At 42.6% G+C, this 57,671-nt stretch carries 45 protein-coding genes and 4 tRNA genes (1 of these 49 only partly in view); 24 read left to right on the top strand and 25 right to left on the bottom strand.

Going from position 1 to position 57,671, the window contains the following annotated elements:
- Both JMX89_RS01860 and JMX89_RS01855 read right to left on the bottom strand, forming a co-directional pair.
- Nucleotides 1-1,465, bottom strand: the 5' portion of a protein-coding gene (locus JMX89_RS01860; protein WP_201550649.1) for an amidase. The gene continues 29 nt to the left of window position 1, outside the view; the window shows 1,465 of its 1,494 coding nt (coding positions 1-1,465); its start codon is at nt 1,463-1,465; the stop codon falls past the left edge of the window.
- Nucleotides 1,466-1,895: 430 nt separating this feature from the next.
- The gene (locus JMX89_RS01855; RefSeq protein ID WP_201550646.1) at nt 1,896-5,213 is read right to left on the bottom strand and encodes a DNA translocase FtsK; all 3,318 of its coding nucleotides are present in this window, start codon (nt 5,211-5,213) and stop codon (nt 1,896-1,898) included.
- A 589-nt stretch (nt 5,214-5,802) separates the two neighbouring features.
- Between JMX89_RS01855 and trxB the strand changes: the two genes are divergently transcribed.
- From trxB to JMX89_RS01840, 3 genes are all read left to right on the top strand, one after another.
- The gene (gene trxB, locus JMX89_RS01850; protein ID WP_201550643.1) at nt 5,803-6,825 is read left to right on the top strand and encodes a thioredoxin-disulfide reductase; all 1,023 of its coding nucleotides are present in this window, start codon (nt 5,803-5,805) and stop codon (nt 6,823-6,825) included.
- Nucleotides 6,826-7,650, top strand: coding sequence for a leucyl/phenylalanyl-tRNA--protein transferase (aat, locus tag JMX89_RS01845; protein ID WP_201550641.1), 825 nt, complete (start codon nt 6,826-6,828; stop codon nt 7,648-7,650).
- 295 nt (nt 7,651-7,945) lie between these two features.
- Nucleotides 7,946-8,383, top strand: a complete 438-nt coding sequence (locus JMX89_RS01840; protein ID WP_201550638.1) for a MerR family transcriptional regulator — start codon at nt 7,946-7,948, stop codon at nt 8,381-8,383.
- A gap of 72 nt (nt 8,384-8,455) precedes the next feature.
- Here the strand turns inward: JMX89_RS01840 and rimI are convergent, their stop codons facing one another.
- The 9 genes from rimI to JMX89_RS01795 form a co-directional block, all read right to left on the bottom strand.
- Nucleotides 8,456-8,926 carry a ribosomal protein S18-alanine N-acetyltransferase gene (rimI, locus tag JMX89_RS01835; protein WP_201550635.1) on the bottom strand — a complete coding sequence of 157 codons (471 nt, stop codon included), beginning with the start codon at nt 8,924-8,926 and terminating at the stop codon, nt 8,456-8,458.
- A gap of 207 nt (nt 8,927-9,133) precedes the next feature.
- Nucleotides 9,134-10,324, bottom strand: a complete 1,191-nt coding sequence (tuf, locus tag JMX89_RS01830; protein WP_201550632.1) for an elongation factor Tu — start codon at nt 10,322-10,324, stop codon at nt 9,134-9,136.
- 482 nt (nt 10,325-10,806) lie between these two features.
- Nucleotides 10,807-10,881 (bottom strand) — tRNA-Thr (locus JMX89_RS01825).
- 116 nt (nt 10,882-10,997) lie between these two features.
- A tRNA-Gly gene (locus JMX89_RS01820) sits at nt 10,998-11,071 on the bottom strand.
- 85 nt (nt 11,072-11,156) lie between these two features.
- A tRNA-Tyr gene (locus JMX89_RS01815) sits at nt 11,157-11,240 on the bottom strand.
- 66 nt (nt 11,241-11,306) lie between these two features.
- A tRNA-Thr gene (locus tag JMX89_RS01810) sits at nt 11,307-11,382 on the bottom strand.
- 581 nt (nt 11,383-11,963) lie between these two features.
- Nucleotides 11,964-13,127, bottom strand: a complete 1,164-nt coding sequence (locus JMX89_RS01805) for an FHA domain-containing protein (protein WP_201550628.1) — start codon at nt 13,125-13,127, stop codon at nt 11,964-11,966.
- Nucleotides 13,128-13,210: 83 nt separating this feature from the next.
- Nucleotides 13,211-14,065 (bottom strand): RsiV family protein, encoded by an 855-nt coding sequence (locus JMX89_RS01800; protein ID WP_201550625.1) that lies wholly within the window; start codon nt 14,063-14,065, stop codon nt 13,211-13,213.
- A 464-nt stretch (nt 14,066-14,529) separates the two neighbouring features.
- A complete protein-coding gene (locus tag JMX89_RS01795; RefSeq protein ID WP_201550622.1) occupies nt 14,530-16,125 on the bottom strand; it encodes a peptide chain release factor 3 in 1,596 nt (531 codons plus the stop codon).
- 637 nt (nt 16,126-16,762) lie between these two features.
- On the opposite strand from JMX89_RS01795, the gene JMX89_RS01790 reads away from it, so the two are divergent.
- From JMX89_RS01790 to JMX89_RS01770, 5 genes are all read left to right on the top strand, one after another.
- Nucleotides 16,763-17,176 carry an organic hydroperoxide resistance protein gene (locus JMX89_RS01790; RefSeq protein ID WP_201550620.1) on the top strand — a complete coding sequence of 138 codons (414 nt, stop codon included), beginning with the start codon at nt 16,763-16,765 and terminating at the stop codon, nt 17,174-17,176.
- Between the two features lie 239 nt (nt 17,177-17,415).
- Nucleotides 17,416-20,370: a DNA polymerase I gene (gene polA / locus JMX89_RS01785; RefSeq protein ID WP_201550618.1), complete on the top strand. Its 2,955-nt coding sequence runs from the start codon at nt 17,416-17,418 to the stop codon at nt 20,368-20,370.
- A 190-nt stretch (nt 20,371-20,560) separates the two neighbouring features.
- On the top strand, nt 20,561-21,091 hold the full coding sequence (locus tag JMX89_RS01780) for a hypothetical protein (RefSeq protein ID WP_201550615.1): 531 nt from the start codon (nt 20,561-20,563) through the stop codon (nt 21,089-21,091).
- A gap of 118 nt (nt 21,092-21,209) precedes the next feature.
- Nucleotides 21,210-21,998, top strand: coding sequence for an SDR family oxidoreductase (locus JMX89_RS01775; RefSeq protein WP_201550613.1), 789 nt, complete (start codon nt 21,210-21,212; stop codon nt 21,996-21,998).
- Nucleotides 21,999-22,217: 219 nt separating this feature from the next.
- Nucleotides 22,218-22,574 (top strand): hypothetical protein, encoded by a 357-nt coding sequence (locus JMX89_RS01770; protein WP_020442752.1) that lies wholly within the window; start codon nt 22,218-22,220, stop codon nt 22,572-22,574.
- 86 nt (nt 22,575-22,660) lie between these two features.
- On the opposite strand, the gene hemH is transcribed toward JMX89_RS01770, so the two are convergent.
- Nucleotides 22,661-23,680, bottom strand: coding sequence for a ferrochelatase (hemH, locus tag JMX89_RS01765; RefSeq protein WP_201550611.1), 1,020 nt, complete (start codon nt 23,678-23,680; stop codon nt 22,661-22,663).
- Between the two features lie 512 nt (nt 23,681-24,192).
- Between hemH and metX the strand changes: the two genes are divergently transcribed.
- The 4 genes from metX (at nt 24,193) to JMX89_RS01745 (ending at nt 28,414) form a co-directional block, all read left to right on the top strand.
- Nucleotides 24,193-25,515: a homoserine O-acetyltransferase MetX gene (gene metX, locus JMX89_RS01760; RefSeq protein WP_201550719.1), complete on the top strand. Its 1,323-nt coding sequence runs from the start codon at nt 24,193-24,195 to the stop codon at nt 25,513-25,515.
- On the top strand, nt 25,512-26,129 hold the full coding sequence (metW, locus tag JMX89_RS01755) for a methionine biosynthesis protein MetW (RefSeq protein WP_011512781.1): 618 nt from the start codon (nt 25,512-25,514) through the stop codon (nt 26,127-26,129). Before metX ends, metW begins: the two co-directional genes overlap by 4 nt.
- A gap of 402 nt (nt 26,130-26,531) precedes the next feature.
- A complete protein-coding gene (locus JMX89_RS01750) occupies nt 26,532-27,113 on the top strand; it encodes a tetratricopeptide repeat protein (RefSeq protein ID WP_201550609.1) in 582 nt (193 codons plus the stop codon).
- 302 nt (nt 27,114-27,415) lie between these two features.
- Nucleotides 27,416-28,414, top strand: a complete 999-nt coding sequence (locus JMX89_RS01745) for a rhodanese-related sulfurtransferase (protein ID WP_201550716.1) — start codon at nt 27,416-27,418, stop codon at nt 28,412-28,414.
- Between the two features lie 124 nt (nt 28,415-28,538).
- Here the strand turns inward: JMX89_RS01745 and serA are convergent, their stop codons facing one another.
- Complete coding sequence (serA, locus tag JMX89_RS01740) at nt 28,539-29,765, bottom strand: phosphoglycerate dehydrogenase (protein WP_011512778.1); 1,227 nt, start codon at nt 29,763-29,765, stop codon at nt 28,539-28,541.
- Between the two features lie 399 nt (nt 29,766-30,164).
- On the opposite strand from serA, the gene JMX89_RS01735 reads away from it, so the two are divergent.
- Nucleotides 30,165-31,607: an FAD-binding oxidoreductase gene (locus JMX89_RS01735; RefSeq protein WP_201550606.1), complete on the top strand. Its 1,443-nt coding sequence runs from the start codon at nt 30,165-30,167 to the stop codon at nt 31,605-31,607.
- Between the two features lie 147 nt (nt 31,608-31,754).
- Here the strand turns inward: JMX89_RS01735 and JMX89_RS01730 are convergent, their stop codons facing one another.
- A complete protein-coding gene (locus JMX89_RS01730) occupies nt 31,755-32,387 on the bottom strand; it encodes a BLUF domain-containing protein (RefSeq protein ID WP_201530772.1) in 633 nt (210 codons plus the stop codon).
- 533 nt (nt 32,388-32,920) lie between these two features.
- Between JMX89_RS01730 and JMX89_RS01725 the strand changes: the two genes are divergently transcribed.
- Both JMX89_RS01725 and JMX89_RS01720 read left to right on the top strand, forming a co-directional pair.
- Complete coding sequence (locus tag JMX89_RS01725) at nt 32,921-34,558, top strand: carbon-nitrogen hydrolase family protein (RefSeq protein ID WP_201530774.1); 1,638 nt, start codon at nt 32,921-32,923, stop codon at nt 34,556-34,558.
- 287 nt (nt 34,559-34,845) lie between these two features.
- Nucleotides 34,846-35,379 (top strand): protein disulfide oxidoreductase, encoded by a 534-nt coding sequence (locus JMX89_RS01720; RefSeq protein ID WP_201530776.1) that lies wholly within the window; start codon nt 34,846-34,848, stop codon nt 35,377-35,379.
- Between the two features lie 96 nt (nt 35,380-35,475).
- On the opposite strand, the gene JMX89_RS01715 is transcribed toward JMX89_RS01720, so the two are convergent.
- Together JMX89_RS01715 and JMX89_RS01710 are read right to left on the bottom strand one after the other, a co-directional pair.
- A complete protein-coding gene (locus JMX89_RS01715; RefSeq protein ID WP_133105485.1) occupies nt 35,476-36,834 on the bottom strand; it encodes an NCS1 family transporter in 1,359 nt (452 codons plus the stop codon).
- A 64-nt stretch (nt 36,835-36,898) separates the two neighbouring features.
- Nucleotides 36,899-37,597 (bottom strand): aspartate/glutamate racemase family protein, encoded by a 699-nt coding sequence (locus tag JMX89_RS01710; protein ID WP_133105486.1) that lies wholly within the window; start codon nt 37,595-37,597, stop codon nt 36,899-36,901.
- Nucleotides 37,598-37,750: 153 nt separating this feature from the next.
- On the opposite strand from JMX89_RS01710, the gene JMX89_RS01705 reads away from it, so the two are divergent.
- From JMX89_RS01705 to lspA, 3 genes are all read left to right on the top strand, one after another.
- Nucleotides 37,751-38,467, top strand: a complete 717-nt coding sequence (locus JMX89_RS01705) for a GntR family transcriptional regulator (RefSeq protein WP_201530778.1) — start codon at nt 37,751-37,753, stop codon at nt 38,465-38,467.
- Nucleotides 38,468-39,123: 656 nt separating this feature from the next.
- Nucleotides 39,124-41,967 (top strand): isoleucine--tRNA ligase, encoded by a 2,844-nt coding sequence (gene ileS / locus JMX89_RS01700; protein WP_201550603.1) that lies wholly within the window; start codon nt 39,124-39,126, stop codon nt 41,965-41,967.
- The gene (gene lspA, locus JMX89_RS01695) at nt 41,960-42,598 is read left to right on the top strand and encodes a signal peptidase II (RefSeq protein WP_201550600.1); all 639 of its coding nucleotides are present in this window, start codon (nt 41,960-41,962) and stop codon (nt 42,596-42,598) included. Before ileS ends, lspA begins: the two co-directional genes overlap by 8 nt.
- Nucleotides 42,599-42,693: 95 nt before the next feature.
- Here the strand turns inward: lspA and JMX89_RS01690 are convergent, their stop codons facing one another.
- Nucleotides 42,694-43,353 carry a DUF1294 domain-containing protein gene (locus tag JMX89_RS01690; RefSeq protein ID WP_227672976.1) on the bottom strand — a complete coding sequence of 220 codons (660 nt, stop codon included), beginning with the start codon at nt 43,351-43,353 and terminating at the stop codon, nt 42,694-42,696.
- A gap of 155 nt (nt 43,354-43,508) precedes the next feature.
- On the opposite strand from JMX89_RS01690, the gene JMX89_RS01685 reads away from it, so the two are divergent.
- Together JMX89_RS01685 and JMX89_RS01680 are read left to right on the top strand one after the other, a co-directional pair.
- Nucleotides 43,509-44,006: an FKBP-type peptidyl-prolyl cis-trans isomerase gene (locus JMX89_RS01685; RefSeq protein WP_201550596.1), complete on the top strand. Its 498-nt coding sequence runs from the start codon at nt 43,509-43,511 to the stop codon at nt 44,004-44,006.
- Between the two features lie 42 nt (nt 44,007-44,048).
- Nucleotides 44,049-45,089: an aldo/keto reductase gene (locus tag JMX89_RS01680; RefSeq protein ID WP_201550594.1), complete on the top strand. Its 1,041-nt coding sequence runs from the start codon at nt 44,049-44,051 to the stop codon at nt 45,087-45,089.
- A gap of 155 nt (nt 45,090-45,244) precedes the next feature.
- On the opposite strand, the gene JMX89_RS01675 is transcribed toward JMX89_RS01680, so the two are convergent.
- Nucleotides 45,245-46,045, bottom strand: a complete 801-nt coding sequence (locus tag JMX89_RS01675) for a lysophospholipid acyltransferase family protein (RefSeq protein WP_020442736.1) — start codon at nt 46,043-46,045, stop codon at nt 45,245-45,247.
- Nucleotides 46,046-46,453: 408 nt separating this feature from the next.
- On the opposite strand from JMX89_RS01675, the gene hflX reads away from it, so the two are divergent.
- The 4 genes from hflX to JMX89_RS01655 all read left to right on the top strand — a co-directional run bounded on the left by hflX (nt 46,454) and on the right by JMX89_RS01655 (nt 50,785).
- A complete protein-coding gene (gene hflX, locus JMX89_RS01670) occupies nt 46,454-47,923 on the top strand; it encodes a ribosome rescue GTPase HflX (protein WP_201550592.1) in 1,470 nt (489 codons plus the stop codon).
- Nucleotides 47,924-48,214: 291 nt separating this feature from the next.
- On the top strand, nt 48,215-48,643 hold the full coding sequence (locus JMX89_RS01665; RefSeq protein ID WP_011512763.1) for a hypothetical protein: 429 nt from the start codon (nt 48,215-48,217) through the stop codon (nt 48,641-48,643).
- Between the two features lie 31 nt (nt 48,644-48,674).
- A complete protein-coding gene (locus JMX89_RS01660; RefSeq protein ID WP_201530788.1) occupies nt 48,675-49,364 on the top strand; it encodes an LrgB family protein in 690 nt (229 codons plus the stop codon).
- 596 nt (nt 49,365-49,960) lie between these two features.
- Nucleotides 49,961-50,785, top strand: a complete 825-nt coding sequence (locus JMX89_RS01655; protein WP_201550591.1) for a lytic transglycosylase domain-containing protein — start codon at nt 49,961-49,963, stop codon at nt 50,783-50,785.
- Nucleotides 50,786-50,920: 135 nt separating this feature from the next.
- Here the strand turns inward: JMX89_RS01655 and tsf are convergent, their stop codons facing one another.
- From tsf to JMX89_RS01620, 7 genes are all read right to left on the bottom strand, one after another.
- Nucleotides 50,921-51,805, bottom strand: a complete 885-nt coding sequence (tsf, locus tag JMX89_RS01650; RefSeq protein WP_201550590.1) for a translation elongation factor Ts — start codon at nt 51,803-51,805, stop codon at nt 50,921-50,923.
- Between the two features lie 256 nt (nt 51,806-52,061).
- Nucleotides 52,062-52,856 (bottom strand): 30S ribosomal protein S2, encoded by a 795-nt coding sequence (gene rpsB, locus JMX89_RS01645; protein ID WP_011279657.1) that lies wholly within the window; start codon nt 52,854-52,856, stop codon nt 52,062-52,064.
- A gap of 357 nt (nt 52,857-53,213) precedes the next feature.
- Nucleotides 53,214-53,663 (bottom strand): chemotaxis protein CheX, encoded by a 450-nt coding sequence (locus JMX89_RS01640; RefSeq protein WP_020442731.1) that lies wholly within the window; start codon nt 53,661-53,663, stop codon nt 53,214-53,216.
- A 41-nt stretch (nt 53,664-53,704) separates the two neighbouring features.
- Nucleotides 53,705-54,154 carry a chemotaxis protein CheX gene (locus tag JMX89_RS01635; RefSeq protein WP_011512756.1) on the bottom strand — a complete coding sequence of 150 codons (450 nt, stop codon included), beginning with the start codon at nt 54,152-54,154 and terminating at the stop codon, nt 53,705-53,707.
- Nucleotides 54,155-54,200: 46 nt separating this feature from the next.
- Nucleotides 54,201-54,563, bottom strand: a complete 363-nt coding sequence (locus JMX89_RS01630; protein ID WP_011512755.1) for a response regulator — start codon at nt 54,561-54,563, stop codon at nt 54,201-54,203.
- A 20-nt stretch (nt 54,564-54,583) separates the two neighbouring features.
- A complete protein-coding gene (locus JMX89_RS01625; RefSeq protein ID WP_201530792.1) occupies nt 54,584-56,785 on the bottom strand; it encodes an ATP-binding protein in 2,202 nt (733 codons plus the stop codon).
- Between the two features lie 12 nt (nt 56,786-56,797).
- Nucleotides 56,798-57,670: a transporter substrate-binding domain-containing protein gene (locus tag JMX89_RS01620; RefSeq protein ID WP_011512753.1), complete on the bottom strand. Its 873-nt coding sequence runs from the start codon at nt 57,668-57,670 to the stop codon at nt 56,798-56,800.
- Between the last annotated feature and the right edge of the window lies 1 nt (nt 57,671).

Below are 57,671 nucleotides of genomic sequence, written 5' to 3'. Positions count from 1 at the left end.
AACCTGCACGCTCCATTTCGCCTGCTACACTCAATAACGTCGTCTCATCATTCATACGCCCAATCAATTGCATGCCGATCGGCAGACCTTTTTTACTCATACCGACAGGCAACGACATGGCTGGCAAGCCTGTAATATTACCCAATAAGGTAAAACCCATCTTCCCAAGCACTGGCGAGCTTAACTTTTCAATCATGCCTGAGCTAAAAGCGTATTTGCCCATATTCATGCCTTTATTTAGCAAACCAGCACTGCGCATCAGCATTTCATCCATGCGACTTGGTGGTAATACGCCATGTTTTACTGCCGGTGTTGGAACGGTTGGGCACAAAATCATATCGTAGGTCTCTAGCAGAAGACCGGTTTGATATTGGCTATCATGCCAGCCATGCTTGGCGTGCGCCAAATCAACAGCCGATAGTGAACGTCCTAACATTGCCATATTATACGTTTGCGGTTCAAGATTTTGTATATGCTGCGCACCATAGCAACGCTCAATATTATCAATAGTAAACGCAGTATGCGCGCAAACAACGACTAAAAAATTATGCCAGAATTGTTCAATATTAATATTAGGTTCAGCCGGTATTACGCGGTGACCCATGGCTTCTAGCTGCTTAGCGGTCTGCTCTAATACGACCAGTACTTCTTTATCGACCACAGTGTTAGCGACCAATGGCTGTTGATGCAAGGCGATGGTCAGTTGTCGTGGCGCGCGCATCGCAGCTTCTAGGAAAGTACCTTTGGGCGGCGCTATGACATAAGGCGCACCGATTTCAGCACCGCTTGTTGCATCAAGCATGGCAGCACTGTCACGTACGCTACGTGTAATCACATGATCCGCTACTGCGCCGTCCCAGCTTTCACCAAATAACGGTCCCATTGGATTACGCCCGCGACTGGGTTTGAGTCCAAACGTACCACACCATGCAGCAGGGAAACGTATCGAGCCGCCACCATCACCCGCGCCTGCCATCGGCACGATACCACTCGCTACTGCCGCCGCGCTACCACCCGATGAGCCACCAGAGCTATAGCCTTTTTTAAAAGGATTGTGCGTCACGCCATGCGCTTTTGGCTCAGTGGTGATAATCAAGCCGAATTCTGGGGTATTGGTCTTACCAAAGGTATTAACCCCTGTCGCCTTCATACGCTTAACGATTTCGCTATCGTTTTTTGACATAATATTGACACTACGACTGCCCATCGTGATCGGCTCATCAGCGAAATGAAAGGACAAATCTTTTAATAAATACGGGACGCCATTAAATACACCAGCTGGCAGTCCTGCCTGCGCTGCAGCATAAGCACGCTCGTCAAAACGGTGGATAATAGCGTTCAATTTGGGATTAAGCTGATTGGCTTGATAGACCGCCGCATCAAGCAACTCTTTGGCGCTGACCTCCCTAGTATTGACCAATGCTGCTAGTGCCAATCCATCGTACTGGGTATATTCTTTAAACATAACCGACCTTCCTTGGTGAGCAATCAAATTTAACTTTTAAAAAATTGCGACGTATAGTCAAAATACTCTAAAAACGCTACGGTACTGCTGGTATAAATTTTTTGCAGCCTCTGTCTGCATGGGCACAGCAAGCAAGAAAAATTGATACCAGCAGTACATAATGTGTAGATATTACTTTTCACTGACTATATTTGTGTTAAAGACAGTCAGCAGTTTAGTATAAAACCTTTGCGTTGATAAGGAACAAACAACCTCATTGGTTATTTAGGGTATTTATAATCCTATTCGATATGCTCAATGGATAGCCCAAATTTTGCGGCTTTCAATGCTCTTTAAGGAATAAAACACCTTAATGTTTTGACAATAAAAAACGAGTCACTCTCGTTACTCGTTTTTTATTATTCATCTATTTTTCAATTAGACTTAAACGCTACATCAGCAGCTCACGTTTGCCACTCTTACCCATTGAGCTGACCAGTCCAGCCTCTTCCATCGAGTCAACAATTCGCGCAGCACGGTTATAACCGATGCTAAATTTACGCTGAATACTAGAAGCGGAAACTTTACGGGTCTCCATAATAAAACCAACGGCTTCGTTGTACAGGTCATCATCTTCACCAGAGGCATTGGCAGCACTACTGCCACCGCTAGGACTAGACAATTCAAAATTGCCTGCCATATTGTCGATATAATCAGGCGCACCGCGCTCACGCCATGCATCACAGACGCTATTGACCTCTTCATCGCTGACATAAGCTCCATGGACACGATCAGGTTCAATCTGCCCAGGCCCTAAGAACAGCATATCGCCATTACCAAGCATATCTTCTGCGCCACCACTATCCAAAATAGTCCGTGAATCGACTTTTGAGTTGACTCGTAACGCTGCTCGTACCGGAATATTGGCTTTAATCAAACCAGTAATCACATCAACTGAAGGACGCTGAGTCGCAAGGATTAAATGAATCCCTGCTGCCCGCGATTTTTGCGCCAAGCGTGTAATTAACTCTTCTGCCTGCTTACCGACCTGCATAATCATATCGGCAAACTCGTCGGCAACGATGACAATCATCGGTAAGGTTTTTAGCTTTGGTGCTTGGCTAATACTTACACTGTCATTGGGTCGCCATAATGGGTCAAGCATTGGATTGCCTGATTTTTCAGCAGCGATCACTTTTTTGTTAAACTCGTTTAGTTTACGCACTTTTAGCAAGCTCATAAGCTGATAACGACGTTCCATCTCTGCGACGCACCATGACAAGGCACTTGCCGCCTCAGTCATATCGGTAACGACTGGGGTCAGCAAATGCGGAATATCATTATAGTTGGCAAGTTCAAGCTGCTTAGGATCGATAAGAATCATTCGCAGCTCGTTCGGCGTATATTTTAGCAGCATCGATAGTAACATGGCGTTGACCAAGACTGATTTACCAGAACCCGTCGTACCAGCGACCAACATATGCGGCGCTCGTGCTAGATCAGTAATAATAGCTTTACCGCCAATATCTTTACCCATTGCCATACTGATTTGTGCTTTAGGATCTTTAAATTTTTCGGTGTCCAATAGCTCAATCAAGCGTACCATTTCGCGCTGTTTGTTGGGCACTTCAATGCCAATGTAAGGTTTACCAGGAATGACCTCGACCACACGTAAAGACGCCATTGATAATGACCGTGCCAAGTCGCGTGAAATTCCCGTGACTTTGCTGGCTTTTATCCCAGGAGCAAGATCTACTTCAAATCGTGTGACGACAGGTCCCGGAATAGCATTCACTACCTGCGCTTTTACATTAAACTCTTGCAGTTTAATCTCTAGCAGCTCTGATAACTGCTCAAGCTCAGCAAGCGTATAGCTTGGCTGACGATTGGGGTCTGGCTTATCTAAAATAGACATCTCTGGAATCGGCGTTAGGCTACTGCGATAGGCTGCCGTTTGCATCGAGCGTGATTTTTGACTGAATGCAACATCATCACTAATATGAGGCATAACGGGGGCATCAATCTCGTCAGCATCGTCAGCATCGTCGTAAACGTCGTAAGCATTGTCATCTTCCGGCATCATATCGGTAATATGATTGCTGCTATCACCTTCTGGCACCGCAAAACTCATGGTTGGTTTGGTTATTGTGGCTGATTCAATACTCAATATGGCAGCCGTACTTTCTGCCATTGGTGGCGCTGTTGGATTTGCAGGCGGCGTATTGGTCGGTGTCATATCTATTATTTTTGATGTATTCTCTACGTTAGAAATAGAATGAGACTCCAGATCTTTCAACCAGTTATTTGCATCATTATGGGGAATTTCATCAGCGGAATCGCTTAATGAGATAATAGCTTGCTTAGTAAGTGCCGCTGCCGTTTCTACTCGTGTTTCTGCTAATGCCCCTACGACAGATGATTCTTGTTCATTATCCAAATTAGTCGCTTCCGGCACTGCAGCATGCTCTGCCAACCATGCATCAACCAAGCTATCGACACTAGGCGCTGATTCAGGAGTATTTGGCTGATCTGTCGGAAAGCTCGTCGCAAAATCATCTAATAAATGCGTTGCGTGTTGCCCAGCTGATTGTTGAGTATCCTCTTGAATGATATCAAGAACAGGACTTGCAGAAGGAATGTCAGTATTTGAGCTGTCAAAAGAGGCAGTTGCTGACGTATCCGAATAGGGAGCGTTTACGACATCGTAAGGGATCGTATCTTGCTCATTTGCTATCTGATTTGCCAGTAAATCATCGACAGTATTTGCATCGTTCCATGCAAAACTTGGCTCAACCTTTCTGATAGGCGTTGGCGTAGCATTGGCAGCAGGCACTGATGTTTTATTTAAATTAGAAGTACTATTGCCAGTTGTCGTGGCGGCTGCAGTTTGCAGTTGCTCTTCTCGTCTGGCGGTCTCACTAGCCATTTGCGCCGCTGCTGCCATAGACGCTTTTACACTGGCACCCAATCCTGAAGACGATAAAAAATCTGTCAATGCAGTATTGAAGCGACCACTTCTACTATCTGGCTGTTTATTGTTAGCCTGTTCAGCTGCTTGCAACTCAAGTGGCAGTTGTTCATATTCTGGTGTGACAGTCTCATTTATCGCCGTATTATCAGTAGAGTCCTTTGCTGCATTCATGCTGTTTTCTGTCTGCTTGTCATCAATCGTATGATCAAGATTTTTGACACCTGAGCCAAACCAAGACAAGGTTTTGATTTTTTCATAAATACTCAACCAATGAATATTAAAGGCAAATGTCGCAGTGATAATGACAAATAGTGCCAAAAACGTCACACTCCCCCACTGTGATAACAGCTGTGCTAGCCTTGCTTGTAGCTCAAGACCAATAATACCACCAGCAACGCCTTTGAGTCCTGAAGATATCGGATCTGCTACCTGCTGCACCAATGCGATCATCTGAGCAAATAAGGCACTGCTGCTCAATATCAAAAACACATAAGCAACCAAACGCAGTAGCCAAAACGTTGGTTTATTGTCCCACCAAATTAGAATGGACTCATAAACCAAAAACGCCAGCAACCACCACGCACCAAAACCAAAAAAGCTATACAGCAGATCTGATAGCCATGCACCCATCTCGCCGCCCATATTATTAATAGCCGTCATATCACTACTGATGTGCGACCAGCTAGGATCATTACCGGTATAAGTCATCAAAATAACGAACAAATAAACCGCGAGGAGTAATCCCAGTAGGGTAAATATGCCCTTTTTTAAATAATCAATAATTGGTGCTGATATCACGTAACGTCTGCCTTGTTGTTAATACTCGTCATGAATACTCGATGGTCGTCAAACCATGATTAAGCCTAATCATGCTGACATAAATTCCTGATAGAAACTGCTGCAATAAGTTACTACTGATGTGGCGTAATCATACAAAAACTTTATCTAAAAATACTGCCGTAAAATATTAACTACCTTACTGTTTTTATTTTGTGATCGGCATACAACTTCTTATAATAACAAATACATAGCAGCCATTGCGACTGTGTTATCAATAAAGCGCCTAAGAAAATCAAACCAGTAGTGATTTTGCGAAAAATGCGGCTATTAAAACAGCGTGTCTGTCTTTTACAGCGAAATGTTTGAATATAAACCCGCTTTTACCATTTATATTTCAAAAGCGAGATACTTGAGTTCTAATGATACCCATATTTGTTTTAGCAAACTTGCACTTTTTGCACTCAGCCCTTATGTTATTATCACATAGCAACGATAAAAACCATTTTCGTCCTCATTTTTAACACTTATCTTTTATAATACTTATAATATGTCCTTAATATTTTAACGTTAAACCTTTTCACTTTTATTGCTCTAACAAGGAAATCTTATGGCAACTGATAACACCACGCCACGCCACGAAAAACTGATTATTTTAGGTTCAGGTCCTGCTGGCTATTCTGCCGCTGTGTATGCAGCTCGCGCCAACCTAAAGCCTGTTATGGTCACCGGTATGGAAGTCGGCGGACAGCTCACGACGACCACCGAAGTTGATAACTGGCCGGGTGATGCGCATGATTTGACGGGTCCTGCGCTGATGGAGCGTATGAAAGCCCATGCCGAACGCTTCGGTACAGAATTGGTTTATGACCATGTCAATGCTGTGAATTTAAACGTGCGCCCTTTTGAGCTGACCGGCAACAACGGCAACTACACCTGTGATGCTCTTATTATCTCAACGGGCGCATCAGCACAGTATTTAGGTCTAGAGTCAGAAACCAAATTCCGCGGTCTTGGTGTTTCTGCTTGTGCAACTTGTGATGGCTTCTTTTATAAAGACCAAAAAGTGGCAGTGATTGGTGGTGGTAATACAGCCGTTGAAGAAGCGCTATATTTATCAAATATAGCAGCCGAAGTTACGTTGGTACATCGCCGTGATAGCTTACGCTCTGAGAAAATCCTACAAGATAAGCTGTTTGAAAAAGCCAAAAATGGCAATGTCAAAATCGAGTGGAACCACAGCGTAAAAGAAGTGGTTGGCGATGACATGGGTGTCAATGGCGTTGTCATAGAATCTATGATTGATGGCAGCACCAAGCAACTGGATGTTCTTGGCATGTTTGTCGCGATTGGTCATAAGCCAAATACTGACTTATTTAAAGGTCAGTTAGAGATGAAAGACGGCTATCTTATCGTCAATAGTGGTCTTAAGGGTAATGCCACCCAAACCAGTATTGAAGGTGTCTTTGCTGCAGGTGATGTGGCGGATCACGTCTATCGCCAAGCAATTACCTCGGCGGGTACCGGCTGTATGGCAGCGCTTGATGCTGAAAAGTATCTAGATGCAATAGGCGAAACGGTCGCTCAAGATCATACTTATGCTTCAACGTTGACAGCTGACAAAGAAGCATAAATGAGCGACTTTGCTAACGATGCTGACATAACACCTGAGGCTTTTGTTCAACATATCAAAAGTCTTGGGCGTTATGCCTTTCCAGATCCGGCTTTGGTGGATCCTGATGGCATGGGCATTGTGGCTATTGGGGGAGATTTAGCCCCTGAGACACTGATTTCTGCTTACGCTCAAGGGCTATTCCCTTGGTTTAATGATAATGAGCCGATTGCATGGTGGTGCCCCGAGCCCAGATGTGTGATGCAACCGACCAACTATGAGCCGAGTAAATCGCTACGTAAGCAAGCAAACAGGGCACGTTGGCAGTTGACGCTAAATCAAGCTTTTGATGAGGTCATACACGCTTGTAGTTTACCGCGTAGTAATGGCGTCGATGACGATCTTAATGAAAGTCAGCCTGAGGGCGAGCATACTTGGATACATGACGAGATGATTGAGGCTTATAACGAGCTGCATGCTCAAGGCTTTGCTCATAGCGTTGAAGTTTGGGATGATAAAGGCGCGCTCGTTGGTGGTCTATACGGCTTAAAAATAGGCGGCATTTATTTTGGTGAGTCGATGTTTCATATCGCTTCTAATGCGTCAAAACTGGCATTTTGGGGGTTAATGCGCTTATGCGCTCAAAGCAACGTGGCACTTGTCGACTGTCAATTACCCAACGAGCATCTCATGAGTTTAGGTGCTATCACCTTACCACGTACTGATTTTTTGACTCAACTAGATATGTTAATATCTAATGATTCAAATAAATGGTACAAGAATTCGCATAAGCCTTTAGCGGTATCGCTGCTGGGAAATTTACAACCTTGGCAATTAAATCTCTAGTTTATTACTTTATTTTAAAATCTGAAATTGATCTGGCTAATGGCTAGCTAAAATAGCGCGACTCGATTGAATACCTATGATTATTACTGCTACCTTTACTCTACAATTTCTCTTGTAAAAAATAACTTATAGTTAATCCACTTTTAAAAAGGTACAGAACTAATGGGGTTAATTTTCCTTACTTGCTGTGCCTACGCAGACAGAGGCTGCGAATAATTAACCCCATTAGTTCTTTATAACATTTATACTTCTTTTATTTAGGATTGACTATACATATCACAATCATGAGTACATTATGACATCTGATAGCTCTTTTTTATTAATAGGTAAGCTTGCAAGCACAGCCAATACGACCAAAGACACTGTGCGTCACTATGATGAGCTAGGGCTGTTGAAGTCTCGTAAGCGTCAGGCAGGCTCACGGCTATATACTGAGTTTCATTCAGAATGTGTTGAGCGTATTGAATTAATTAAAAGTGCTCAAGCAATTGGCTTCACCCTGACTGAAATCAAAGACAGCCTCAATGATTATTACGATGGGCAGCTCGATATTGACTCACAGCTAAACCTTACTCAGCAAAAATTGACTCAAATTAGAAAGCAACAAGCAACCATCAGCTTAATGATAGAGATGTTAACCGAACGAATTGAAGTGCTTGAGCGAATGAAAGCGGATAGTGGATATAAGCTGGATATTGAAATCTGCAAAAAGAAAACACCCGTGCAACCTTAGAAAATTTACTCAGCTCATTCCTAGTGCGTGTCCCCATTTTGAAAATAATGATAAAAATCAGATAAATCGCTACTAAACATAAATACGCTGCATAATCAACGCATCGACTGCCGGTTGATGCGCTGCTTTATAATAACCTTTACGTGTATGAATCACTGCCAACCCTTGCTGCTCATATAAAGCAATCGCAGCAGTATTGTCTGCTCGCACTTCTAATAAAAGACTCTCTACTTGATTGGCCTTTAACGCTTTATTTAGCCTAGCAAAAATTCGTGACGCGATACCTTGACGCTGATAGTCAGGATGCGTACCAATGCGCAGGATTTCTGCTTGCTCGAACACAACTTGATATAGGCAATAGCCAACAACTTTATCAATTTGATACACGACTAATAAATCAATACTATCCTTTGTAAGCAATTCACCCAATGTCTGATAGGTCCACGCATCTTGCGGTTGAATAATAGTTTCGATAGCAGCGACAGCTTGGATGGTTGCTACTCGCTTAGCCGGCTCATCGATTAATATTTTTATATCAAACATTAGCTTTCCTTTAGTGCCTTACTTCAACTATAGATTATATATCTCGGATTATAGACGCTATTATTCTGCTATTTCTTATCCACACTCATAAAAAAGCCGTTCTCAACCAAGAGAACGGCTTTTTAGATAACAACCAGTAGATTGCTTTGCTAGCGTTACTTTACTTTGTAAATGAGCAGCTTTTAGTACTGCTTTTATTACTGATGCTTATGCGTGAACAGTAGCAACAACACCAGCGCCTACCGTACGACCGCCTTCACGAATAGCAAAGCGAAGACCTTTGTCCATAGCGATAGGGTGGATAAGCTCTACGCCCATCTCAACGTTATCGCCAGGCATGACCATCTCTGTTCCGTCTTGTAATTGGATTGCGCCAGTGACGTCAGTGGTACGGAAGTAGAACTGTGGACGATAGCCGTTTAGGAATGGTGTGTGACGACCACCCTCTTCTTTTGACAAGACATATACTTCAGCGTCAAATTTGGTATGCGGGGTGATAGAACCAGGCTTCGCTAGTACTTGACCACGTTGTACGTCTTCGCGCTTAGTACCACGTAGTAGCACGCCACAGTTTTCGCCTGCACGACCTTCGTCAAGCAGTTTACGGAACATCTCTACACCGGTACAGGTGGTTTTTTGCGTGTCACGGATACCGACGATTTCGATTTCGTCACCAACTTTAACGATACCAGATTCAACACGGCCCGTCACAACGGTACCACGACCTGAGATTGAGAATACGTCTTCGATTGGCATTAGGAATGCTTTGTCGATGTCACGCTCAGGCTCTGGGATGTAGGTGTCTAGAATGTGTAGCAGTTCTACGACAGCAGGTTCGCCGTATTTGCCGTCGTTGCCTTTAAGGGCTTCAGTGGCTGAGCCTTTGATGATTGGGGTGTCGTCACCTGGGAAGTCATAGTCGCTTAATAATTCACGAACTTCCATCTCTACTAGCTCAAGCAGTTCTTCGTCATCAACAACGTCGCATTTGTTCATGAATACGACGATGTACGGTACGCCAACCTGACGTGAAAGCAGGATGTGCTCACGGGTTTGTGGCATAGGGCCGTCAGTTGCAGATACAACTAGGATTGCGCCGTCCATCTGGGCTGCACCGGTGATCATGTTTTTAACATAATCGGCGTGACCTGGGCAATCAACGTGAGCGTAATGACGTGATGGGGTGTCATATTCTACGTGTGAGGTGTTGATGGTGATGCCACGTGCTTTTTCTTCTGGTGCTGAGTCAATAGACGCGTAGTCTTTGGCTTCGCCACCAGAGGTGATTGCAGCTACGGTTGCGATAGCAGCAGTAAGGGTGGTTTTACCATGGTCAACGTGTCCGATGGTGCCGACGTTAACATGGGGTTTTAGACGTTCAAACTTGGCCTTTGCCATGGGTATTTCCTCTTTTTTTGGTGAATATTTATCAATCAAAGATCGGTAAATAACGGTTTGACGGCTTATGATGTATGACCATCAAACCGTTGACACTGTGCTTTTTGTATCTAAACAATATCTATTAGAACAATAGTTGTAGCGCTATACTATCAGTGTGTTCGATATTTTAACGGTTAAGCGTATAAATAGGGGCATTATACGTGCTTTTCACTCTATTGAACATGAGAAGTTAATATACAGCACCGCTGTTGCACTACTTTATCCCGCTATTATTCATTTAATCCTTTATACAGCTCATTTATTAGATAAAGATAACACCTACTAATAAACTGACAGCGCAAAAAGGCAACACCTCAGTGTCACCTTTGAATTATTATCTGCCACACTGTTTGTATAATTTTCGATATTTTATAATTTCGATACCAATACTAAGCTATAGGTAAAATTAGCAAAGCAAATATAAAGAATAGAACAATAAATGGAGCTCATATTGAGAATTGAACTCAAGACCTCTCCCTTACCAAGGGAGTGCTCTACCGCTGAGCTATATGAGCGTACTTTTAACAACTACAATAGCCAACCGGTAAGTTGTACTAAAAAAATATCACGATACAGCAATAATAACTGACTGTCGTGATAAATATTGATGGTTTGTGCGATGGTACATATATGGAGCGGGTGGCGGGAATCGAACCCGCGTCATTAGCTTGGAAGGCTAAGGTGTTACCATTATACCACACCCGCATTTACTCTAATCTGGATGGATTCTAATAAAGAACATTGATTGATATAGAGTATGCTTGGCGCTAAGACAAACTTAGAAAAAATATGGTGGTGGGAGAAGGATTCGAACCTTCGAAGCTTTCGCGACAGATTTACAGTCTGTTGGGTTTGACCGCTCCCCAATCCCACCTAGATTGCTTTGTACAAAAATACTTTTAATTTAAAGCAAATTCATAAAAAGCGGCTTTGAGAGAGATGGTGCCGACTGCCGGGATCGAACTGGCGACCTACTGATTACAAGTCAGTTGCTCTACCAACTGAGCTAAGTCGGCTTGTTCTCTCAAAGTGGTGGCTATTCTATCAAATATCTTGGCAGACGCAAGCCCTTTTTTAGTATTTTTAACTTTATTTTAATAAAAAATCTCAAACAGTTGATTATAAAAGGATTTTTATTCCAGACAAACAGCTTGTTCTATCACCGTTATTGCAACGACTTATCTTTCAGCTAAATACCTAACTGCTAAACTCTTTTGAATGGGTTGTATATCACTCAAAATACTCAATAATTATAGTCAGTGAAAAGTAATATCGACACATTATGTACTGCTAGTATAGTCAGTTCAAAATAAAAGCGCTACGATTGTAATAACGTGCTATTTGCTATAATTTTTCTTGCTTGCTGTTCGCAGGCGTGACAGAGGCTGCAAAAAATTTATAGTCAATAGCACTGTATTGTTTTTAAAGTGAATCGACTATATCAATTTTGCTCACTTGCTCTAAAATTATTGAGCAAAACGGTGCAGTATTTATCTTAGCATGAGGCTAATGCCTTAAAGCCAGTCGATTACAAGTTTTATAAGTACGCAGCTTTATGATTCAAATACATAAAGACCGCTTTATCATTAAAGATTGGCTATAACATGCCCGTATTAAACAGCCACAGTGCTAAGCCAATAATGATAATCGCGACAAACACCCATATAAACCAACTCCCGCTCGGTTTCTTTTCAACCGATCCTGTAGTGGCGGGGTTATCAAGCGCTTGATCCATCGCATTATTGCCAGTAGTGCCCAAATCACGAGATTGACCTAGATTGGCTGTACCCGAAAACTGTGACGTGGCTGTCTGTTTTGCACGCAGGACATCCGGATCTGCTTCTTCTTGCAGGGCGGTTTTGGTGGTTTTGTCATGCTCTGGCTCAATAGCTGCCTCAACGACTGGCGCTGCATTTCCAAGAGACGTTTCTGAAAGGGTTTCAGCTACCGCAACTTTATGGAGCACAGGCTCATCAGCTAAGACGGGCGGCTCTACGAGTAATTCTTGATGAGCGGAAGGGGTTGACATGGTTTCGGTCGGCACAGTGCCTGTTGGTGTAGACTGCGTTACTTCCTGCTCAGCAGCCGCACTAGGGATACTTGAGGTTTCAGTAGGACTATATTCTACTTCGCTCAATACAGGTTCGGCTTTGTCTGCGGCGGCTAAGATGTCAGTAATGCCTGTTTCTTTAACGACTGGTTCACTCATCTGAGCAGCGCTATCCACTGGTTCTGCTTGCACATCAGCAACAGGCATAGTAGCAACAGGTGTAGTTTGTGAAGTATTTTCGACAGGTAATATCTCTTCGATTATCGTTTCTTTGACGACTGGCTCTGCTTCAACAATAGGTGCTATCTCAGTATCAGGACTCAACATCAACGTTGGTTTATCTGCAACTGCTTGCTCATGAATAACAGTAGCAGCTACTGGCGCACTTACCTGAAAACTAAAGCTTGCAAACCCAAGCGTATCCTCTGCTGCTAAGTGCTTCGATTCATTGGCAGCGATACGCTCATCATTAATAAAAGTGCCGTTTGACGACTCTAGATCTGTCACATATAGCTGACCGTTTAAGACACTCAGTTGGGCATGATTGCGCGAAATTTGCTTGCTGCCTAGTACCAAATCATTATCACTACCACGGCCCACAGAGAGGCTGTCAGTGACCGTCAATGTCAGATCACCAAGTGCTTCTGTCAGGGCATTTAGCTGCCATGTATTGGTCGTTGCGGCATTCATATTATCGATATCGTTTGTCATGCGATGACTCCTTATTTATTATTAAATATTTCATGATGGTCATTAGCTGATCCATCCCATTATATCTTACGTTTATAGCTATATTATTTAGGGATAAAGCGTGGTTGTATGATACCGCCAAGCTTATTGTAAGGAATGCTGAGCACTGGCATACCATAAGCATAGGGAGCGATATCATAAGGCTGATAACGAATATCAATTCCTTTATCCGTCAATGTCACGTTGTCACTTAAGGTAAATGGCCAATTTTTCTCGTAGTTTTTAATATCTTTATCGACCGTTTTTACCCAGTCCTTATACGCATTATAAGCAAGCGCCTTAAACTGTGATTTTTTACCGCTTTGCAGCATATCAGCCAGTTTAATTTGTTTTTTCGTCTTTTGATCAAATACCAAATATTCGCTATATGGCATGCCATGTGCGCCGCCAACAAAGACATATGAGCTTATCTCGAACGTCTCAAAATCATTGATATGACCCACGTATTCAGGTGTCACCTTTAGGCTGTAGGCAAATGCACTGTCACTCGGTAGCTCATTAAATTGCGAGGCGACAAAACCATCAAGCGCGCTTTTGACAGCGGCTGGAGTGGTTTTGGTAGTGATAGGCGCAGATTCAGATGGTTTACTATTAATAACCAACGTATTGATGCGCTGATTGGTAATATCATTGATCCATTTGTGATTGGTATTAAGATATTTAACTTCAATCTCAGGACAATTATCACCCGCCGTGCAGCTTTCTTGTAGTTTTTTAGGTAACTGATAATCGAGATATTCTGTACTGCTAAAAAGGCTACTGGCATACGCTGAGAAACTTAATGTGCCAAACAGCAATGCACTACCTACTAGTGAAAACAGACGCAGCCTAGCCGCTTCTGTAGAAGATTGCTGGGCTGATTGCGACTTAATAACAGGGCATTGGTTAGCAGTTTTCATATAGCCTCTTTAATATACCTATAGTGAATTTACTACAAAAATGTTATAGCGCTATTGGTATGAATTTTACGCAGCCTCTGGGAACGCAGCACGCCAGTAAAATTTATACCAATAGCGCGTTTAAATTTTCATAACATTTCTATTTTCATCTAACTATATAAAGGTTTACTGATAGTCTACCGTAACCTTTGTCCTATATTGTAGGAACACTGTTCGTGTTGTCGAGGGTTCACTTTTGATAACAAACCAGTATGAAACTCTCTAGATATAGTTAAAATATCTCAAAAACGCTACAGTGCTGCTGGTATAAATTTTTTGCAGCCTCTGTCTGCATAGGCACAGCAAGCAAGAAAAATTAATATCAGCAGTACTTGATGTATCGATATTACTTTTCTCTGACTATAGCTCATAAAAAAGACACGATAGCGTGTCTTTTAAGATTAAGCAAAGTGGAATAATGGATTCTAGTGCTCGCGCGTATTGCTAAACGTCACTTCTGGATAGCGATCTTGCATCAGCTGCAAGTTCACCCGTGATGGCGCAAGATAAGTCAGATGACCACCACCATCTAGCGATAGTTGATCATGGGCTTTGCGCTTAAACTTGGCTAACGCAATCTCATCATCGCAATGAATCCAACGTACCGTCGCAATCGATACCGGCTCAAAGATACACTGTACTTTGTACTCTTCTTTTAGGCGATGGGCGACCACTTCAAACTGTAGTACACCAACCGCGCCTAAGATTAAATCATTATTAATCTGCGGCATAAAGACCTGCGTTGCGCCCTCTTCACTCAACTGCTGTAGACCTTTTTGCAGCGCTTTTGATTTGAGCGGATCTTTTAGAATGACACGGCGGAACAGCTCAGGAGCAAAATGTGGGATACCAGTAAAATTCAGCTCTTCGCCTTCAGTGAAGCTATCACCAATAGAAATCGTACCGTGATTATGCAAACCAATAATATCACCCGGATAGGCTTCTTCTAGTGCTTCTCGATCACCTGCCAAAAAGGTCAGTGCATCGGCAATACGTACATCCTTACCCAAACGCACATGCTTCAATTTCATGCCTTTTTCATACTTGCCTGAGCAGACACGTAAAAATGCAATGCGATCACGATGACGCGGATCCATGTTTGCCTGAATCTTAAAGACAAAACCACTAAACGCTGTCTCAGTCGCAGCTACTTCACGTTCATTGGTCGGATGCGCTTTTGGTGGCGGCGCATATTTGATTAAAGTATCAAGTACCATATTGACGCCAAAGTTACCTAGCGCTGTACCGAACAATACGGGTGTCATCTCACCGGCTAAAAACTCTTCAACATCGAAGTCTTCTAGCGCCATTTGTACCAATTCTAATGACTCTTCAAACGAGGCGAACATTAAAGCGCCTAAGCGCTCACGGATATCAGGATAATCATAGCCTTCGCGCGTCTCAGCGACCGTCATATCACCGCCATGACCTTTCTCATAAAAATAGGTTTTGTTTTCGGTTAAATGATAGACACCAACAAAATCCTGTCCCATACCGATAGGCCAAGTGACGGGAATACATTTAATCTTTAATACCGCTTCGATTTCACTCAATAGCTCAAGCGGCTCACGAATCTGGCGGTCAAGTTTATTGACGAATGAGATGATGGGCGTATCACGCATCCGGCAAACCTCCATCAATTTGATGGTACGTTCTTCGACACCTTTTGCGCCATCGACCATCATCAGCGCACTGTCTACAGCGGTCAGAGTACGATAGGTATCTTCACTAAAGTCAGCGTGACCCGGTGTATCTAGCAGGTTGACCATATGTTCTTTATAAGGGAACTGCATGACCGAGGTGGTAATAGAAATACCACGCTCCTGCTCCATACTCATCCAATCAGATGTGGCATGGCGGTCGGTTTTACGACCTTTGACCTCGCCCACTACTTGAATCGCTTTACCCCATAGCAGCAGTTTTTCGGTCATCGTAGTCTTACCAGCATCAGGATGCGAGATGATGGCAAAGGTGCGGCGTTTGGCCACTTCTTTATTTAATTTCTTTGGATCTACGCTCATAATTATTGGCTTCAACGTTGTGTTATTTAGAAATCAATCTAAATAAATAGTGTAAACAATGGGCATATTGTAGCGGATTTAGCGTCAAGGTGCAGAATTAGCGTATAAAAAAACACTCTCTATCAAGCAAATAGAGAGTGTTTATGACTTTTTAAGCTTAATAATATTTTGTGATTTGCGTGGCTAAAAAGTCGGCGGTTACTTTATTAACTATAATCAGTCCTAAATAAAAGCGATACGATTGTAATAACGTGCTATTGGCTATAATTTTTTCTTGCTTACTGTTCGCAGGCGTGACAGAGGCTGCGAAAAATTAACTTCAGCAGTTCTGTACTTTTTTAAAAGTGGATTAACTATATCGTGCAATCGCATTTTAGCTGCGCCCGATGATACTTATTGTCAGCTCATTTACTGGCCGAACCAACAACAGCGTCTTCGCTGCTAAACTTAGAAAATAAACTTAGAAAATAAACTTAGAAGATAAACTTACAAATTCATAGCATACTTTTACCGCCGCTATATAAAGCTCGCCTTGTCCTCTGTTATGCTAGATGGGCTATTTTAAAACCAGCTATAATAAGACTGAAAAGTACTATCTAAAAAATGATGGACAACAATTCACATAAAAGGATACATTATGGAAACCTTATATTCGACCAAAGCCTCTGTCACTGGTGGCCGTGCAGGTAGCGCTAGCCTTCAAGACAGCGACTTGACGATTAATATGGTTGCACCTGGTTCTGGTAAAGACGGTAATAATCCAGAGCAACTGTTCGCTATGGGCTATGCTGCTTGTTTTGATGGTGCACTTGGCGCCGTCAAAGGGGCAGAAAAAGCAAAGTTTGATTCGACCACTGAAATATCAGTAGACCTGATGAAAGGTGATGGTCTTGACTTTAAATTAGCAGCAAAAATTCATGTGACGGGTGAGAATACTGACTTATCTGCTGATGAGTTTCAGACGTTAGTCGAAAAGGCGCATCAAGTTTGCCCATATTCTAAAGCGACCCATGGTAATGTCGATAGCGCAGTAACCTCAGAAGTAAAATAAGTTTCTAGTAACTACAATAGTTACAATGATAAAAAGAACTCAGTTGATCTGGGTTCTTTTTTTATGAATTATCATTTTAGGTCGTACACATCGTAACTGTTTATGCATTCTATTCGTTCATCATCTATTCGGCACGCAGCGCTTTTATCGTTATAATGAAGGTATCTTTTTACTCCATACTTACTGCAAAATATTTACTGACCAATACTTGCGACCCAAAACCTGATAAGTGACTCTCTATGACTGCCAACGATCACAACTCCCACTCGCCTATTAATCCCAATACGCTACCGAATTTTGCAACGATGCCCAATGTGGCGACAATGGACACCACGCATGTGGACAAAAACCAGCCACCTTTTATCTTGGTCGATGGCTCTTATTATCTGTTTCGTACCTATCATGCGCTGCCAAAAACCATGCAGAATTCGCAAGGGCTAGTCACCAATGCAATACGTGGCACGCTCAATGCACTTTTAAAGCTGATGCGCCGTTATCATCCAACCCATATGGCCGTTTGTTTTGATACCAAATCGCCAACCTTTCGTCATGCTATGTCAGAAGAGTACAAAGCCAATCGTCCAAAAATGGATATCGAGCTTGCCGAGCAGATTCCTTATATTCATCGTTTGGTCACCGCGCTTGGGATTCCACTGTTACGTATCGAAGGCGCAGAAGCGGACGATATTATCGGTACGCTCGCCTATCGTGCAGTTGCCGAAGGGCATCACGTGGTTATCTCAACTGGCGATAAAGACATGATGCAGCTGATTAATGACTGCGTAATATTAGAAGATAGCTTCACAGGCAAGATGACTGATAGCGCTGGCGTGGTTGAAAAATTCGGTATCAATCCTGAACAGATGATTGATTTTTTAACTTTGATGGGCGATTCCTCTGACGGTATCAAAGGCGTGCCCGGTATTGGTAAAAAGACCGCCAAAGACTTGTTAAATGAATATGGCACTATCGATAATATGCTCAAAAACGTCGCCAATATCAAAGGACGTGCTGGCAAAAACCTGCTCGAATATGCCGATGATATTCCGATGAACGCGCAACTGGCAACCATTGTCACTGATTTAGAAGTGGGGCAAGACTGGCAAGATTTAAAAATAAACACCGATCCTTGCGCCCACATCGATGAGCTACGTGAGCTATATAGTGAGCTCGAATTTAGAAATGAGTTAGCGTCACTTGATCACCCTAATCATCCTGCCAATGGCACGCAAAGTGTTGCTCATAGTCAAGCTGATGCTGAGTCACAAGCGCAAATCGCTAAATCCCTACAATCAAGCACCATCGGTGATATTACCGATAGCAAAATTCATGATAGAGCATGGCATACTATTTTAGACGAGCCTGCCTTTGACAACTTAGTTCAATTGTTAGCAGCTGCGCCGCATTTCGTTATCGATACCGAAACCACGAGTGTCTATTGGCGTCAGGCTGAATTGGTTGGCTTATCTTTTGCTGTGCAAGCACACGAAGCTTATTATATTCCGCTGACTCATGCGCTAGAAGGCGATGAATTAACAGCAAAACAGCTCGACCGCGATACCGTTTTGGCGCGTTTAAAGCCTATTTTAGAAAACCCAAACATCGGTAAAATCGGTCAACATTTAAAGTATGATGCCCATATTCTTAGCCTTTATGACATAAACCTCTTAGGCAATATTCATGACAAGCTCAACAATTGGGCGATGGATACCATGCTTGCCAGCTATGTGATTAATGCTGCCATTACCCGTCATGGCATGGATGATTTGGCACGGCATTACCTGCAAACGCAGACTATTAGCTTTGAAGATGTCGCTGGTAAAGGCGCTAAGCAAGTGAGTTTCGATCAAGTGGCGATTGATATTGCTAGCGACTATGCTTGTGAAGATGCTGACATTACTTATCAATTATTTGAGCTGTTTAGTCAAAAGCTTGCTGATGATACCAATAACGCTAAGCTACTACATGAATTAGAGATTCCAACCGCAGAGATACTGTGCCAAATGGAAGCAAACGGTATCTTAATTAGGCGTCCGTTTTTAAACGAGTTATCTAAACGCTTTGATGAAGAAATCATTGCCCTAGAAAAACGTGCGTACGAAGTCGCCGGTGAAGAGTTTAATCTTGGCTCTCCTAAGCAGCTTGGAGAGATGTTATTCGATAAGCTGGGCGTCGTGGGTGGCAAAAAAACCAAAACCGGTCAATATTCTACTGGTGAAGCCGTCTTATCAAAAATCGACCATCCTTTGGTCGATATTACTTTAGAGTATCGCGGACTCTCTAAACTTAAGAGCACCTATACCGATGCGCTGGATAATGTGGCAGATGCCAAGACTGACCGTGTGCATACCAGCTACCATCAAGCATTGACCAGTACTGGGCGCTTATCTTCGACTGATCCCAATTTACAGAATATTCCTATTCGTACTGCGACTGGTCGCTTGATTCGTCAAGCCTTTATCGCCCCAGAAGGTCGAGTGATATTGGCAGCGGATTATTCGCAAATTGAGCTGCGTTTGATGGCGCATTTCTCAGGTGATAAAAACCTAACTCATGCCTTTAATGAAGGGCTTGATATTCATGTTGCCACTGCCGCCGAAGTACTTGGTAAAGATGTTGCAGACGTTACCGCAACCGAGCGCCGTAATGCCAAAGCCATTAACTTTGGTCTGCTCTATGGCATGAGCGCCTTTGGACTTGCTAAACAATTACAGATGAGTCGCGGCGAAGCGCAAGACTATATCGATATGTATTTTGAGCGTTATCCTGGCGTCAAAGACTATATGATTAATACCCGTGCCAGCGCTTATGAGCATGGCTATGTCGAGACAATATTGGGTCGTAAGCTTTATACCCCTGATATCAATCATAGCAATCGTATGGTTAAACAAGGCGCTGAACGGGCAGCGATTAATGCGCCATTACAAGGCTCAGCGGCTGATTTAATTAAGCTTGCTATGATTGCTGTTGATAAAGTATTACCAAAAGAGCAAGCAAAAATGCTACTGCAAGTCCACGATGAATTGGTATTTGAAGTCGATGCCGACAAGGTCGATGAGATAAGCCAATTGATTACTGATGCTATGCAAGATGTCTTAACAGTGACAGCGGTTGAAAAAGGCTGGAATGTTAACTTTGCTGTGCCGCTATTGGTTGAGACAGATAGTGGTCAGAATTGGGATGAAGCGCATTGATTCTTAAGTAGATTTTGAGTACATGTCATGGTTTTTAAGACACTTGACACTCGCAGCGTAAACTAAAAAAACAGTCGCGTATCATCATTGTCGGTATAATAACCCTATCTTATTTTTTCACAAATTATCTTTTATCTTAAAGTGAGCCTCCGCGCTCACTTTTTTATCCTTAAAATCAGGAGCCCTTATTTTGGCTGTAGATGGCATTATCGAAATCCCCGGCATTATCTTACTGATAGCCTGTATATTACGTTGCACGCAATACGTGGTGCAGAGTGAAAGCAAGCAAGGTCTTTATTTTTGGCTGGCATCAGTATTGACGTTTTTTGCGGTTATCCGTCGCGAGTTAAACTACGTACCCGAGCTCTTTATTTCGAGCGATTTTTCACTGTTAAATCAGTCCTACGACTGGTGGGAAGATGCGGTGCTTCTTATGATTTATCTGCTTATTATCGGTTTACTAGCCTATACATGGCGATATCTGTGGGCAGTGTTCAAATCAGTGCCAGTTTATTTATATCTTATGATAGTGGGCTTGGCATTGCTAGAATATATGGGCGAAAACGCGATTATGATTCCTCAAGGTTTGGGAGAGATCGTTGAAGAAATGGCAGAAACCGGCGTTTACGCGATTGCATTGACCTACATATGGCGTTTTAAACCGCTTGTGTTTGAAAGACGCTTGCCACCTAATAAGCGCTATTCATCATGCCAAGCGTAGCAAACACTGGTCATGATAGCATTTGTCTTAGCGCTAACTTTTAATAGAGAGTTTGCTATACTAAAAATTAGCGCATTTTTTCAGGCATCATTTATCACCAATCATTAAGCGAGTCATTATGAATATATTCATTACGGGTGCATCACGCGGTATCGGTCTAGCGACAGCAAAACGATTGCTCGCAAAAGGTCATAGCGTCGGTCTTTTTGATATTGACACGGTTGAGCTTGAGCGTGCGATTGATGATAAAACTTTTAAAAAAGCGCTAAAAGGCAATCGTCTCGTCCATGGTCATCTAGATGTCATTGACCCTGAAGCATGGGATACAGCAATCGATCATATGCTGGAGAATTTTGGTGGTATTGATGTCTTGATTAATAATGCTGGCGTATTGGTGAGTGGCGCGTTGTCCAATACTGACTTGGACAAGCAATTATCATTGATTGATATCAATTGTAAAGGTGTGCTCATCGGCTGTCATAAGCTAGCGCCGCATTTAGCCGACAGCAAAAACGCCAAAATCATCAATCTCTCATCTGCCTCAGCGATATATGGTCAATCTGAAGTGGCACCTTATTCTGCCAGTAAATTCTTTGTCCGCGGTTTAACCGAAGGGCTAAACATTGAATACGCTGAGCTAGGTATCAAAGTGATTGATGTCATGCCATTGTGGGTAAAATCCGACATGACGAAAGACATCAAGGTCACCAGTATCGACCGTTTGGGCATCAATCTAACCGTTGACGATGTGGCTAAAACCTTGTGTAAATTAAGCGCTCAGCCGAATCGTAAACTGTCACGGACTCACTATCCTATTGGCTTTCCTGCGAAAATGCTACATACAGCGTCGCAAGTCGCACCTGACTCATTAATGCGCTTTATCAATAGTAAAATCGGTACTAAATAAATTTAGACTATAAAGTTCAAAAGTAACATGACAATATTGAAACGGCTACCAAGATTTGGCAGCCGTTTTTTTACAGTTGAATAAGCAACCTTCGTACATATTTTTAACATCCTGTGACACCTTACTACTAGAGGCAAGGATGATAAGCGGACAAAATAGCTATACGACCACCTTTGAACCCTAATAGGCTTGTTAACTATAAAAACTAAGGAAGACAGTATGGAACACTCAAAAACCCCGCTACCAGAAGAGATGAATCACATCGAAGGTGATGAAAATATTGATAATGATATCGATGAAGGTCAAGATAACCAAGGTAGCCAAGAGGTCGATTTAGACAATCCTATGCTGCATGTTATCGATAATGATGACTTTGACGATGATGCAGGATTTAATAATTCGCAAGTCGGAAGTGATGCAACCCAAGGTCTTACCCCTGTACATCATCAAAATATCGATGAATCACGTATTGATGAGTTGCTGGTTGAAGAGAATTTAGATGATAGCCATTACCCCAGTATTGCCGACATTGCTGACAAAGACGCGGCAAAACTAAGCCATGACAATGACTTTTAAAGAGTACTTTTAGAAAATTATTGATAAAAAAATACCGAACATGATGTTCGGTATTTTTTTGAATATTCATTTGATATTAAAAACGTTTATGCCCAACCATCCAGAGTCCCTGCCCAACCTTTTACCAATGGCGCACTCATTGCCTCTAACAAGTCTATATGTGCTTCATCAGCGTTGAGCGCTGGAATATAATGGTATTCTTGCCCGCCAGCATGCAGGAAAGTCTCGCGGTTTTCGATAGCCAATTCTTCCAAGGTTTCTAAGCAGTCTGCCGAAAACGCAGGGCTAAGAATCTGTACCGAGCGCACACCTGAGTTGCCCCACTCTTTGAGTACCACATCGGTATAGGGCTTAATCCATTCTTGCTTACCAAAGCGTGACTGGAAACTGATGATCCATTCATCTGGTTTTAGCCCAAGTTCATGAGCCACTTGTGCTGCCGTACATTTACAGCGCTTCGGATACGGATCGCCTTTATCAGCATAAGGCTGCGGAATACCGTGAAAGCTAAACATGAGCTTTTCAGGCTTGCCATGTACCGCTTGAAAACGACGGATGCTATCTGCTAATGCTTTAATATATAAAGGATGAGCAAAGTAATCTTTAACTATCGTTATATTGGGCAAATTACGCTGCTTCAGCGACCACTTAGTAATCGCATCATAAACCGCACCTGTTGAAGTCGCCGAATACTGCGGAAACACGGGTAACATGACGAAATGGTCAACCCCTTCGCTACGCAATTGATCCATGACATCAGGCAAACCCGGATTACCGTAGCTCATCGCGGCATGAACAGACACGCGAAATGGCGCAGCACGGTCAGCCAAACGCTTGTCTAACATCTCAACTTGCGCGTTAAGAATATTGCGCATCGGCGAATCGCCATCCCAAATACTGGCATATGCTTCTGCTACCCGTTTCGGGCGACTTGGCAGCACAAACAGATTGAGGATAATCGCCCATAAGAATTTTGGGATTTCAATCACGCGCGGATCGGACAAAAACTGTTTGAGATAACGACGGACAGCTGGCGCGGTCGGCTCATCTGGCGTACCAAGGTTGACAAGTAAAACGGCAATACGGGGAGGCAGGTCAGGTTTCATAGCAGCACTGTTTTATGGTTAAGTTGATGAAGGAAGCTCTACAAAAGATTGTTAAGACAGTATTCAATGAGCACGCCGTTAGTGTAGCATTTTAACCCTTTATAACGCATGGCAAAAGTGTCCTTGTACAATTTGACACGCAGTTATCACTACTTGCCTACGTCGATAGCGCCTAAAACCTGTAGCAATGGCCCAGCATTTTTTTCGATTGGCTTAATAACATAAAAACTAAGTATGAAAGGCTGCGCTTGAAGGTTGTACTCATATGCGCATCGCCCTACAATAGGCAAGCACATGGTCAAAAAAATAGTGTAGATAAAACGTTTTTAGTAAACCATTCAAAAATATCGGCTAAACGAGTTGTCGATACAGTGTCCTTCTTATTTTATTGATGATTGTTGTCTTGTGAGGTAGCTTTGAACGCACGCCCTGATAATACCAGTGACCAGTCCGCCACAGATAAAAGCAATGCTAAAGGCAATGCTAAAAGCTCAATCAACACTGAGAAATTATTGAACTCAGTCGGAGTCGTCACGCCCCAGACTCTTCATTTCGCTGAGCCATTAACTCTAGAGTGTAATCGCACTTTACCATCATTCGATTTGATTATCGAAACCTATGGTACGCTTGATAGCGACAAGTCAAACGCTGTGCTGATTTGCCATGCCCTATCAGGCAGTCATCATGCAGCAGGCTTTCATAGCGATGAGGATCAAAAAGCTGGTTGGTGGGACAATATGATCGGACCCAATAAGTCCATCGATACCAATCGATTTTTTGTGGTCTGCGTTAATAATATCGGTAGCTGCTTTGGCTCTACTGGTCCCACGACGATAAATCCAGATAGCAGTCAAGCACAAGTATATGGACCTGACTTTCCTCTAGTCACTATCAAAGACTGGGTCAAGACCCAAGCCATGCTTTCAGATCGCTTGGGCATTGACGTCTGGCATGCCGTCGTCGGTGGCTCAATGGGCGGTATGCAAGCGCTGCAATGGTCAGTAGATTACCCAAACCGTTTAAAACGCTGCGTGGTCATTGCCAGTACGCCCAAGCTGTCTGCGCAAAATATTGCCTTTAATGAGGTGGCACGCCAGTCTATTTTATCTGATCCTGACTTTAAAGACGGACGCTATCTGCTAGCAGGCACTTACCCTCGCCGAGGGCTTATCCTTGCGCGAATGGTAGGACACATTACCTATCTAACTGACGATGCAATGAAAGCCAAGTTTGGCCGTGATTTAAAGTCCGGCAAGTTTATGTATGGCTATGATGTTGAGTTCCAAGTCGAAAGCTATCTGCGCTATCAAGGTGAGCGCTTTAGCGAAAATTTCGATGCCAATACCTATTTGCTCATGACCAAAGCACTGGATTACTTTGACCCGACACGGGATTATCCATTAGAGACTGCTATAGATTCGTCGCCAGAATCTTTAGCCTCGTCCCTTGCTGAATCTGTAAAAGCGGACAGTAGCGAAGACGAGCTAGCAAATACTTTAGCGGACAGTGCGGATATCGACAACATAAGTGCAAGCAATCATCAAGAGCTGACCGCATTGAAAGCCGCCTTTGCCCATACTGAATGCCAGTATCTGATTGTGTCATTTACCACGGATTGGCGTTTTGCTCCCGAGCGCTCACAAGAGATTGTCGATGCGCTGATGGCGACTGGTAAACCGGTGAGCTATATCAATGTCGATGCGCCGCACGGGCATGATTCTTTCTTATTTGATATTCCGCGTTATATGGGCGCTGTCAAAGGCTTCCTAAATGCACCATTTATGACTGATAACCGCGACCAAAACAGTCAAAAAACATTAGGAGCGCGCTCATGAGAATGGATCATCAATTGGCTGAGCGTTGGATTGCCCCACACTCACATGTGCTTGACTTAGGCTGTGGTAATGGCGAACTGCTCGCGCATTTACAGCAAAATCGCGGCGTAACGGGTTATGGACTTGAGATTGACGAGGACAAAATCAATGAAGCCATCGCCAATGGTTTATCCATTGTTGAGCAAGACTTGAATGACGGCTTGGCGCGTTTCGCTGATAATAGTTTTGATACTGTAGTAATGGCACGTGCACTACAAGCAGTCAAATCGCCTGATATACTGTTGCTTGATATGCTGCGCGTCGCTCGTGAAGCAGTTATTACTTTTCCTAATTTTGCCCATTGGCAGAACCGAATACATTTGGGTTTGAAAGGTATTATGCCGGTCTCAGAAGCGCTGCCTTATGAGTGGTATAACACCCCAAATATTCATCTATGCACCTTTAAAGATTTTGAGAAACTGTGCGCGCAGCATGATATTCATATTATCAATCGTTTTGCCGTCAGTGATTCTGAAAAAGGGCATTCACCGTTGATGACAGCATTGATAAGACAAGCGCCAAACCTATTGGCAGATGTCGCTATTTATCGCGTCACCAAACAAAAACCTAAATGATATTTGCTCCTGCTAGCTCTTATTAAAAGTAATATTGACACCCATAGGTACATTTTTAACCTTAATAGAGTCTTAATCTATTCTTACACCTAAGTAACTCTATGATTTTATTGAGGACAACGAGGTATAGATAGGCAGTAAATCGTGTAATTAGTATTTGAGTTTCGTAAGTTTGGGTGTTAAGCTAGCGAAATAGTGTCAACTGCACCCCGATTAATACCGTTTGTCGGCTTTATTGGAATCTATTGACACATGATAACGATTAATTATATTGCTAATAATTAGGTAAGTTGGTCTTGTAAGATGTCGCCTAATTGTTATCGCCGTCTAACTGTCTTTAGCGAGACAATGTTTAGCGGGACAATTTTTTTTGCTTATTAACTGCCTAATTTTGGAGCTGCTATGAAAGTATTAAAAGCTGCGTTGTTTACTGCCATTTTTTCTTGTGCAGGTTTTGCCAACGCTGAGTTAATATCAAACGTACCACTTGATACGTCACGTTTTGAGCTAATGCCTATTAGCGAGCTATCTAATCGCGCGGCTCAAGGTAATGATCATGCTCAATTTTATCTGGCCAAGCGTTTGCAAAAAGGCGAAGGCATTGCTCAAAATACCAAACAAGCGGTTCAGTGGTATACCAAAGCGGCTCAGCAAGGCGTTGCCCCTGCTCAGCTTAACTTAGCCATCATGTACTTGCGCGGTGAAGGTGTACAACCAAACCTACAACAAGCGCGTGGTTGGTTAGAAAAAGCCGCTATGCGTGGTGATAACCGTGCTAGCTATACGCTTGCCTTGTTAGATGAAAAGCAAAAAAATCTAGTCGATGCTTATAAATGGTACGACTTGGCTGCCCGTGATGGCATGCTCGATGAAAAAGTCCGTAATAAAGCCCGTGGCAAAATTGGTCAATTGGCATTAAACTTATCCAGTGCTGATATCGCTAGTGCTCGCAGCAAAGCAGATACTTGGTTTCAGAGTAAATAAGCTTTAATTTACTTTCTACAATGAATATGCAAAAAGCTCAGTATTTTACTGGGCTTTTTTATTGACTGTTTTTATCCTCGCCTATATCTGGCTTAAGAAGGATAAAACACCCAAAATATTCCTAAAATTTGTTAAACTGCGCCAGTATTTAGTCAATTCCACAATTATACTAGTGTTATGAATTTACATAATCCCTAAAACCCAATGCACTAGGTTTGCGACCTAGCCAGCAGGAGAAAAACATGAGTATCAACAAAGAAACCGCGATAACTGACAACAATTCAGCCCCTGTATACGATAGTATGACCAATAATATTGTCGTTGCCGCTCTTTATAAGTTTACGCGCTTTGCTGACTTTGAACAATATCGCGACCCAATTCTAAATACCATGCTCGATAACGACGTCAAAGGTACGTTGCTAATCGCTAGTGAAGGTATTAATGGAACGATTTCTGGCACACGCCAAGGTATCGATAATGTCCTAGACTATCTGCGTAGTATCGAAGAGATTGGCAGTTTTACTTTTAAAGAATCTTATACCGATGCCCAGCCTTTTTATCGCACCAAAGTAAAGCTTAAAAAGGAAATTGTTACCATGGGTGTGGAAAATATCGACCCATTGCAATCGGTAGGGCGCTACGTAAAGCCAAGCGACTGGAATGCCCTAATCTCAGACCCTGATGTCATCCTGATTGATACGCGTAATGATTATGAAGTAAAAATTGGCACCTTTAAGAATGCGGTCAATCCTAATACCGAAACGTTTCGTGAATTCCCAGAATACGTGGCAAAAGAGCTAGACCCAAGCAAGCATAAAAAAGTCGCCATGTTCTGTACGGGCGGTATCCGCTGCGAAAAATCAACGGCATTTATGCGCGAGCAAGGTTTTGAAGAGGTTTATCATTTAGAGGGCGGCATTTTAAAATATCTAGAAGAAATACCTGCCGGCGATTCTATGTGGGAAGGCGATTGCTTCGTCTTTGATAACCGTGTCTCAGTCAATCACAACTTAGAAAAAGGTAGCTATGAGCAGTGTTTTGCCTGTCGTATGCCGATTACGCAAGATGAGATGCAAAGCCCTGCCTACATAAAGGGTGAGTCATGTCCGCACTGTATCGATAAAGCGACTGACGAGCAAAAAGCACGCTTTCGTGAGCGTGAGCATCAAATGCAATTGGCACAAAAACGTGGTGAAGCCCATATCGGTAGTGACGTCATTGATGTCATTGAGAAGCGCAAAGCAGCTAAGATCGAAGCTCGCCGTCAAGCAGACGCAGCCAATAAAACTAAAGCTGGCTAAATTTATGCCTTAAAGACATAGAAAATGCGATAAAAAAAAGAGAGGCTCTTATGAATAGAGCCTCTCTTTTTTGTTATTCGCTATTTATAGCGCTAACTATAAATTCAAACTGTTATTACAAAACTTAAAACAAAATACGCACACGAATTGTCTCTTGAACGTCTTTTAGCTGATCTAAAGCCGCGGTTGAGTCATTATAATCGACATCCATAACGAGATAGCCGACATCGCCTTCTGTCATCAAGCTCTGCGCCAAGATATTGATATTTGCTTCAGCAAACAGACGGTTAATCTGTGACAGGACGCCTGGTACGTTTTTATGGATGTGTAGCAGGCGATGCGTGCCTTCTTTAAACGGAATCGATACTTCTGGGAAGTTGACCGCCGTTGCTGTATCGCCTTGGTCAGAATATCGCACAAATTTATCTGCAACTTCCAGTCCAATATTTGCCTGTGCTTCTTGCGTTGAGCCACCGATATGCGGGGTCAAAATGACATTATCGAACTTACGCAGTGGTGACTCAAACTCTTCGTCAGCAGATTTTGGCTCTTTTGGGAACACATCAATTGCTGCACCCAAGATTTTGCCAGATTCAAGCACGGCAGCAAGGTCATCAATCTCGACACAAGTACCACGCGCAGCATTGATAAAGTAGCTGCCGTCTTTCATATGCGCAAACTGCGCCGCGCCCATCATGTAGCGTGTGCTTGGCAGATCAGGTACATGCAAAGTCACGATATCAGCAGTAGATAACAGCTCTTCTAAGCTAGCTACTTGTACTGCATTACCTAGTGGCAGTTTGGTCAAGACATCATGATAGATAACTTTCATACCAAAGCTTTCAGCCAATACAGACAGCTGCGAGCCAATAGATCCGTAACCGACGATACCGATGGTTTTGCCACGTACTTCATGTGAGTTAGTCGCAGACTTACCCCAACCACCGCGATGTACAGTGGCACTCTTTTCAGGGATACCGCGATAGAGCATGATGGCTTCAGCAAGTACCAACTCAGCGACCGAACGGGTGTTTGAGAATGGCGCATTGAAGACCGGAATACCGAATTCACGAGCAGCATCTAAGTCTACTTGATTGGTACCAATACAAAAGCAACCAATGCCGATAAGCTTATGTGCATGCTGAAGCACTTCACGCGTCAGCTGCGTGCGCGAGCGAATACCAATAAAATGAGCATCTTTAATCTTTTCAATCAGCTCATCTTGATCCAATGCATGACTGATATTTTCAATGTTTTGATAACCAGCATCTTTTAATACTTTTAAAGCATTGTCGTGCAGACCTTCAAGCAATAAAAACCGGATTTTGTCTTTTTGGAGTGATAACGCCATGTGAGAACTGTCCTATAATTGTCTTATAAAAATCATCTGAGGGATAAGCTTGGATGAATGAAACGAAAAGAGTCTGGATATCTTACACAAAATTGGGCGGCGATGTTAGCAGATTAGATGAATTATTGGTTATCAATCCTGAAAACTTTTTATGCTATAGTGAATCCTGCTATCCAAATGAGAAAGCACCCCTTCTTTATGCTATGTACGCATATACAGAGGCAAACTAATAACACTCTACGATTGCGACGACTATTAAATTGCAATAATATACATCGTTAATATTCCCTTAATAACATACACCATTAAACACGTTTAGTTATAGCCATTTGGTTATATGATAATTCCCATAATAATCCCCTCTATGCATAGCACTCACGTTGATACCGAGATTTGACCATGACTTCTTTATCTAGCCAAGCCCTATCTGAAACCTATACCGCGGCTGTCCAGACCCTATTAAATTCGCTGATTGACGCCCATCAGTTTGATGCCAGCCAAATTAAAACTGATAGCGAAAGCTTAGAGCATTGGGGTAAAGACTGGACCAAGCACTTTGTACCCGCACCTGCGGCTATCGTCTTTCCAAAGACTACTGAGCAAGTGCAAGCGATTGTACTGCTTGCCAATGAGCATGATGTGGTATTGACGCCAAGTGGCGGTCGTACGGGATTGTCTGCGGGTGCAGTCGCTGCCAATGGTGAGATTGTGGTCAGTATGGATAAGATGAACCATATCGGACAATTTTATCCTGCCGATCGTATGGTTGAGATTGAAGCCGGTGTGGTCACGCAGCAGTTGCAACAGTTTGCTGAATCGAAAGATCTCTACTACCCTGTCGATTTTGCTTCTGCTGGCTCCAGTCAAATCGGTGGCAATATTGGCACCAATGCTGGCGGCATCAAAGTTATCCGCTATGGTATGACCCGTCAATGGATCATGGGGCTGACTGTGGTGACCGGTAAAGGTGATATCTTGCAACTTAATCGCGGTATGGTCAAAAATGCTACTGGCTATGACTTACGTCAATTGTTTATCGGTAGCGAAGGCACACTTGGCTTTGTCACTCATGCACAAATCAAACTTGAGCGTCAGCCGCAAGACTTAAACGTCATGGTGCTTGGCATGGACAGCTTTAATGATGTGATGAATGTGTTATCTGCCTTTCAAGCACAGATTGATTTGACCGCGTTTGAATTCTTTGATGATGTGGCAATTGATAAGCTGATGGCACACTGTCAAGTACAAGAGCCATTTGAATCGCGCACCAAATTCTATACGCTATTAGAATTTGAAGCACCTTATGAGCCTATCATGGATAAAGCCATGGCGATATTTGAGGAGTGCATGGAACAAGGCTGGGTCGTTGATGGGGTGATGAGTCAGAGTCTCGCGCAAGCAGAAGAGCTATGGAAGCTACGCGAATATATCTCTGAGACCATCTCAGTATTTACCCCGTATAAAAACGATGTTTCGGTACTTATCAGTCATGTACCTGATTTTATCGATGAGATTGACCATATTGTCAGCAGCAACTACCCTGACTTTGAGGTCTGCTGGTTTGGTCATATCGGTGATGGCAACTTGCATCTTAATATCTTAAAGCCTGAAAATATGAGTAAAGACGATTTCTTTAGCGAGTGTCAGGTTGTTAACAAGTACGTGTTTGAGACGGTACAGAAATATGGTGGTTCAGTCTCTGCTGAGCATGGCGTTGGTATGACTAAAAAGCCGTATCTACATTATAGCCGCAGCGAAACTGAGATTGAGTATTTAAAAGAGGTCAAAAAAGTCTTTGATCCCAATAATATTATGAACCGTGGTAAGATTTTCGATATGTAAGGCGTTTTTACTCCTGATATATCTTTAATTATTAAAGATATATAGAAAGACGCTCAATCGATAAGATTAGCGTCTTTTTTTATGCTCAAATAACACTAGTACGATATATTTAAGTGAATCGCCTATATCTTTCTAAAGTGGCATAAACTATACATACAGCAGTGCTAAACCTGCGACGAGCAGCACACTCAAAAAACCCTGGACAACTAAAAAAGCCTGATGCGGCGCAGCGACATGGCGCACCATATTACCTAGCGCATTGTAAGTGATGCCCGCTGCATTGATATGAGGCGGCGTATCAAAATTTTTGATCACTTGTAAGAATAATTCGGTATGATCGGGTCTCCAATCGTGGGGCGAAAATGGCAAAAACGGTGATAGCTGTGCCGCTTGTTTTTTGGTTGCAGGTGACCATAACCAACGTTCCAAACACAGTAAGCGCATACGCCAATCAGAAAAACTGCGCTGCTTGATGACTTGCACTAATAGCACTTGAATGTTTTTATGACGGGTATCGACATATATACGCTGAATTAGCGTCAGTACTTTGGCCTTTTCACCCTCAATGCATTGCAAAAAATGCCCATTGCCATAGCATAACGTGCCTGTAATACCCTGCTGCTGATTATAATTACGCGCATGACTTTCTACTTCTTCGAATATCGTCGTACTAAAACGCGAACTAAGCGTCATGCTACTGACGTACACCAATTGCACCAGTGCAGTATCTTCAATGTCATCTAATGTTTTAAAAGCAGCAGTATGAATTTCAGGCGTCATTAAAAATTCCTAACGGGTTAATATTAAATATGAGCAAGGAAAAACAACCAAATAAAATTAAGTATAAATTTATCAAATGATGTCTCGACGAGGCAGAAAGACTCACAAAAACCTAGCAAATCTTTACGACGTTTGACTGTCATTAGCTGACGAGCTTGATATCATACCAGTCGACATTTACTTCAATAAAACTATAATCAGCAGTCAATGTACGTCAAAAGGCAGCCAAAGCACCCTTGAAGTGCGATAGAGCCACTTGCAAACTTATAAAAATGCCTCATTAAAATAGATCATATGAGAAACGATCCTTATAACTTATTGTAAATACACAGATAAATGATTGTAACGATTCTCACAGCCTATTGGTATATTTTTCTCAACATTGTTATGCCGAAACCTTGTCCTTAAGTTGAGAATTAAGTTTGCCGTTATTTATCCCACTTATATAAAAATTAGTCACAAGATGTGTCTTACCTTCATTTATCAATATCACTTATCAACACCCGCATACAGAAACAACAGACAGGAATTTTATGAGTAAGATAGAAAAACCAGAAGACTTTCATTTAACGATTGCTGAGATTAAGAAAAAAGACTACCCGCAACTAAAAGCGTTAATGGATCGAGTCTATGTCAATTTAGGCGGCGCATGGTCAAAAAATACAATTCATACTTTGATTGACGCTTTCCCAGAAGGGCAGATTGCTTTATTTGATCACGACGAGCTGATTGGTATCGTATTGTCTATGCGCGTTGATTATGCAAAGTTCTCTAATCCACATACCTATGATGACTTGATTGGTCATAAAGAGATTATCAGAGACAATCCTGAAGGCGATGCTATCTATGGTTTAGACGCTCTCATTGACCCTGAATATCGTGGTTATCGCTTGGGTCGCAGGCTGTATGATGCCCGTAAAGAGCTTTGTCGTCAGTTGAACTTCCGAGCTATTTTAGCTGGTGGTCGTATTCCAAACTACCATAACCATCAAGATTTAACGCCCGGTGACTATATCGATGCGGTTGCCTCACGCGAAATTCATGATTCTGCGCTTTCATTCCAATTATCGAATGGTTTTATCGTCAAGCGCATTTTGACCGCTTATTTGCCAGATGACAAACAGTCTAAAGGTTTTGCGACCTTACTTGAGTGGGCAAATATTTATTATGAGCCAAAAGACTACAAGCCAAATACTCGCAAATCTGAGGTTCGTATTGGCGGTATTCAGTGGCAGATGCGTGAAGTTGAATCGCCAGAGGAACTACTGCAACAGGTTGAATTCTTTGTTGATATCATGGCAGATTACAACTCTGACTTTGCCTGCTTACCGGAATTTTTTAACGCGCCATTGATGGGATTGTGTGAATCGACCGATCAAAACGTTGCGATTCGATTTTTGGCAGGCTATACCGAATGGTTTAAAAATGAGATATCGCATCTGGCTGTCAGCTATAACGTCAACGTCATTACTGGCTCTATGCCCTACTTGGATGAAGAAGATACCTTATTCAATGTCAGTTATCTGTGTCGCCGCGACGGTACGGTAGAAGAGCAACGCAAAATCCATATTACTCCGCATGAGCGTAGCGCGTGGGTAATTGAAGGCGGTGATGAAGTTAAGGTGTTTGATACTGATGCCGGTCGTATCGGTATTTTAGTCTGTTATGACGTTGAATTCCCTGAACTTGCCCGCCTAATGGCACTTGATGATATGGATATTTTGTTTGTGCCATTTTGGACCGATACTCAAAACGGCTATCTACGCGTACGCCACTGCGCCCAAGCGCGTGCGATTGAAAACGAATGCTATGTGATGATTTGCGGCTCAGTTGGTAATTTACCACAAGTTGAAAGTCTCGATATTCAATACGCGCAGTCTTCTATCTTCTCGCCATCAGATTTTGCTTTCCCGCATGATGCGATTATGGCTGAAACGACGGCGAATACCGAGATGGTATTCTTTTCAGATGTGAATTTAGACAAGCTTATTCATGTCCGTAATGAAGGTTCGGTACACAATCTACTTGATCGCCGTGACGATTTGTATAGCTTGAAATGGAAGAGAAAATCTAAAATATCAGCCAGTAAATTGAGCGATGATGAGCTTCGAGAAAACTCTGGTAGCGTGCTTTTAGGCGATCCATTACAAAACCGTGCGCAAAAGCCTTAAGTGAGGAATATCCAACCATTAATTAATAGCATACTTAATTAATGAGACTCTTAATATTTTAATCATACGGCTGACTATTCAGCCGTATATTTTTATCTATTAAAAACTATAGTCAATTCCAAATAAAACAAATACGTTATGTTCCATCGCAGTACTGGTATAAATTTTTCTGGCGTGCTGTGCCTACGCCGACAGAGGCTGCGTAAAATTCATCCCAGTCTTACTGTATAGCTTTAATACTGAATTCACTATACTTATAAAAGCCACCGAGCAAAAAAGCAGCCATTATGACGACTGAGAGACCTAAAAAGACACCCAAGCAAAAAGCACTGTCACTTATTAAAACTGTGCTGCTCTACGGCTTGGTATTTGCCATTATTTATACTGCTGTTAACTGGTGGCGACAGCCGGTCATGCCAGCCGATCCACAGTTGCAATTGATGGATTATCAAGGGCAGAGTATTGATTTGGCAGCAATGAGTGCAGACAAACCCACGCTGGTCTATTTTTGGGGTACGTGGTGTCCGATATGTAGCGTGACCTCACCTAATATTAATGCGTTGGCTGCAGAAAATAACTATCCAGTCGTTACTGTTGCTATCAAGTCCGGCTCTGACCAAGAGTTACACAGCTATCTTAAGCAAAACAATTATAATTTTAATACTGTAAACGATAAAGAAGGCGCTATCTTTGATGATTGGCAAGGGCAAGTCACGCCCTCTTATGTCATATTAAAAAATGGCGTGATGAGCCAAGGGCTTACAGGCATTCAACCATTATGGTCATTAAAACTAAGACTGTGGCTGTCGTCAGTTTTTTAGGGCTGAAATTAACTGTAGTCTTAGTCTAGCACCTCACGCAAAAACCCTATAGCAGAGCTCACTGCTATAGGGGTTTTGTCTATACATTTGAATAAATTAGGACATAAAACGCTGTGCAGCCGGCATCTTTAACATCAAGATCCAATAGATAGCGCCTGCTGGAATTAAGCTTGCATACCAAGAGATACTTGAGAATAATAGAGCGACTACAATCCCCACTACCATAGCGATAACAGCTGCCATGTTGACGCCCTTATAGGGACCATTTTCATCATATAGCTTGTCAAGATCCAGCTTTTGCTTACGTAAGAAATAGTAGTCAACGACTAAGATGGCAAATATAGGACCCAAAAACGCTGAGTAAGTTTGAATAAATAAGTTTAATCCCGCAGCAGATTCATCTTTTACTAGCTCCCAAGGGAATGTCCCAAAGGCAAGCAACCCAACAATAACTGCAGCAGTTTTATACTTAATTTTGAAGATATCCATTAATGCATAAGCAGGCGGTACGACGTTGTTTAAGATATTGGTAGTGACCTGCGCAAAAGCAATGAAAAGCATCGTAATGATTAATAAAGGCTTATTATCAACGGCGCTAGAAAATACCTTGATAGGATCAACTTCACCAGTCGCACTGGTCACCATCACACCAATCAGACCCATAAACAATGTTGCAGGTAGGATAGAGTTGGCATAGATGGCTACTTGACGAAAAAGACCAACATCTTCTTTTAGTTCACGCGAATAGTCAGAGACGTTAAGCATCATCGTACTGTAAACGCCTAAAAACAGCATGGTTGCGCCCCAAAATGGCGCTCCCCAAGTCCCTTCTGTATTGATAAGATTGGTTGAAATCACATCACCATATTTATTAATCACACTAATAAACATGTAAATCAGTGAACCAATAATAAAAATTGAGCCAATGTTTTCGAGCCATTTGATACCATGAAAACCCAAAACGGACAGACCAATTTGTAAAAACTGAAAACCAACAAAGAAGACGACTATATTACTGTAGCCAAACAAGGCATCAGATACTAAGTTCAAGGCACCGGCACCAATCCAACTTTGAAAGCCAAACCAGACAATCGCAGGTACAGAGCGCACCAGTGCTGGTATGCGACTACCAGTGAAACCAAAAGATGAACGACTTTGCACCATAAACGGGATACCATATTTATGACCTGCGCGACCGTTAATCATGAGCGCTGCACCAATAACCGTACAACCAATGGCGATTGCTAGCACTACTTGTAATAAGTTAAGCGTACCAACCAAACCTGACCCAACGGTGAAGGTACCAATAGAGACACACCCACCTAACCAAGTAAATAAATAAGACCAAGAGCCCATAATTCGTGTGGTTTGCGGCGCTAGGCTCTCTTCACCAACCCCTTTATGCTCTATTGTTTTTACGCCTGCCGTAGCACCGGCTCCTTGAATATTGTCCATTACCTTCTCCTTCCTTGAGAATGTTGAATATTTATTGGTTAATAGCTGTTTCGTCCATTTCTATTTAATGTTGGATAGGTGCTGCATAGGCGCCAATTTTACTGGTTTTTAGACCACAGCCAACCAGTGCCTCAATCATACGAGTAGCCACAGTCACACCATCAATCACAGGCACACCCGTTTCTGCAGTCAGCCATTCTGTTAAGTCTGCCATCCCAGCACAGCCCAAAACCACCGCTTCGCAGTTGTCTTCACGCACTGCACGCAAAATTTCATCACGAACTTTTTCACGGGCGCCAGAGCCAGCTTCCTCAAGAGCAAGCACGGGTATGGCAGCAGAGCGTACTTTTCTACAGCGATGAGATAAACCATAACCATGAATCAAATCTTCAATCACGGGTACGGAACGTGGCAAAGTGGTGACTACACTAAAAGAGGTTGAAATCATACTAGCGGCTTTGACCGCCGCTTCACAAATTCCAATAACCGGACCTGAAAACACTTCGCGGCAAGCACCAATACCTGGGTCATCAAAGCAGGCAACGACCACACCATCAATTCCTTCTTGTTCCGCTTGTTGTAAGCGTTTAATCAAACCAGGGACAGAGAGCGCTTCATCATGATGCCCTTGAATAGATGCAGGCGAATCCGTTCCAGAAGCGCCAATAATGGTCGTACCTGCACTGGCTTTTTGACGCGCGCTTTCAACGATTTTATCGGTCATAGAAGTGGTCGAGTTTGGGTTCATCACTAGAATTTTCATAGAGCCTCGCTATTCATAGGTTATCGTCATTATTCACAGATCAGCAGCATGTCATATTTGTTAACAATTATTGTTAACTATTATTGTTAACAAAACAATCTATTTTTTTAATATTTGTTGTAGCGATAACAGTCGCACACTATAATTGCGTCTATGAAAATAGAGAAAACCAAACAAACAGTTCCTGCGCTCGATGAAATACCCGAGCAAACCATTATCAACTCCATCACCGCTGCGGTGTCAGAGCAACGCTTGCCCGCTGGAACAAAGCTTGGCGAGCAGATGCTGAGTGACTTGTTTAACTGCAATAGAGCCAATGTGAGGCGAGCACTCTCTACCCTTGCAACGATGCATGTGGTGCAATTACAGCCCAACCGCGGCGCTTTTGTTTCAACTCCGTCACCGAAAGAAGCAGGTGATGTGTTTGAAGCACGGCGCACGATTGAGCGTACACTCGCCCGTAAAGTAATCAAAAATGCTAGTCTGCAAGACATTGCTGACATGCGTGCTACGATAGCTGCCGAAGCTGATGCGCGGGCGCAAGGTGATAAGCCTGCGGAGCTACGCCTATCTCGCACTTTCCATATGCAGTTGGCAATGATTTCAGGCAATACAGTTTTAGAGCGGTTTTTGAGTGAACTTACATTACGTACCACGCTAATCATTGGGCTATATAACAAAGTTGGCTCATCTAACTGCGCTGAAGACGAACATCTTGGCATGGTAAATGCCATTGAAAACAGGGATGAAGAAGGTCTGTTATTGCTGATTAATCAACACTTGAATCACTTAGAATCTAGCCTAGACTTTAAATGCGCAGCAAAACCTTTCTTTAGCTTAGCCGAGCAGCTGACTATCGTGCCTGCTTGAATATTGGTAATAGAAATGCACTTTTAGCACCCTTTAAGGCCGTTTACATTAAAAAACCTGCCAATCATTTGACTGGCAGGTTTTTTATTTAAAATAATCAGCGGCGATAAAAACTAGCCAACTAAAGCATCCATTTTTCTATACTGATAATCTAGCACTTCTGCTACGGCTTTATACGTCATATGAGCTTGCGTGGTATTTACACCTTAATAAACCCATATTAGTAAGTTTATGTTTCATTTCTTTAAATCGAATTGAATCGGATATGATATGTGATGCAGATTGAAATCAATGAATAAAAACAGTTAAATCAACAACGACCATCAACTACTGAAAGTAGGGATTATCTGACGATAGTGATATGATGCTGTCTTGCACATAAAGACAGCATGGACATTGATTGCTCAATTTATTATCACCTTTATTATCCTAGCAGATATAAAATAACAACCAATCGCTCGTTAAATGAATTTTGTGACGGTTTTGACAGACATAGAAACGATACTCGGCAGCTCTTCTTACCCCACTCTTTTTGTCATATAATAGCGAGTGTTATCTACTTTCAATCAAATTATTACTTTAGCTTTTGTAGCCAGCTTTACACGCACTTTTTAATTCAATTTACATTTTCATCACCATTCTAAAAGACGCCTTCTATGACTGATAAAAGTACTGATATGCCAAGCCAAGACTATAAAGACACCCTAAACCTTGCCGACACGCCGTTTGCGATGCGTGCAAACCTTGCCAAACGTGAGCCAGATTGGCTAGCAGCTTGGGAAGCAGATGATGTTTACGGTAAAATTCGTGCGGCACGTGCTGGGGCAATCAAATACATTTTGCATGATGGTCCTCCATACGCCAACGGTCAGATTCACTTGGGTCATGCAGTCAATAAAGTACTCAAAGACATTATCGTAAAATCAAAAACGTTATCTGGTTTTGATGCGCCTTATGTGCCCGGTTGGGACTGTCATGGTCTGCCTATCGAGCAAAAAGTCGAAGCCAAACATGGTAAAGTCGGTCAAAAGGTTTCTGCAACCGAATTCCGTGGTCTATGTCGTGAATATGCCAGCACACAGATCGAATTACAAAAGGCGGATTTTAAGCGTCTGGGTGTGTTTGGTGATTGGGACAATCCTTATCTGACTATGAACTTCCATCAAGAAGCCAATATCGTGCGCGCCCTTGCCAAAATTTATGACAATGGTCACGTAACTCGCGGTATGAAGCCGGTCAACTGGTGCTTGGACTGTAGTTCAGCATTGGCTGAAGCCGAAGTTGAATATCAAGATAAAGTCTCAGACGCCATTTATGTCAGCTTTGATATTGTAGACAGTGACAAAGTTGCGGCATTGGCTGAAATAGACGGCAATATCTCTGCCGTTATCTGGACGACGACGCCTTGGACATTGCCTGCTAACCAAGCTATTGCAGTCCATCCTGAGCACGACTATAGTGTGGTCGCTACGGAAAACGGCAACTTACTACTGGCGACTGATTTGGTTGAGTCGGCGCTAAGTGAATTTAAGCTCGAGAATAAAGGTGTCTTAGCGACCGTATCAGGTCGTGAGCTTGAAGGTCTACATGCTCAGCATCCGCTTATCGAAGCTCGCCAAGTGCCATTAATCTTGGGCGATCACGTAACGACTGACAGCGGTACTGGCTTGGTACATACTGCACCGGGTCATGGTCTTGACGATTATATCGTCGGTCTAAAATATAATTTGCCTGTTGAAAACCCAGTGAGTGGTACGGGCGTTTATTTAGACAGCGCAGCGGTATTTGCCGGTGAGCACATCTATAAAGCCAATCCACAAATCATCGCTGCCCTACACGAAAACGGTCATTTAGTTAGCCATACCAAAATTGAGCATAGCTATCCGCATTGCTGGCGTCATAAATCGCCAATCATTTTCCGTGCCACGCCGCAATGGTTTATCAGCATGGAAACTCAAGGCTTACGTGAGCGCGCGCTTGCTGATATTCCAGCGGTTCAATGGACACCAGCGTGGGGTCAAAACCGTATTGAGTCTATGATGACAGGTCGCCCAGATTGGTGCATCTCTCGCCAGCGTACGTGGGGCGTACCGATTACTTTCTTTACCCATAAAGAAACCGGCGAGCTGCATCCAAATACGCTTGAACTGATGGAAACGGCAGCACAAAAAATCAATGAAGGTGGCGTAGAAGCATGGTTTGATGCCAGCTGTGAGGATTTTTTAGGCGCGGAAGCTGCTGATTATGATAAAGCGACTGATACCTTAGACGTTTGGTTTGACTCTGGCACGACACATTTTGCCGTACTTGATCAACGCGACGAGCTGACCAACCCTGCTGATATGTACTTAGAAGGCTCCGACCAACATCGTGGATGGTTCCAGACGTCGTTGCTGACCTCGGAAGCCATGTACGAGCGCCCACCGTTTAAACAAGTTTTAACCCATGGCTTTGTGGTTGATGAAAACGGTCGCAAGATGAGTAAATCACTGGGTAATATCATAACCCCGCAAGAAGAAATCAATAAAACGGGCGCGGATATGTTGCGTTTGTGGATTGCATCAAGCGACTACCGTTATGAGATGAGCGCTGGTAAAACCGTCTTTAAAGGCGCAATCGATATGTATCGCCGCATTCGTAATACCTTGCGCTTCTTGCTTGCCAATACTGATGACTTTGATCCTGCTACCAATAGCGTTGATATTAATGAGCTGGTTAGCCTCGATAAATTTATCATTGAGCGTGCGCAAACGGTACAAGCACAAATCATCAGTGCGTATGATGCGATGGACTTTCACCAAGTCACGCAGCATATCACCGCATTCTGCTCGCAAGACTTGGGCAGCTTCTACTTAGATATTATCAAAGACCGTCAATACACCACACAAACTGATGGTCAACCGCGCCGCTCTGCACAAACAGCGATTTACCATATTGCTGAAGCATTGATTCGCTGGATTACACCGATTTTATCCTTTACGGCGCAAGAAGCATGGGAAGTATTGCATGGCGCTAATAGCTATATATTCACTGAAGAATGGTACAGCTTCCCAGAGTTTGAGCTGAGCGCTATTAGCAATGATGACTGGCAACGTATTATGCTTGCAAAAGACATGGTTAATAAACATATCGAAACTGCACGTGGCGAGAAAATCATCAATGCCAACTTATCTGCTGACGTCAGTCTATATGCTGATGGCGCTATGCATGAAAGCCTAGCTAAACTTGGCGAAGAGCTGCGTTTTGTCCTTATCACTAGTAGCGCAACTTTAAAGCCTTTGAGCGCTGCTCCTGCTAATGTAGCAAACATCGATGAGCAAACAGATAGCAATAATATAACGGCAGATTTAGTTGTCGAAGTGAATGCTGCAGCGGGCACCAAGTGCGTGCGCTGTTGGCATATCCGTGATGACATTGGCACAGATAGCGCACATCCAGAATTATGTGTGCGCTGTGCAACCAACGTCAGCGGTGACGGCGAGGTGCGCCACTATGCCTAACTCAACGCCTAATCCAACAAATTCGTCTGACGATAAGCAGGTGCCTATCGACGTCGACAGTTCACCTAAACCGGCTCATGCCACTACGGGTAGCTCATCGACGCCGAAGAGTCGACTGAACAAGACGCCAAAGATGATCGCTAATGGTCGTCTTGCGCTTAACTGGTATCTGTTGTCACTGGTCGTGATTATCCTTGATCAATGGACAAAATGGTTAGCTGAGACCAATCTGACCTTCCTTGAACCTGTGCCTGTGATTGAGCCGTTTCTAAACTGGACGCTCGCTTACAACTACGGCGCTGCTTTTAGCTTTTTGGCAGATGCAGGCGGTTGGCAAAAGTGGTTTTTTGCAGGGCTGGCGCTATTGATGTCGCTATTCTTGATAGGCTATCTCGCTAAAGCGCCCCGTCAAGCTAAGCTGTTATCACTAGGTTTAGCATTGGTATTAGGCGGTGCCGTGGGTAATTTAATCGATCGCTTATTACATGGTCACGTCATTGATTTTATACATGTGCATTATGCTGATGTTTGGCATTATCCCATTTTTAATATTGCTGATATTGGTATTTCTATCGGTGTATTATTGATTGTCATCGATATGCTGTTTTTGGAAAAAAAGCGTGACGTTTAACGCGTCTCAAGGCATATCACTTTATTAATAGAAAAGGTGGATTGCATTTTCGTAAATCCACCTTTTCTTTGGCTTTTATTCTCACTATCTAAAACCTATAACAATTCTTCCAGAAAATCCAAACCGCCATCCGCCAATATAAATAGTAACCCTGCCATGTTAATGATGACAGTCAAATAATACGCAATACGAAATTCAGGCTTTTGTGACTTATGACGCAAGTAGGTTTGTGCGACCATTGCCCCGACCCAGCCACCAAGCGCACTTAAAATATGTAATGTCATCTCAGGTGTTCGCCAGTCGTTATTTTGAGCAGCCGCTTTGTCTTTAGCATACATGATATAGGTTATCATACCCAATACAGCATACCACCCAACAACTAGCCAGCTAAGCTTATTCATGACCGCCAGTAATATCAGTACACCATAAAATCCAACACCAAGAAACAAGCGTTTCTTCTGCCCCGCTTCAAACTCTGCTTGGGCGTTACGTTTGTGATTACGCTGGCGAATTTGCTTATTTTTTTGCGCCATCTTTTGTTGTACAAAGCTCAGCTCTTGCACCCCTTTTGCTTGCAAGCGTCTTTGATTATCATAGCCAACCGTAAAAACAACCTCTTCACCGATAGCAGGACGACGTTGTGCTTTAAACGCGCTGACATGAAAAAACACCGACTCACCCGCTTCGGTTTCGATAAAGCCAAAGCCTTTATCGTCTTGCCATTTTGTGACTCGACCTTGTTGTTTAGTTGCCATCGGTTTTGCCATAATGTTGCGCTCACTTTTAGATTCGCAAATATATTACACTATTTACGTTACACTATTGGCGCTTACAACTTTTTCTAGATGACTTATCATTTCTTATATTGATGTCCACCTAACTTCCTACTCCAGTAATAGGTAAATTTTCCATGACCGACTCGCAATTTATCACACCAAATGAAGACATCCGCATCACTTTTGGCAGCCTCGTTAAGCTGCATTTTGAAGTATCGCTCGAGAATGGCACCGTAATTGATTCAACCTTTAGCCGTGATACACCCGTTACTTTAACTATAGGTAATGAGAGCTTACTACCTGGCTTTGAGCAAGTGCTGATGAATCTGCGTGCAGGCGATACGCGTACGGCACACCTTGAGCCAGAGCAAGCATTTGGTGAATGGAATCCTGACAACATCCAACGCTTTAGCCCTACTCAGTTTGCGCTTATCGCTGACAATCCTGAAATTGGCATGCTGGTTGAATTTGAAGATAAAGGTAAAAACACTCTACCCGGTACGATTAGCGCCATCACTGATGACGAAGTAGAAGTAGACTTTAACCATCCGCTTGCTGGACAATCTGTGCTGTTTAAAATTAAAATCTTTCAAGTGACGCCGCCGGGTGTCACAGGCATCAAGCTCATGTAATATAAAAAATTGCTTTAGAATAAAATAAAAAAGGAAGAAAATATGCAATATCAAACACTGCCACAGCTCAATGAAAAAGTCTCCAAAATCTGCTTGGGAACGATGACGTGGGGACAGCAAAATAGCGAAAGCGATGCACATGAGCAGATGGACTTAGCACTCAGCGAAGGCGTAAATTTTTGGGATACTGCTGAGATGTATCCTTCACCGCCAGACAAAGACAAGCAAGGCGATACTGAGCGCTTTATGGGCACATGGTTCCAAAAGAGCAAACAACGCGATAAAGTCGTTCTTGCCAGTAAAATATCGCCAATGGATTTTTTACGTGATGGGCAAACGCGTTTTAATGCCGCGCATATCAGCAGTGCTATTGATGGCAATCTTGAGCGTTTGCAGACCGATTACATTGATATCTACCAACTACACTGGCCTGAACGTCAAACGAACTATTTCAGTCAGCTCGGTTATACCGAAGCGATGGCAGCACAGCCGCTCGATGATTTGACGCCTTTTTTAGAAACCATCCAAGCGTTAAATGACGAGATTAAAAAAGGTCGTATCCGTGCTTATGGATTATCAAACGATACTGCTTGGGGATTGATGCGCTACTTATGGGAAGCGGATAAGAATGGTTTGATCGCACCTATTACGGTGCAAAACCCTTATAGTTTGCTTAACCGCTTATATGAAGTGGCTATGGCAGAGATTGCGCATCGTGAAAATGTGGGTTTACTTGCTTATTCACCACTAGGCTTTGGTGTGCTATCTGGTAAGTATCTCGATGGTAAACGTCCTACTGGCGCGCGCTTGACCATGTATGATCGCTTTGCCCGTTATACTAATGAAGAAGCACTATCAGCCACCGCCCAATATGCCAAAATCGCAGATGATGCTGGTTTAGATATGGCGCAGATGGCATTAGCCTTTGTTAACTCACGCTCGTTTGTAACCAGCAATATCATTGGTGCTACCACTATCGAACAGCTGAAATCTAATATTGATAGCATTAACTTAACCTTAGACTCAGATGTATTAGACGCTATCGAAGCGGTACATACTCAACATCCTAATCCGTCACCATAATTTTGCGTGGTCATAGATTGATATTGTTCAGCTTTCAACAATCTGAAGTTCAGGTATTTGCATAGCAAAGAAAAAGGCGCAAGTCGTTAGTATTAACTACTAAGATTTGCGCCTTTTTTATACACGTTTAACTAACCAATTTAAAGCGTATAGAATTAAACTTTCGCTATTTTGGTCAATACACGCGAATGTAATTCAGCTAAGCCTTCTTGCATACGTAATTGTAATAAATCTGTCAGCTGACTTTTGCTCAAACCTTTAGGATCGATTGCTTCTAGTGGTAAGACGTAAGCGGTGACATCTTTACTATCTAAAACCTTTTTCAAACTGTCTTTCATCGTCAGCTTGCCGTAATAAGGCAGTTCTTCACTTAAAGTACCGTCTTTATTGACATACGCAATCACCAACGGGCGCACAGGTACATCAGCATCTATCGCCGCTTGTAGCAATGTACCATGGATACGTTTGATTTTTTTACCATCTGTGGTGGTCGCTTCAGGGAAAAAGATAACCGAGAAGCCTTTGGTTAAAAAGTTAGCAATTTGCGACGCAACTGAGCCGACATCACCGGAACCACGCTCGATAAATACTGTGCCTGCTGCGTGTGCCAGCTTACCAAAGATAGGCCACTCACCTATTTCGGCTTTGGATAAGAAAAAAGCAGGGCTCACTGTACCGACCACAGGGATGTCCATCCACGATACATGGTTAGAAACCCATAGCCCGTGATGTTGCTCTACGCGCTCAACGGCGATAACCTTGACGCCAAAAGAGCCTGCCATTTTGCGACAAAAAGCTTGAATGTAGCGTGGCAGTGTTTCGCGTGGTGGCTGTTTAAATGCCCCGATACGTTGGGCGGCGCGTAGCCCACCAGCAATTGTGGTGGTCATACCAGCAATCTGTTTGCCGCGCCCCAATTGCTGTTTGATTGAAAAGCCTGTCTTGGGTTGGCTCATCTCTGTCCCTCGTAATTAAAACTTATGATTATATATGGTAAACAAAGGCAATGAGTATAACAAAGTTTATGCAGTCAGTGACGACTTGTTCACTGAGTTATGAATAGGTTTTGTGAGTGATTTGCTGCTAATGTCTCTCACTGATTCAGTTTAGAAAGAATATTGCGCTGCAAAGATGAAATCCTACTTAATGAACGCTGTAACATAAAATCATCGCTAATTGTGTGAATACGCTTTAATATCAACTGATAAGACCACATATAAATGGTTATCTGAACGCAACTAAGATAGTTATTCTATTTAGATAAGCTTGGTAATTTACTCAATATGTTGAATAAAATTCATTAGAAATAATATTTAGAATAGGCAGCGTTGCGATTTATTTACTTTATGGATAGGTGATACTCTTTGGAATATTTTGAAAGACATACTGGTGGCGAGCGCGCCATCATCGTACATTTAGACATCCGCCAAATTCAAGATCCTGATGATTTAGGTGAATTTGAATTATTGGCAGACTCAGCAGGCGCAGACCGCTTGGCACTGGTGACAGGCTCACGTGCACGCCCTGACGCCAGATATTTTGTTGGTAGCGGCAAAGCAGAAGAGATAGCAGAATTGGTGCGCGAGCATGATGCGGACATCGTGCTTTTTAACCACAGCTTATCGCCTTCACAAGAGCGTAATATTGAAGCCTTGGTACAATGCCGCGTACTTGATCGCACGGGTCTGATTTTGGACATTTTCGCGCAGCGTGCACGTACTTACGAAGGTAAACTACAAGTAGAGCTGGCACAGCTCAACCATTTGTCGACACGTTTGGTGCGTGGTTGGACGCATTTGGAACGTCAAAAAGGGGGTATTGGTCTACGTGGACCCGGTGAAACCCAGCTTGAGACGGATCGTCGCTTGCTGCAAGTGCGAGTCATGCAGCTCAAAAGTAGAATCGAAAAAGTCAGACAGACACGTGCGCAAGGTCGAGCTCGCCGTCAAAAATCAGATGTGCCGACTATTTCGCTTGTGGGTTATACCAATGCTGGTAAGTCTACCTTGTTTAATCGCTTGGTCGATGAAAACATCTATGCGGCCGACAAACTGTTTGCGACGCTCGATCCGACGTTACGCCGCTTAGATTGGCAAGGTGTTGGACGCGTGGTACTGGTCGATACGGTCGGTTTTGTCCGTCATTTACCACATGAGTTGGTCGAATCGTTCCATGCGACCTTAGAAGAGACACTTGAAGCAGACCTATTGCTCCATGTTATCGATTCTTCGAGCGAAGACATGCATGAGCAAATTCAGGCGGTGAAAGACGTACTGGCTGAAATTGATAACGATGTGCCTGTGCTCAATGTCTACAACAAGATCGATTTGACCGATGAGCCTGCACGTATCGGTTATGCCAGCGAAGGTCAACCCAACCGCGTCTATGTTTCTTCTAGAGAAAACTTAGGCATGGAAGAGTTGTCATTGGCCGTGCAGCAATTACTGACTGGCACACTGACCACCTTTGATTTGACCCTACCTTATAGCGCAGGGCAGTTAAAAAATGCCTTGTATGAGCTCGGCGTTATTCAAGAAGAAAGCTATGATGACAGTGGTCATGAGTGCTTAACGATTCGCTTGCCAAGCGATAGACTGAGACAGTTACTTGGTCAAGCCAACTTAGAGCCTCTAGATGTATTGCCATTAGCGCAAGCAACATTGCTGATGCCGATACTTGAAGAGTTTGAGCAGCCTGATGATGTAGAAGAACAAACGATGACGGACGCTGAAGAAAAAGCGTTTGCTGAATTTGAGGCGTTAAATGCTGAATCTGAGAGAGTAGCGGAAGACTTGATAATAGAAGATACTCAAACATCCGACTTGCAAAAATAAGTCATTTACTTCACATACTTTGAATAAAATTAAAAAGGACGCTATTGATAAATAGTGTCCTTTTTAATGCTGAATCAACATAGCGCACAAGAGAAACTCGTATTAGCAACAGCTATATATCGATGTACTGATGTATTGATTTTATTACTTACAGACTATATGGTCACTATTGACCGATACGCTTTATTAGTTGCGATACTCTATATATAATCTTTTATATACTGCACTCGTGAGTCTCCTCTCACTCATCTTTTTACTCTTTTATCTATCCCTGACGTGGTCCACTTGCTTATGAAGTCTACCCATTCTTCAAAAATGCCCTTATGGATGGCATTACTCCTGACGCTTACCATTGTCGTTACTGTACGTGAGTCGGCAGTATTTGTCTGTCAGTTGGCGGGTATTGAAAAAGCGGCCAATATCGTCGGCTTACTGACCATGTTTTTTATTCTGATGATTTGGCGATTTATCAAAGGTATTCCAGGCTGGCTTACCCAAGCGAGTAATACTTTACTTGTCGATAGTGGCTTTGCTTTTTTGCCAGTTTCAGCCGGTGCAGGCTTGCTGTTATTTGCTTTAGGAGATGAGCTATGGGGCTTTATGCTTACCATACTGATTAGTACGCTGATACCCATTTGGGGATTTGCCGTGTTATCCAATCGTTGGCTGAACCGTAATAATGATATGAACGGCAACACTACTATTAATGAGCAAAAATGACAGCCTTGAGTAGTATGAATAAAGGAATCTTATGAGTTTTGATAATGTGTTTGTGGCAACCTTTGCGGCGATATTACTGACTTTAGCAGCCCATGTAATTGCTCGCATATTGGCACGCAAACTTTCATGGTTACCGATGGTCATTACCGCACTAGTATTGGTCGTTATATTTCTATTCATTTTCCAATGGGATTACAATAATTATTATGCCGTTGCCAAGCCCGTTTTTGACCATTTATTAGGTTATGTCACTGTCTTATTGGCAATACCTTTGGCTGCCATGAATTTCAAAGGTTTACCCATCAAGAAACTTGTCTTGATTGTAGCGATGGCGAGTTTGATTGGCGCATTATTACCGATGTCATTAGCATATCTATTTTCACTCAGTCACGATACGATATTAGCATTTGCCAGTCGTTCAGTGACCACGCCGATTGGTCTGAGCATCGCAGATTTAATCAAAGCACCTCTGGCGATGGCAAACCTGATTATTATCGTTTCAGGTCTCATCGGCGGGACATTAGCGCGTTTCTTATTTATTGGCATTGAAGATGACCGTGCCAAAGGCTTAGCGCTTGGCTTAGTCGCTCATGCGTTCGGCACCGTAGAAGCATGGCAAATCAGTCATACAGCGGGCAGATATGCCGCGTTTGGCTTAGCAGTGAACGGTTTGGTCACTGCTGTCTGGGTACCTATATTTATCACAGCACTGTCTGCTTAATAGTCCTTTAATACAGCACTGCTATTCTATAGTCAATTCCAAATAAAACAGATACGTTATGTTCCAACGCAGTACTGGTATAAATTTTTCTGGCGTGCTGTGCCTACGCCGACAGAGGCTGCGTAAAATTCATCCCAGTCCTGCTTGCTGTATCGCTTTAATACTGAATTCACTATAGTACAGCTGCGAATATTTAGATTCATCGTGTGTTTCAATGCTTTTTGGCAAATACTAGTGATAATAGCCCTCCTCTATTTTGCCTTCACTGTAAATGGTCTGTGGCTACTTCTGACCTCGCACTTAATAAGGTACACTGCAATACCATATTGATTTTATTAAAAATTTTTACAATTTAAATGTTTGTTTGACCAGCTTGTCAGGTCAATCAGATGTAGTAAAAATTTATTATATGTTATAGTAAGCAACTATTATTTTTTGTATCTATTGCAATTGGTTTTGTTAACCGTGGTTCTGCGTTGTAGTACTTAAGCTTAGTGACTATGAAATATTGCAGACAGGGTAACCGCTTTATTGCGCAAACCAATGCGTCCATAAGCAAGGCAATTTGCTACTACTCGATAAAAAGTGATAACTCTATGATAAATGTTGCACCTTTCATAACCCGCTGCTTGTCTCCCGTTTTACTCACCGCCGTTGCCCTATCTAGCCTACCTATCGCTGCTCAAGCAGGCAATATGTATATCTATAAAGACAAAGGCGGACAAGTACTTCTCACCAACGTCAATCCCAGTGGTAATTTTGATAAATTTACTAAAAAAGTAAAAGTTACTTATTATAAAGATTCTAGTCTATATGATGGTGGTAGTAGTAGCAGTAATAGCAATGACTATGGGAGCAGCTCTGCAAGCAGCAGCGGTACTCGTAACTCTTATGATAGCTATATTATGGCTTCAGCGCAGCGCCACGGTGTCGATCCAGGACTTATGAAAGCCATGATGCATACTGAATCAGCCTTTAATCCCAATGCTCGCTCACCAGTCGGTGCGCAGGGTTTAATGCAGCTGATGCCAGCTACAGCACGTCGATTTAAAGTGAGCAATCCTTGGAATCCTGCCGATAATATTGAAGGTTCTGCCAAATATATCGCTTGGCTGATGCGCCGCTTTAACAACAACGTCGAGTTTGCGGTCGCGGGTTATAATGCAGGTGAAGGTAACGTCGATAAATATAATGGCATTCCACCGTTTAAAGAAACGCGTAACTATGTCAAAAGTGTGATGAGCCGATATCATAGCCTGTATAAAAACGATTCAGGGCTATCTGGTAATACGATGAATGCTAATAATAGCAATACTGTCAATACCAGTAATGGCGGTGGCATGCAAAACGTTAGTTATGGCACGAGTAGCAACAGTAATAGCGCAAGCTATGCCAACTCTGCTTATTTGGCATTGCGTTAATCCAAAATAAAAATCACAGACATAAAAAAACCCGTTAAATAAATAACGGGCTTTTTTATGCTTGATTGCTTCTTATGTCAAACAATCTATAAGTACTGAGCAAAAACAAACTCAGTACTTACTGCATTTTAAAACTTACTTGTTAGCTAGTGCTTGAGTAGCAGCAACTTCAGCAGCGAAGTCTTCTTGCTTTTTCTCAATGCCTTCACCGACTTCTAGACGTTTGAAACCAAGTACTTTTACGCCTTCAGCTTTTAGTACGTCACCAACTTTTTTCTCATTGTCCATAACGTATGGCTGACGTAATAAAGTAACTTCTTCTAGGTACTTACGTAGACCACCTTCGATCATTTTTTCAACGATGTTGTCAGGCTTGCCAGACTCACGTGCTTTTGCTTCAATGATGTCTTTTTCGCGCGCTAATAGATCAGCAGCAACGTCTTCGTCATCGATAGCAACTGGATTGAATGCAGCGATGTGCATAGCAAGATTTTTACCAGTTTCTGCACTGCCACCTTCATAAGATACTACTACGCCGATACGTAGACCATGGCGGTATGCAGCAATGTTAGCGCCTTCAAGTACTTCAACACGGCGGATTTGGATATTCTCACCGATTTTTTGTACTAGAGATACACGTGCTTCTTCAACTGTTTGACCATTGCCATATGGCAATTCAGCAATAGCAGCTACGTCAGTCACATTGTTTTCTAATGCAAGGTTCGCGACTGTTTCTGCAAAGGCTGCAAAATTTTCATCTTTTGCAACGAAGTCAGTTTGGCAGTTCACTTCTAACAAGAATGCTTTGCTGTCGCCTTGAGCGATGATGATAGCGCCGTCAGCTGCGATGTTACCCGCTTTTTTAGCCGCTTTTGCTTGACCAGATTTACGTAGGTTATCAATGGCAGTTTCGACATCACCGTTTGATTCTTCTAACGCTTTTTTACATTCCATCATGCCAAGACCAGTACGGTCACGCAATTCTTTTACCATTTTGGCAGATACTTTTACTTCTGACATAAGAGTTACCTTTTATTATGTAGGTGAGCATTATTATATATGGGAGTGCACAATATCTAAACGCACTTGAATTCTGTATAGCGGCTTAACAACGCCACTTTAACAAATCCGCTTTAACAATAAGGCATGACGAGTAATACTACATCATGCCTATTATTTATCTTTATGCTGTCTATACTATAAGTCATGTTATATGGCTGTTAATAGAAAAACTATCAAGGCAGCCTTACAACATTAAACCATATCACTCAGCGATTTATTCTGCTGGAGTAGCAGCTTCTTCAGTTTGAGCATCAGCTGCTTCTTCAGTAGCAGGTGCTTCTTGCTCAGCTTTACCACCAGCTTGAGTTTGTGCGTATTCTTTACCGGCGATGATTGCATCAGCCATAGAAGTTACGTACAAAGTCACAGCACGGATAGCATCATCGTTTGCTGGGATGATGTAATCAACGTTATCAGGGTTAGAGTTAGTATCAACGATACCGATAACTGGGATACCTAGGTTCTTAGCTTCTTTGATAGCGATTGCTTCATGATCTACGTCTACAACGAAGATTGCGTCAGGTAGACCGCCCATGTCTTTGATACCGCCCAATGAACGCTCAAGTTTTTCCATATCGCGAGTACGCTCTAACGCTTCACGCTTAGTAAGCTTAGCGAAAGTACCGTCTTCAGCTTGTTTTTCTAGCTCTTTTAGACGATTGATTGACTGGCGTAGTGTTTTCCAGTTAGTCAACATACCACCTAACCAGCGATGGTCAACGTATGGCATGCCAGCACGTGCTGCTTGCTCAGCGATAACGCCGCTAGCTGCGCGCTTAGTACCAACAAATAATACTTTGTTTTTCTTAGCAGCTAAGCCGTTAACGTAAGTCAATGCTTCGTTAAACGCCTTTACAGTGTGCTCAAGGTTAATGATGTGAATCTTGTTACGGGCACCAAAAATATATGGACCCATTTTTGGATTCCAAAAACGTGTTTGGTGACCAAAGTGAGCGCCGGCTTGTAATAGGTCGCGCATTTCGATTTTGGTTGGATTCTTTGTAGCCATGTTAAATGTCCTGTTGGTTGGGTTATGCCTCCACATCACAAAAACTGCCTATCTAGCGACACGCATCTGCTATGAGTTAGGTATATCAATGAAGCACCTAGCCGTGAAGCAAATTAATCAAGTCGCCAAACACCCAGCAATTTTTTGCCATGATGTGTGTGTCATTGGTTGATGGGTTGGTTGAAAAAACTGAGCTACGATTTGAACGTATAGAATACTATATGATAAAAAATAGCTGGGCTGTATTTTATCATATAACGCTTAGTCACTGCTAGCGCTATTATAAGGTTTAAGTGGATGATAATGCATAAAAAAAACGACGGTGAGACGTCGTTTTTTTATGCATTTAGAATAAGATTAAGCGATACTGATACCGATAACTGCTTTATAGCCTCGCCACGTAAATGGCGTGACATAGCTTTGGCGGTCTTTTGGCAGATAAGGAATACTGGGTATCCCTTCAATAATCTTAGGAGGTGAGATAATAAAATCGGCACCAAACTCGGTGCGAGCGTTGCCAGAGATGGTATTTGCCATCTCACCCAACAAGTCTTTCATCATCGTCATGGAAGAGTCAGGCTCGCCCATCACTTTGATAACTTCACGCAACATATTGCTTGGGGCACTGACATAGACACAGCCTTCAAGCGGTCCAGATATTTTAATCATGCCACTATAATCATAACCAACAGCATTTTTATTACTGTTTAGGTAAGGCGTATCAATGACCACTGCCTCAGCATCAATCTGCGCAAAAAATGCACTGATTGAACTTAAAAAGACGCCTAACTTTTCTACATTAACCATAATTGTTCATCGTCCATAGTTATCATCACGGGGTTGTGTAATCAATCTTGCAAACAAACCACAATCTCTCCGATTTGACTGCGCCAACTCACTGGAATGATAAAAGAACGTCCACTTTTAGGCAAAATGATACTTTGCGGCGAGCCTTTAAAGACAAACGGGACAGAGATATGAAATTCTGGACCAAACTCGTGACGGGCATTACCCGAAACCGTATTGGCAACCTCGCCTGCTAAATCGACCAGATTGTCCTCACTTTTATCTATCTCGCCCATACTGTCTAGAATACTGCTCAATAGTGCCGTGGTCGCCGTAAAATAAACCACCCCTTTTTGCACCCCTGATATACCGATGACGCCCGTATAATCATGGACTTTTGGCTGTTGGTTTTCTAACAAGTAAGGCGTATCGACCACCAACTCATCATTACCAAACTGAGTAAAATAGTTGGTAATGATACTCACAAAAATTTGTAAATTTTGCTCTTTCATAATGTGTGTTCTTTAATAAGGTATTTATTAAAATTATTGGACAATGTTAGTCTTGTACCAACTCATACAAAGACTCTACTAGCTCTTCTTCTGAAAAAGGCTTGCACAAGAACCCACTCGCGCCCAATGATAACGCTTCAATGCCAGTAGATTTGTCAGACAAGGCTGAGACCACCAAGATACGAACGTCAGGGTCGATAGCAATGATTTTTTCAATACATTCAAGACCGTCCATTTGCGGCATGGTCAAATCCATGGTCACCACATCTGGACGATGAATATTGAACTTTTCAAGCGCTTGAACCCCACTGGTTGCCGTAGCAACCAACATGAATTGACCCGAGTCATAAGCGCGCTGAATACGGTTTCGAATAATATTTGAGTCATCGACGATCATTAATTTATACATAGATTTTTTATTGTCCTTAATTACGCAGCAGGCAAGGTGATGACAAAACGAGTCATTTTTCCAAGCTCAGTATTTACATTCAGCTTACCATTGTGCTCTTTGACCAACGCCTTGATAACGTCTAAGCCCACACCGCGACCGCCATCTTCATCGGCATGTTCTTTGGTCGAGAAACCAGAAGCAAACAAGGTTTTGAGCAGATCACCATGAGTCATCTGAGGTGCCTCTTCTTGCGTGAAACGACCATCAGCAATCAACTTATGACGAATGCCCTCATAATCAATACCTTGACCGTCATCTTGCAGTACGATGATTAAGTTTTGACTGTCACGTTGCATCTCTAAATCAATGCTACCGATGGCAGACTTGCCCGCTGACTGACGCGCTTCAGGTGATTCGATACCATGTACCACTGCATTACGTAGCAACTGAATACTGATTTCTTTGATCGGTTGTTTGAGACGTTCAGGGATGTTTATATGTGCTAAATTATGGCCGTTAAGCTGTATTTTCTTGCCTTGTCTAACAGCAATGTCTTTAGCAAAATCTTGGTAATAAGATAGATGCTCGTTATCTGACTCATCGCTCAAATCGATTTCATTACCGCCATCGACATTTATGTTAGTGGTAGCAACGTCTGCTACTTGAGCTTGGACAACACTTGGTTGTGGTACAGTCTTTACTGACATTACAGGTTTTGCATTATTGTTAGCTTTTGGCGCTGCCTGATTGATACGTTCACCTAGCGTTTCAATGGTATTCGATAGGCTCAATAAGTCATCCAAATGCACGGCGAGCGGTAAGAAGTTATTACCCGACAGCTTGCCTTGATTTTGCAGCGCATCAAGCTTATCTTCAGCATCTGATGCGATTTTGGTAAAGCTATGCAGTTTAAGCGCAGATGCCTCACCTTTTAGGCTATGCATTTCACGATAAATCGCTTTTAGCTTCCCTTCTAGCTCAAATTGCGAGCTACCAGGATTTTTCAGGATATTGTTCATCTTATCGATGTGAGCTTTGGTATTATTAATAAACTCATTAATAATTTTTGGATTCACGTTTAAGATGGTCGTCAACATCTCAATCTGCATATCATTTTGCGAGCGTTCTTTTTCTAGGCGCTGCTCTAAATATACTGCATCTGAGACGTCATTGACGTTGACCAAAATACGGGCAATGTCTTTATCTTCATAAACACGTGAAAACTTAAAGTCTAAGAAGCGACTGGTCGTACTCTCCTCTCCAGACGCATTGTGTAACATGACTTTATGCAATGGATTTAAAGAATCAACCAGCTTTTCTTTGACACGTGGGTTGTATAACTGCTCGATAAACTGACGGGTGGTTCTCAAATCTTTGTCTGAGATACGGCCACGCAGTACATCGGCAAAGTTTTCTCCTGCCAATCTATCCTCACCAATAATGCCGTTAAGCGCGCGAGAATGCTGCTGACCAATGTTCAGGTCCTTATCCAACAAGAACAGGCCGGTATTGACCGTTTCCATAATTTCTTGCGTTTCACGACGAGCGGCCAATGCCTCAGCATCTGTATCACGCAGACGACGTACAAAGAAAAATACGAAAATTAGGAAGTAGGCAAAAATAGCGGCAACACCCAATACCTGAATGAGTCGGATAGTACTTGCTTGGCGTTCAGCGTTGATAAACACTTCATCGGTGAGCTGGTCTAACGAATCGTTAATTAGTAGACTCGATGTTTTTGCCTGTTCAACCGCTTGAATCAATTCATCAGATGAATCGACCATGATGTTGTCAGCGTCTTTAAGGTAAGTCTGAATCTTAGGCTCTAAAAGTAACCACTGCTCATTCGCCGCAGCGACTTTGGTTTGAGAGTTATTATTAATCTTCGGTAAGTCATAGCTTTTACCATCGACATCGGTAATTTCACCACCCTGTTCAATGGCAGTGATAGAGCTAGTAATAAGCGCTGTATTTTGCTCCAAACGCTCTAATACTCGTTGTATATGCGGCGAGTTGGTGTCTTCACCGTAACTGCTGTCCAAGTCAAATAAGTCTTTAATTACCGCTTGGGCGCTATTAGCAACTTGGTTGGTTTTATCAATTAAAACTGTATTTCTTTCAAGCAAGCTTGAGGTATAAAAAGTAAACGCTAGCAAGGCGCCAATCAAAGATAAAAATAGTGCAATCGAAATAATCAGACTGCGATAGCGCTTATTATCGACATTGTGTGTGGTTGCCATCTTTATAGTCCCTTAGCTCGATTGCTGATTATTTGAAGTACTTTTGGTCGCAGGCTCAGTCGCACCCAGCCATTTCTCTTCAATCTCTTTAAATGTGCCTTTTGCTTTTAACTTGGTAATGCCTTCATTTACACTCTTGATCAGCTTAGTATTTTCTTTTGCCATCAAAACGACTTGCTGTGCTGAAGGCGCATCCGCTGCTTCATAAGGGACAATCTTAACTTTATGTTCTGGATAACCTTTTATAATGTATTGCAAAACTGGCATATCATATAAGAACACATCAGTATTACCTTGAACTAAGTCCTGATAAGCCAAAAATGCAGTAGATCTTGAAACCAGCTCAACTGAGCTGCCCATCTCTTTTAGAGTGTCTTCTTCTTTAGAACCCTCTAAAGTACCTGTTTTTAGACCTTTGATATCGTTTAAATCTTTGATATCAAACTTTCCTTCCAAATACATAATAGTAGCTGGATTGAAAAAGTAAGGCGTTGATAGACCATATCTAATTGCACGATCATCTTTATAAGAAATACCAGAAATAGCTAAATCACGCTTTCCCGATTCCACACTATCGAACATATCCTGCCATGACTCTTTGTAGAATTCGACTTTAAAGCCTTGCTCTTCCCCAATGGCTCTAATCGAATCGACATCAGTGCCTTGCATGTTGCCATAATCATCTTGAAATGAGAAAGGCGGTAAATCACCAGTCATTGCCACCTTTAATGTCGGTGCTGTAGCAGGAAGTTTACTGACAAAATTGTCTTTATGTTCCGTTACTGTTGCGCCAGCTGCATTAGCGTTGTCTTGGGTAGAAGAATTTCCACACCCAAATAAGCCTACACTCAATATAATCGGTAATGCTCGATATAATAGTTTCATC

Source organism: Psychrobacter sp. DD43 (genome assembly GCF_904846555.1).
GTDB lineage: Bacteria > Pseudomonadota > Gammaproteobacteria > Pseudomonadales > Moraxellaceae > Psychrobacter > Psychrobacter cryohalolentis.
This window is presented reverse-complemented; position numbering and strand designations above follow the sequence as displayed.

What these genes read in the sequence shown, in the direction of transcription:
- tsf (WP_201550590.1), bottom strand. Translation starts at nt 51,805, where the DNA reads ATGTCAGAAGTAAAAGTATCTGCCAAAATGGTAAAAGAATTGCGTGAC.
- tuf (WP_201550632.1), bottom strand. Translation starts at nt 10,324, where the DNA reads ATGGCAAAGGCCAAGTTTGAACGTCTAAAACCCCATGTTAACGTCGGC.
- aat (WP_201550641.1), top strand. Translation starts at nt 6,826, where the DNA reads ATGAGCGACTTTGCTAACGATGCTGACATAACACCTGAGGCTTTTGTT.
- JMX89_RS01690 (WP_227672976.1), bottom strand. Translation starts at nt 43,353, where the DNA reads ATGGCAACTAAACAACAAGGTCGAGTCACAAAATGGCAAGACGATAAA.
- JMX89_RS01630 (WP_011512755.1), bottom strand. Translation starts at nt 54,563, where the DNA reads ATGTATAAATTAATGATCGTCGATGACTCAAATATTATTCGAAACCGT.
- serA (WP_011512778.1), bottom strand. Translation starts at nt 29,765, where the DNA reads ATGGCGTTATCACTCCAAAAAGACAAAATCCGGTTTTTATTGCTTGAA.
- ileS (WP_201550603.1), top strand. Translation starts at nt 39,124, where the DNA reads ATGACTGATAAAAGTACTGATATGCCAAGCCAAGACTATAAAGACACC.
- JMX89_RS01725 (WP_201530774.1), top strand. Translation starts at nt 32,921, where the DNA reads ATGAGTAAGATAGAAAAACCAGAAGACTTTCATTTAACGATTGCTGAG.
- JMX89_RS01620 (WP_011512753.1), bottom strand. Translation starts at nt 57,670, where the DNA reads ATGAAACTATTATATCGAGCATTACCGATTATATTGAGTGTAGGCTTA.
- JMX89_RS01770 (WP_020442752.1), top strand. Translation starts at nt 22,218, where the DNA reads ATGGAACACTCAAAAACCCCGCTACCAGAAGAGATGAATCACATCGAA.
- JMX89_RS01640 (WP_020442731.1), bottom strand. Translation starts at nt 53,663, where the DNA reads ATGGTTAATGTAGAAAAGTTAGGCGTCTTTTTAAGTTCAATCAGTGCA.
- JMX89_RS01660 (WP_201530788.1), top strand. Translation starts at nt 48,675, where the DNA reads ATGAGTTTTGATAATGTGTTTGTGGCAACCTTTGCGGCGATATTACTG.
- hemH (WP_201550611.1), bottom strand. Translation starts at nt 23,680, where the DNA reads ATGAAACCTGACCTGCCTCCCCGTATTGCCGTTTTACTTGTCAACCTT.
- JMX89_RS01665 (WP_011512763.1), top strand. Translation starts at nt 48,215, where the DNA reads ATGAAGTCTACCCATTCTTCAAAAATGCCCTTATGGATGGCATTACTC.
- rpsB (WP_011279657.1), bottom strand. Translation starts at nt 52,856, where the DNA reads ATGGCTACAAAGAATCCAACCAAAATCGAAATGCGCGACCTATTACAA.
- JMX89_RS01625 (WP_201530792.1), bottom strand. Translation starts at nt 56,785, where the DNA reads ATGGCAACCACACACAATGTCGATAATAAGCGCTATCGCAGTCTGATT.
- JMX89_RS01840 (WP_201550638.1), top strand. Translation starts at nt 7,946, where the DNA reads ATGACATCTGATAGCTCTTTTTTATTAATAGGTAAGCTTGCAAGCACA.
- rimI (WP_201550635.1), bottom strand. Translation starts at nt 8,926, where the DNA reads ATGTTTGATATAAAAATATTAATCGATGAGCCGGCTAAGCGAGTAGCA.
- JMX89_RS01635 (WP_011512756.1), bottom strand. Translation starts at nt 54,154, where the DNA reads ATGAAAGAGCAAAATTTACAAATTTTTGTGAGTATCATTACCAACTAT.
- JMX89_RS01715 (WP_133105485.1), bottom strand. Translation starts at nt 36,834, where the DNA reads ATGGACAATATTCAAGGAGCCGGTGCTACGGCAGGCGTAAAAACAATA.
- JMX89_RS01735 (WP_201550606.1), top strand. Translation starts at nt 30,165, where the DNA reads ATGACTTCTTTATCTAGCCAAGCCCTATCTGAAACCTATACCGCGGCT.
- JMX89_RS01745 (WP_201550716.1), top strand. Translation starts at nt 27,416, where the DNA reads ATGACCAATAATATTGTCGTTGCCGCTCTTTATAAGTTTACGCGCTTT.
- JMX89_RS01795 (WP_201550622.1), bottom strand. Translation starts at nt 16,125, where the DNA reads ATGAGCGTAGATCCAAAGAAATTAAATAAAGAAGTGGCCAAACGCCGC.
- JMX89_RS01720 (WP_201530776.1), top strand. Translation starts at nt 34,846, where the DNA reads ATGACGACTGAGAGACCTAAAAAGACACCCAAGCAAAAAGCACTGTCA.
- JMX89_RS01705 (WP_201530778.1), top strand. Translation starts at nt 37,751, where the DNA reads ATGAAAATAGAGAAAACCAAACAAACAGTTCCTGCGCTCGATGAAATA.
- JMX89_RS01675 (WP_020442736.1), bottom strand. Translation starts at nt 46,045, where the DNA reads ATGAGCCAACCCAAGACAGGCTTTTCAATCAAACAGCAATTGGGGCGC.
- JMX89_RS01685 (WP_201550596.1), top strand. Translation starts at nt 43,509, where the DNA reads ATGACCGACTCGCAATTTATCACACCAAATGAAGACATCCGCATCACT.
- JMX89_RS01730 (WP_201530772.1), bottom strand. Translation starts at nt 32,387, where the DNA reads ATGACGCCTGAAATTCATACTGCTGCTTTTAAAACATTAGATGACATT.
- JMX89_RS01775 (WP_201550613.1), top strand. Translation starts at nt 21,210, where the DNA reads ATGAATATATTCATTACGGGTGCATCACGCGGTATCGGTCTAGCGACA.
- metW (WP_011512781.1), top strand. Translation starts at nt 25,512, where the DNA reads ATGAGAATGGATCATCAATTGGCTGAGCGTTGGATTGCCCCACACTCA.
- trxB (WP_201550643.1), top strand. Translation starts at nt 5,803, where the DNA reads ATGGCAACTGATAACACCACGCCACGCCACGAAAAACTGATTATTTTA.
- JMX89_RS01710 (WP_133105486.1), bottom strand. Translation starts at nt 37,597, where the DNA reads ATGAAAATTCTAGTGATGAACCCAAACTCGACCACTTCTATGACCGAT.
- JMX89_RS01655 (WP_201550591.1), top strand. Translation starts at nt 49,961, where the DNA reads ATGATAAATGTTGCACCTTTCATAACCCGCTGCTTGTCTCCCGTTTTA.
- JMX89_RS01750 (WP_201550609.1), top strand. Translation starts at nt 26,532, where the DNA reads ATGAAAGTATTAAAAGCTGCGTTGTTTACTGCCATTTTTTCTTGTGCA.
- JMX89_RS01805 (WP_201550628.1), bottom strand. Translation starts at nt 13,127, where the DNA reads ATGACAAACGATATCGATAATATGAATGCCGCAACGACCAATACATGG.
- JMX89_RS01800 (WP_201550625.1), bottom strand. Translation starts at nt 14,065, where the DNA reads ATGAAAACTGCTAACCAATGCCCTGTTATTAAGTCGCAATCAGCCCAG.
- polA (WP_201550618.1), top strand. Translation starts at nt 17,416, where the DNA reads ATGACTGCCAACGATCACAACTCCCACTCGCCTATTAATCCCAATACG.
- lspA (WP_201550600.1), top strand. Translation starts at nt 41,960, where the DNA reads ATGCCTAACTCAACGCCTAATCCAACAAATTCGTCTGACGATAAGCAG.
- JMX89_RS01680 (WP_201550594.1), top strand. Translation starts at nt 44,049, where the DNA reads ATGCAATATCAAACACTGCCACAGCTCAATGAAAAAGTCTCCAAAATC.
- JMX89_RS01790 (WP_201550620.1), top strand. Translation starts at nt 16,763, where the DNA reads ATGGAAACCTTATATTCGACCAAAGCCTCTGTCACTGGTGGCCGTGCA.